Here is a 49,598-nt window from a genome sequence, read left to right on the forward strand (position 1 = left end):
TTGCTTGGTGGTAGAACCATTTAAAACACGAATTGATTCCAAAGAACCACCGTTATATGCAAAACTAATTTTATCACCTGCATTTAACCGAGACATGGCCAGCTCTTTATCTCCACTGCCGTTATAAACTTTTACAAGGTTTGGTACAGCATGGAAATCTAAGGTGGTTCCTGCATCTGTTTTTATGGTTACTTTATAGTAGCTTCCAGAATCCTCAAACTCAGTAATGGTTCCTGATGTTTCCACACCGTTTTTCAATAAACTATATGTTTTATCTAGCATTACTGCCATTTCTGCTCGGTTTATTTTGTTTGTAGGGTTAAAATTATTTCCGTTATCTCCACTTATAATACCAAGGCGTGCCAAAAGGTCAACCAAAATAGCGCTATCATCAGAAATACGATAATAATCCTTAAAAGCAACAGCTGCCTTCATATTTCTATCAACATCATAGCGCACTGCAAGGGCATTACCAAACATTTTTGCAACATCTTGTCTTGTGGCAAAATTACTGGTTTTTCCGCTCATAAACTTAACCATGTCGTTTGTGTTTATAATGTTGTTTTGCAATCCGTAGGCTACAGCAGCCTGCGCCCAAGTAGGGATATTATACCCTTGCATAAAGGAAATATATTTATAATGGTCTGCCGCATCCATCTGTTTTGCAGTACCGGATCTTTGCAACGTTGCATAAAGCATTTGGATTGCTTCGCAATATGTAACACTATTACGGGCACGGAATGTATTATCCTCATATCCGCTGAGCAGACCTAAATCCGCAACGGAATTGATAACTGTTTTTGCACCGTCCCAAGGCACATCATTAATATCTTTAAAATTTGCAGCATACCCTGTTACGCTCATACATGAAGATGCCATCACCACTGACAAAGCCAGTGCCATTTTCTTTTTCATGAATTTACCCCCTTATTTTTTATGGCGATTCCATAATTTACTCTTACTGACAAGTTTAGCATATTTTTTTTTGCATGCCTAGACTTTTCGACCTTAAGGATTTATTAAGTGCTTACAAAATAGAATAAAAAGGAAACTATTTTTCTATTTTATTTCTAGAATCCCTAAAAACACGGTATTTTTACAGGTGAATCAAACATCAAGAATATAGTATTTGGTATAAATTACCTCATGACTACTATTTTTAAGTGAAAAAAAGGGCTTGAAAACTGCACTTTCACCCCTTTTTCCAACATGCCATATTTCCCTATTTCATTTTCCTCGTTTGCGTTCCATCTCTTCAATCAAAGAAACAATATTTATATTGGTTGTGATGGATGTGTTATTGATATACTCATCTGCCTCCCTGGCCGCATTATCTGCCTCTTTTCGCAATCTTGTAGCGTCGCTTTCCATTCCTTCTTCTAAGCGCAAACCAATAATTGCCGTGTGGCCTTCCACAATTACTGCATTTCCGGTAATTCCGTTGATATTATGAAGCAAGGCTTTAATGCTCTGCGCTCGCTCCGCTTGACTTTTTTCCCCTAATTTTTCATTCGCTTTTACCAAATGGACGCCGGATAAATTGTTTTCTGTTACTGTTGCCCTACAGCCGCTTAAAACAAATATCGCTAATAACATAATACTGCACAGTTTTTTCCACATTTTTCGCCGCCTCCCTTTTACATTAGTATGTCATTAAAAAAACGATTTATGAAAGCAAGATATGGCTGTTTTTTTTGAATTTTGCTTCCAAATTGGTTATACTAAAATAAAAATATGGAAAAGGAGATGATATCAATGGAGCCCAGAAAAAGAAGGCATTATCGTATTGCAGTAAAGGATGTTCATCCAACGCCGGCAGATGGCATTTATATCACAAAAACCGAGGCAAGGCATTTTTGTATTTTTGGCGCTTTGGCATTCTTATTTTTAGCGATCTTAGCCGTTTTACCACGAAAAAATTAAGCCATCACCACTTCTTCCTTGCCAACCCTTTGCCTTTTCGTTATAATGTTTTCAGTATGAGTCAAACCCATGGAAAGGAAGAATAACATGAAACTCGGTATAGTAGGTCTGCCCAATGTGGGCAAGAGTACCTTATTTAATTCAATGACATTAGGAAAAGCAGAAGCAGCAAACTATCCTTTTTGCACCATCGATCCCAACGTAGGAATCGTAACTGTTCCCGATGCTCGTTTAACAAAATTAGCAGAAATCCATAATTCTGCAAAAATTATCCCAGCTGTCATCGAATTCGTTGATATTGCCGGTCTGGTTCGCGGTGCAAGCAAAGGCGAAGGCTTAGGAAATAAATTTCTTTCTCACATTCGTGAGGTGGATGCAATTGTTCATGTTGTACGCTGTTTTGAAGATACCAACGTAATCCACGTAGATGGATCTGTTGACCCTATCCGAGATATTGAAACCATCAATTTGGAATTAGTATTCTCCGATTTGGAGATTATAGACCGCCGCATTGCCAAAACGGGCAAAATGGCAAAATCTGATAAATCACTTCAGCATGAAATGGATCTTTTGCAAAAAATTAAAGATGGCCTGGAACAGGGAATCTCTGCAAGAGCAATCGAAATGGATACCCCAGAAGATAAGGCTTTTGTGGAAACCCTTACATTGCTTACAGCCAAACCTGTACTATATGCTGCAAATGTTCTGGAAGACCATTTGGCAGATGACGGTGCAACCAACCCTTACGTAGCAAAAGTAAAGGATTATGCTAAAAATGAAGGCAGTGAGGTATTTGTTCTTTGCGCCAAAATCGAAGAAGAAATTTCCGATTTGGAAGAGGCAGATAAAAAGGAATTTTTAGCAGAGCTAGGCGTGGAAACCAGCGGTCTTGATCGTTTGATTGCCGCAAGCTACAAGCTTTTAGGCTTAATCAGCTATTTAACCGCAGGCCCACAGGAAACCCGGGCTTGGACTATTGTGAACGGCACGAAAGCACCACAAGCTGCAGGCAAAATTCACAGCGACTTTGAGAGAGGCTTCATCCGTGCTGAGGTGGTGGCCTTTGATGACTTGGTGAAGGCAGGCTCCAACACCGCTGCTAAGGAGCAGGGCTTGGTTCGCTCCGAAGGCAAAGAATACGTATTTAAAGACGGAGACGTGGTTTTATTCCGTTTTAATGTTTAATTATTTATAAAAAGAGGGAAGCTGATACGCTTCCCTTTTTTTTGATTTTTAACGACATATCATGATATCTCATTCCTTGCAATACATATAATGCTATTCTCGGATATACTGAACATCCTTTTTTATTTACTCATCTTTTCTTGGCAATTCCCAATTGTTCGGGTTTCTGCAATATTCCTTTAAATAAGGTAATACCGCACCAAAGGTCTTAAAATTTTTTCTTCCCTGATTTAACGTTAAGCCATGATTTTGATCGCTTGGCTCATCTTCAGATTTTATAAATAAGTCGATTTCCCAAAAACAAACGGGACAAATAAACGCCATTGCATTTCCCTGGTGGGGAATGGTAATGCATCCACAGCACGGGCAGGGAGAATTTCCACTGTTATATTCCCATGTCTCAATGGCTATCTCATTTATATCCGCTTTCGTATTATGAGCTGCAATGGGAAGAAACAGATTCTCCTCCTCCGTCAAATGCCTCACTCCTCTTGATTAGATAGAGTTCATTCTAATTCTCATTTCTGATCCAACCTTCAGAAAAATAGACTGCACCCTACATTTTTCAAAAACAGCGATAATCTTATTTCTTAAAAGACTATCGCTGTACCACATTTCTTATTTATTGATAGGATTTTTTATAGATATTCAGGCAATCCTCAAAGGTCATTTCCCCGGGATCAGCTTTGAACAAACCACCCATGGTCTCAAAGGCCACTTCTGTGTACATCTTCAGATCTTCTTCCTTAATTCCATAGTCGGACATTTTCAGGTCCTCTACACCGCAGGCAACAATCAGGTCGTGCAAAGCCGCAACGAAGTCTTCAGCCTTTGTTGCATCCTGCTTTCCTAACGCCTTTGCCATATCAATCATTCGCTGATTTACTAGGCCTGTTTTTGCCCAATATGCATAATAAGCCTCACAAATCATAATCAAACCCGCTCCATGCTCCAGCTTGGGATTGTGACCACTCAATGGATGCTCTAAAGCATGCTCGGAAATACATCCGCCAATGCTTTCTGACATTCCTGAAAGGGTGTTTGCCAAGGCAACATTCTCACGAGCTTCAAGGTTCTTGCCATCCTTTACGGCGGTGGGCAGATATTTTCCAATCAGCTCAATGGCCTTTAAAGCATACATATCATTCAGTGGATTGGTGTATTTATTCAAATATCCCTCGGTACTGTGAAATAATGCGTCGAAGCCCTGATATGCTGTGAGCTTTTCAGGAACTGTCAGCATTAACTCAGGGTCAACAATGGAAAGTACTGGGAACGTCATATCATATCCAAACCCAATTTTCTCATTTCGATCCTGATGAGTAATCACTGCCCAAGGGTCTGCCTCTGTCCCTGTACCTGCTGTTGTTGTAATAGCAACAATGGGCAGGGGGGCTATTTGGGGCATTTTGCTTCCCCCTGTGCCACCAAAAATATAGTCCCAAATATTCCCTTCATTGGTAGCCATAACAGCAATTGCCTTAGCAGAATCGATGATAGAACCACCGCCTAAACCGATCACAAAATCGCAATCCTCTTTGCGAGCCAATTGTGCCCCTTGGGTTACATGGGTTTCAATAGGATTAGGAAGGATTTTATCAAAAATTACGTAGGTCACTCCTGCCTTATCCAGTTGTTCCTGCACCCTTGCTAAATAGCCATATTTCTTTACTGATGTGCCGCCTGAAATTACAAGAAGTGCCTTTTTCCCAGGTAGCTTCTGTTTATGGAGCTTCTCCAATTGACCACAACCAAAAAGAACCTTTGTGGGAATAAAATACTGAAATTTCATAAAAAACCCCCTTTTTTATACTGTCCATCAACCAATCATACAAAGTCCATTGGAAACGAGTTAACAAAGCCCTTTCATTATACCTTCCCAATAAGCAAAGTAGGTACAATCCCATTGGCTCTGCAGTTCTAAACTTGTCCTCGTTTCAAAAAAAGACTGAAACTAGAGGAACCCAACACTCAAAACCAAATTCCATACATTTCCTACTGTTTTAGTATAACACAAAAACTATTTTTCTTCCACGTCACTGGAAAAAACACACAAACTTATGCTTTATTTTTTACAAAATTGATCCTTTTTATCCTTTTTAGAATAATGATTGCTATTCTATATTCTTGGTGCTATAGTGGTGAGAGTTTGAAATGAAACAGGGGGATCAAGAAATGAATGAAAAAAAGAAAGTACTAATGGCGGACTTGGCTCTGCTATTGGCAGCAGTATGTTGGGGCGGCGGGTTTATTGCTGGAGACATTGCCGTGAAATATTTTAGCACCTATTGCATTTTGACCATACGTTTTCTATCTGCTGCTTTGGTCACATTTGTATTTTTCAGCAGAACCATCCGTCGTAGCACAAAAGCAGAAATCAAATATGGCCTTATCTTGGGTATCTTTTATTTTTTTGCCATGCCTTTACAGGTAAATGCCCTAAAATATACAACTCCGTCAAAGCAAGCTTTCATCGTTGCAAGCTATGCAGCCATAACACCATTTATCTCATGGCTTGTATTGAAAAAACGCCCTAAACTAAAATCCTTTTTTGCAGGTATCTTAGTTATGCTTGGGATTGGGATGATTTCTTTAAACAGTTCTCTCACCATGGAACTGGGCGATAGTTTATCTTTGGGTTTTGCCCTTTCTTACGCAATCTTTGTTGTTATGACAGGCATATTTGCTGTTAAGTGTAACCCAATTGGTATGTCCTTTTTCTCATATCTGGGTACAGGGGTATTCGCTATCATTGCCGCCCTGCTTTTTGAGGACATCCCTACGGCATTTCCAAAGTCAGGGTTGTTGTCTTTAGTATATTTGGCAACCATAAGCACAGCAGTGGCCTTTACCTTGCAAAACGTGGCTCAAAAATATACCTCAGACACCCATACAGCAATTCTACTTTCAACGGAAAGTTTATTCGCCTTTATTTTTGGTGTATTTCTCTATGGAGACCCTTTTACACCAAGAATACTCATTGGCGGTATCGTTGTATTCTCTGCTGTGCTTCTTTCCGAGGTGAAATTGAAAAGACCATCTGCCAAAAATGCAGAAAATCCCCAAGGGGTGACCCAACCACCTGATCAAGGGGAAGAAAATGTCCAAAAGCTTCCTTCAATAAAAGTGAGGGAGCCTAAACTATAAATTTTAATAAGGAAACTGAACGTTTGGGTTTAGAACATAGAAAAGCCCCATTGCAAGGCTACAGGAAAACTCCTGCTCCTTGCAATGGGGCTTTTTATAGGTGGCTGCTTATGCGATTTCTTCAAAATATTGTTTATGCCATACCAAAAACATATAGATTGTCCAAATTTTACGGCTATTGTCCGCTTTTCCTTCTCTATGTTCCTCCAAATATTTCACAATTTCCTCTGTTTTAAAGAAATCCTTCGCCGCTTTAGAGGTAAAAGCATCCTTTACAATCTGATAATACTTATCCTCTTTCAGCCAAATGCGAATGGGCACAGGGAAACCAAGCTTCTTCTTCTCAGCAACCATATCTGGTAAATAACGGTGGGCTGCTTGACGCATGGCATATTTTGTGTTTTCCTCATTCACCTTATATTTGGTGGGAATGGTACGGGCAACATCAAAAACGATACGATCCAAGAAGGGTACACGTACCTCTAAGGAATGAGCCATACTCATTTTATCTGCCTTTAGCAAAATATCTCCAATCAACCAAAAATGAATGTCAATATACTGCATTTGGGTCACTTCATCCTGATCCTTCACTTTATCATAAAAGGATCTTGTCAAAACAGCATGATGAAACTTCCCTGTTGGTTTTTTCAGAATACGTTCCCGTTCTTCCTCCGTTAGCATAAAAGCATTTCCAATAAAACGCTCCTGCAAATCCTTACTGCCACGAATCAGGTAGTTTTTTCCCTTCATCTTTGGCAGGCATTTGGCAATGGCGCCCAATCCCTTACGAATGGGTCTTGGTAAACGGGTCAATGGCCGTAAATCATGGGGCTCTCTGTAAATATTATATCCGCCGAAAAATTCGTCTGCCCCTTCTCCGCTGAGGGCAACCTTCACATACTTTGCCGCCGTCTGACTCACAAAATATAATGCGATGGCAGAAGGGTCTGCCAAAGGCTCGTCCATATGATATTGAACCTTGCCCAAGGTATCCCAATATTCCTCAGTGGTAATCAGCTTGCTGTGATTTTCAATGCCGATTTTTTCTGACAATGCTTTGGCATAGTCAATTTCGTTATATTTCTCATAATCAAAGCCTACGGTAAAGGTTTTATCTCCATGGAAAGAGGCGGCAACATAAGAACTGTCTACACCGCTAGAGAGAAAAGAACCAACCTCAACGTCGCTGATTTTATGTTTTTTCACAGAATCTTGCATAGCCGCATCAATCTCTTCAATAAATTCGTCCAGAGATTTGTTTTCATCATTCTGGAATTTAGGCTCCCAATAACGCTTAATTTTTAGTTCCCCATTTTTAAAAGTAAAGCAATGGGCAGGCATTAAACGAAACACACCTTTAAAAAAGGTTTCTGGCAAAACGCTGTATTGAAAAGTCAAATAGTTTTCCAATGCCTCTGTATTTACCTCTCTTTTGAAATTGGGATATTCTAAAATACTTTTGATTTCAGAACCGTAAATCATTTGACCATCTTGCATCGCATAATAAAATGGTTTAATTCCGAAGAAATCCCTTGCTCCAAAAAAGGTTTTATTTTTCGCATCCCAAATAACGAAAGTAAACATCCCTCGAAGTTTTGGAAGCAAATCTTCGCCGTACTCCTCATAGCCATGAAGGAGCACCTCTGTATCCGCATTGCTTCCCATCACATGGCCTTTGGCAATCAAATCCTCCCTTAGCTCCTGATAGTTATATATCTCCCCGTTAAAAGTAATGACCATATCCCTTGTTTCATTATAAATAGGCTGGTGACCGCCCTCTAAGTCTATAATACTCAGGCGGCGAAATCCCATGGAGACGCCGTCATCAATGTAAGAACCGCCGCTATCTGGCCCACGATGAATGATTTTATTTTTCATGTTTTCCAAAACTTCTTCTGATGTAGCCAAACGGCCGGTAAACCCACAAATACCACACATAATTTATTTCCTCCTAATAAAAGGGTTTTTATCTTGATTCAGACTTAACTTTAGCATAACTTGTCAAAGAAAGCAATTCTAACCATAGTTTCTGCCAAACAAACGAGAAAGGTATTTCAGCCCTTCTATGCAACCATCATTCCACATTTCCCAATCAAAGGCAAAGGACCAATTTCCCTCCGTTGTCCCTGGCTGATTCATTCGATATTCCTCCTTCAGCCCCAATACATCCTGCATCGGAATGATTGCCAATTGTGCGGGAGAAGAAAACGCAAGGCGAATCATGTCCCAATTTGGGGCTTCCCCAGTGACATTCATATATCGCCTGAAATGATCCTTTTCTTCTTCCCCTGCATTTTCATACCAACCCAAAGTGGTATTATTATCATGAGTGCCTGTATAGACCACTGTATTTTTGTCATAGGAATGGGGCAAATAAGGGTGATTTTTATCCGCTCCAAAGGCAAAATGTAAAACACGCATTCCAGGAAATCCTATTTTTTCTCTTAGCCTATGCACCTCTTCGGTAATGATCCCCAAATCCTCTGCGATCAGGGGCAATTCTCCCAACGCCTTTTCCAACCTTCGAAACAGCTTTTTCCCCGGGCCTTTTACCCACTGTCCTTCTCTGGCATCCTCTGCATCAAAAGGAATTTCCCAATAGGATTCAAAGCCCCTAAAATGGTCAATGCGCAGAATATCCACATCCTCTAAAGCCTTGTGGATACGGGAAATCCACCATTGATATCCTGTTTTTTCGTGATATTTCCATTGATACAACGGGTTTCCCCAAAGCTGACCCGTTTCGCTAAAATAATCCGGCGGAACCCCCGCCACTACGGTAGGAAAACCCAATGCATTTAATTGAAATGCCTTTTGGTTTGCCCAAACATCAGCACTGTCATAGGAAACAAAAATGGGGGCATCCCCGATAATTTGAATTTCCTTTTCATTAGCATAACTTTTTAAAGCATGCCATTGTATATGAAATAAGTATTGCAAAAAACATTCCCATTGTATGTTTTGCTGTAAACCTTCCCGCCACATTTCAACGGCATCTGGTTTACGCTCTCTAATATCCTTTGGAAATGAGCACCAACAAGCTGAATAGAAGTATCTTTGCACTGCCTCCTCTGATAAAAGCCCCTCTGTTTCTCGAAGAAATTCCATAAGTTCTCTATCATCTTCTTTTCTTTTTTCAATAAAAAAAGCCTTTAATGCCATAAAAAGTGTGTAATCCTCAAGCCATGCTTTATTCTCTTCCAAAAAATCTTTATATTCTTTGGAGTATTCTTTCTCACTGAATTTTTCAAAAGCTTTTCGCAATAACGGCATTTTCAATTTCCTAGCTTCCGAATAATCTGTGCCTTGAGGTTTTACAAACTTCTCTGCTTCCACCTCGTTTTGTGAAAGCAATCCCTCATCAACCAACAAATCCACGCTAATCAATAACGGCTCTCCTGCAAAGGCAGATGTACTTTGATAAGGCGATCCACTTCCATCCACTGGGCAAAGGGGCAGTATCTGCCATAGCGTTTGTTTTGCTTGTGCCAGCACATCTACAAATCGATATGCATCCCTACCAAAATCTCCAATACCAAAGGACGAAGGAATGGATGAAGGGTGTAAAAGAATTCCGCTTTTTCTGCTTTTAAACATGGTGACAGCTCCTTTGGGTTTCATCAGATTATATTTTATGCCTCAAAAAGGATTTCCCAGGGCAAAAATATTTTGTTTGAAATGCATTTTACTTTTTCATCTTCTAAAAAGTTCACCTGAAACTGTATAACGCTGATAGCACACAGGTATATAGCGGGATTAATAATTTTTTCAATCTTTATTATAATAAAAAATTGTTGATAACCTCAATTCCTACCATATGTTTTTTTTCATTTTTCATACTCCTTATTATGATTCCAAAAATCTTTTGCAATCAAGATAAATCAGCAATCTAAAATATTAACGTACATTTTAACAGTTTTTGTTTCCCCCATCTATCCACATTTATACCAAAAAATCCCCATAATACCAGTTAAAATGAAGGATTTTTTTCGGTTTCCGTCAGACAATATAAATGCAAAGAATTATTTTTGCTTAAGGAGGGTATTTATGATGAAAAAATTTAGTTTTATTACAATGTTAGCAACAATGATGCTGGCCTTTGGTGGCTGTGGCAGTTCTGCTAACAACTTAGGCGGAGCAACCGACGGTTACGGTTATGGTTATGGTAATAACAGCTATGGCTACAATAACTATGATACCGACGGTAGAGCCTATAACGGATATAATGCAGGGACTTATGCCTCAAGCGGCGGTGCTGCATATTGGGATGGCTATGGTATTAACAGCGGAAGACCTTTAACGGACAATAACGTTGGAACTACCTTAGGCAATGACGTACGTGATATGGGTACAGGACTGAAAAATGCAGGCCGTGATGTTAAAAACGGCGTAAAAAACACATTGGACAACAGTACAGCTACAGTTGCCAGCTAATTAAAACTTGCATTTGGTTTATCTAAATTATAGGGTGCCGTTTTTGTCGGCGCCCTATAAATCCATAAATTTAACAGTAGTATTACAAACCCATGAATTATAATACTTCCTAATGTATATTGAAAAAGAAAATTTTTACCATACCATACATATTTACAGGGCTTTTCCTCCATACTAGTGAAAGAAAGGCGGTGTCATTTTCATGCACAAAAAAGGGAAACAAATAGTCATAGGCTTAATCACAGGGTTTGCCAACGGATTATTTGGCTCTGGGGGCGGAACCATTGTTGTGCCGGCAATGGAACGCTTTTTGGACGTTGAGGAGCATAAGGCACATGCGACAGCAATCAGCATTATTCTGCCTTTATCCCTTCTGTCATTGATTATTTATTGTTGGAAAACAGATGTTGCTTGGAGTATTGCCCTATGGGCATCAACGGGAGGAATTGCAGGGGGATTTGTTGGAGCGCGATTATTATCTAAGCTCAGTGGTATCTGGCTACATCGAATCTTCGGACTATTTATGATTGTGGCAGCAGTGAGGATGATACTATGATTTGGGTAGTGGTAATTGGATTTGCCTCTGGTATTATCAGTGGCATGGGCATTGGCGGCGGAACCATTTTGATTCCGGCATTAATATTTCTTCTTCATCTGAATCAACATCAGGCACAAGGTGTGAATTTAATTTACTTTATCCCAACAGCCATTGTTGCTCTCATTACCCACACGAAAAATAAAAATGTTTTATGGAAAACAACAAAACCATTGGCAATACTTGGTCTAGCGGGCGCGGCAGCAGGTTCTTTTTTAGCCGTTTCCATGGATGCTGATTTGCTACGTAAAATCTTTGGTGGTTTTTTGTTTTTTATGGGTCTCAGTGAAGTATTTAAAAAGAAGACAAAGAAAGAAGGCTATGAAAGTATGAACAAAGAAGAATTTTCTAAATTGAAACTTAAATTTATTCAGGCAGATCTAAACGAAAAGATTGCAATTTACACCCAAACTCCTGGGTTAACAACACCTCAATATAAAGAGCTATTACAGCACTATCCATATGACCAAATTTCCAAACTGGAATCTGCCCTTCAATAGGACTGCTCTCCCCTTAGATCCTCCTATAAATTGGATTCGCCCAGTTTTACAAATCAGAAAAAGCCCGCTTGCCTTGCATAAGATTTGCTTTGCAAAACGGGCTTTTGCATTAAAATAAATCTATCATAGCATTTCTTACAAATGTGGAGTGTGGTTTATTGTGTATTTTCTTTTCCCGTTAATTCTGCTATAATATTTCTAAGAATTGGAAGGAAGGCGGCGATGGCAGATTGAGGTTAGCGGAAGAATTATTTGTATCAGAAAATATCAGCGACTTAGGAACAGTGATATATGCGCTCAAGAAAACCATTCCTATGCCCCGCCTGTATTGCATCCTTTTTATATTTGAAAAAAATCGGTATGAAATCATTTCCTCCTGGCAATTATGCAAAGGACGGTTCCCTCAAACTGAAAGTATCGTCGTGGGCGTTGCCAACGGTAGAAGAGAGACCTATGAGCTGATGGCTTATATTTTGGAGGAAGCGGTAAAAGAACAAAAGGACTTAGCAAATCCTGAAACGTGGATAGAGGGGATTAAATGACGGCGCTATATAAAGGGATGGGCTTCTTCACGGGCCTTGCACTTATGGTTATTTTACTAATCAGTTCTACAGAGTTTGTGGCATATTACATGAACGGCTATTTTGAAAAAGAATATACAAAATATGAGGTTACTGAAGCAGTGTCAATTGAGATGGATGATTTGCTGACCGTAACCCATGAAATGATGGACTATTTAAAAGGCAATCGTGAAGACTTAGTGATATATACAAAAATCGGAAACACAGAACGAGAGTTTTTTAATGCCAAGGAAAAAAAACATATGCAAGATGTGCAGAAGCTATTCCTTGACGCCCAGAAAATATGCTTTGGGGCAGTTCTATTTGTGATTCTTGTTTCAGGGTGTCTGCTGTTTTTAAAAAAGGGCCGTTGTCTTCTTAAGGGGATTCAATGGGGTATCTTTGGGTTCATGGCTTTCATCGGAATATTGGCAGGGCTCATGGCTTATAATTTTAATCGATATTTTACACTGTTTCACCTTTTACTTTTTAATAATGATGATTGGATTTTAAACCCAAATACGGATTTACTGATAAATATTGTACCAGAAGGCTTTTTTCGGGATACCGCTTTCTGGATTGCAGGGCTATTCATTGTAGGCGCCCTTCTTATCTGGCTATTGGCTTGGATTTTGTTAAAGGGTATAAAGACAGGGGAATAACATGTTAGGCATACTATTGGCTGTATTAAAGTTCATAGGGATTCTGCTTCTAAGCATCTTTCTGCTGCTTATTTTTCTCGTTGCAGTGATTTTGCTCTGCCCCATTAAATACCGCCTTGCAGGGGAAAAAAAAGAAACTCTCATGGGGGATTTTGCTGTTTCATGGCTTTTTGGGTTAATACGAATCATGGGAAATTATCTCTATGGAACGGAACCTGAAATCAAAGTGAAAATTCTTTGGTTTACCTTAGGTGAAAAAAGAAAGAAAAAAAAGATACGGAAAAGAAAAACAAAGCCCAGCACCCAGCCAATAAAAACTGGGGAAACCGTTGTGGCAAGAGAGTCCGTTTCTTCAAAAAAATCTTCTTCTCAAGGGGTTTATATGGCTGAACCCACCCCTACTCCAAAACGGGAAGAAGCACCCATTTCTGCGGTGGAGCCACCTACGAATACAACAACACCCGTTGAAGAAATCATAAAAGAAGACCCTCCAAACTCTAGACCAAAGGTAAGACGGGTAAAAATTTCTGAAATAAAGGAAAAGCCCATACTCTTTGAAACAGAGAACAAAGAATTCTTTCTGGATGAAGAAGATTTATCTGAAGAGGATGTCTCTAAAATGGACAAGCTTCGTTCTTACTGGGATAAATTCCAAGAGATCGAAGGAAAGGGAGAAATATTTCAGTCCGTAAAAAAACTGCTGAAACGACTGATAAAAGGCATTTTACCCAATCATCTGTTGGTGAAAGCCACCATAGGGTTAGGTGAGCCCAATTATACCGGGTATTTTATGGGCTTGGTGGGCATCTTAACAGCAAAGTTCGGCAAAAACATTCAGGTAAAGGCGGATTTTACTAGACTTGTAGCCGAGGATATTGAGGTTCGCATAAAGGGCAATATCTTATTTGGCTATTTTCTATATAGCCTAATGGCATTTATAATGACAAAACCCGTACGCAGAATTTTAATCAAACTTTGGAAAGGAAGAAAACAAAATGGGTAAGGATTTTAAAGAATCTGTAGACGTACTTTTTAATAAAGTGGAAGATTTGGTTTCTACAAAAACCGTAGTGGGCGAGGCAATCACCATTGGAGACATAACGCTTCTGCCTTTAATTGAAGTGGCTGTAGGTGCTGGTGCCGGCGCAAAGGAGAATGTCAACGCCGCCGGAGGCGTAGGCGCAAGAATTACTCCCTCTGCTGTTCTGGTCATTCAAAATGGAAGTGTACAAACCATTAATGTTAAAAATCAGGATGCTATCAGCAAACTCATTGACATGGCACCCGGCGTGGTAAACAAACTAAACTTTGGGGCAGTTTTCGGAAACAGAGATAAAAAAGAACCTCAAGAAGATGTGAAGTTTGAAGAAGAGGTTATCATCGAAGAGTTTGAAAAATAATTGGATTCGAAACAAATTGGAAGGGAGTTGGTTCCCACGGAGCTTCTCATCGAGTTTTATGATAAAGATGTATTGAAAAACATTGTAGCACCATTAACCCTGCGTCCTGAGAAAGTCCTTTACTTTTTTGATAATAATATGCAGGACATGATGGTATTTGCGGCATTGAAAAAATGTTTGACTAGAAATATCCCGGGAATTAAGGTGGAGCACCACCCTATTGATATTACCTCCGTTGACAAAATCTCCCGCCAAATTAGCAGAGTCCTTGACCGCTTTAAAGATGTAGAATGTGCCATTGATTTAACAGGAGGTAGCGAACTGATGCTTTTGGCCGGATATCAGGTGGGAACCAAGTTCAACCTTCCTCTCCTGCATACGGATCTGGCAAATAAAAGCATTACCAACTTGTTGGATGACAGCTTGGTAAATAAAATAGTACCATTAACCTTGGAGGACTTTATTGACGCAAAGGGAGCCTGCTTTATCGGTGAATCCCACCGTCCCCCTTCAGAGGAACGTTTTTCTATAATCGAGGAAATGGCTCGGTTTTTATTTGAACGCCTGACAGATTGGAAATATACCTGTAGCTTTATGCAGACCGTTGCCGCCAGAACCCTCCCCCACGAACTGTTTATGAAAAGCAAATGGAACATACATATGAAAAACGGTAAACCCGTTTATCCGGATCGGGGGATTTTGGAAAAATTTCAATGTATGGGCTTTATTCATGACCTTTTAATAGAGGGAGAGTATGTTCAATTCGCCTTCCGCTCCATTGAGGATAAGCAGTATTGCATCAGCTACGGTGTTTGGCTTGAGCTTTATGTTTATATTGCCGCAAAAAAAGCAGGTGTGTTTCATGATGTAAAGCTTGGAACTATGATAGATTGGAACGCTTTTGATAACATTACTGTGGCAGGAAACGAAATTGATGTAATTTTAATGGATGACTCCCTGCCTGTATTTATTTCTTGCAAACTGCGAGATGCAGACACAGCAGCGCTGAACGAGCTTTTGATTGCAAAAAAACGATTGGGCGGCTGGTTTTCAAAGGGTATTATCATCACCTTTGGCAAAGAAAGAAAAGGCAATACAGGCACCTATAAAAGAGCGCAAGAATTGGGTTTGGAGCTTTTAGATGCAACAGATATTATGGCAGAGGATTTCGGTCAACGCTTGGTGAAAACAATTAGAGAGCATGATTTGGTAAGTTTGAAATGGAAAAAGATTTAAGGAGAGGAACCACATGGGGAAAAAAAACAGCCGCAACACAAAAGGTAAGATTATTACAGCGGCTTGGAAGCTGTTTTATGAGCAGGGTTACGACGCAACAACCATTGAAGAGATTGTTGAACTCTCAGGCACTTCAAAAGGCTCTTTCTATCACTATTTTGGCGGAAAGGATGCTCTGCTGGGCACACTTTCAGAATTATTTGATAATAAATATCAAGAATTGATTCCCCAGTTAGATAGTGACCTAGACAGCTTTGATAAGCTCATGTTTTTGAATCAAGAGATGTTTCGCATGATTGACGACAGCATCTCTATGGATCTATTGGCCAGATTATACTCTTCCCAGCTTGTTACCAGCGGACAAAAACACCTGCTGGATCACAATCGGGTTTATTACAAGTTATTGCGCCAAATTACATCCGAAGGACAACAACGGGGGGAATTGCGCTCTAACGTTTCCGTAAATGAATTTGTAAAGGCCTACGCATTGTGTGAAAGAGCACTCATCTATGACTGGTGTATCTGCAATGGGGAATATTCCCTTTGTCAATATGCCAAGCAAATGATGCCTCTGTTTTTAGCAGGTTTTCGAGCAAATACGACAGTAAATTAAAGTGATTATTTTTATAATTAAAAAAATAACAAGAATATTCTAGTCGAAAATCCTTGAATTTTCAATGTATTTTTGACTTTTTTATTTTAAAAGTACAGTATTTATTCTATACTTTATTCTGTATTTTAGTCTGATTGGTATTATGTTATAATGCTTTATCAATTGGAGTAATTCTACAACCTTTTCAGATTTTCATTACTTTAGCGGAAAGTTATTAATGATAAACAAATAAACGAGATAAATACTCGCTTTCCAAATACATTAGCAATTATAAACTGTACGGCACATAAAATCTGAGGTTTCAAAAAAGGCTCCGCAACTCAAAAAAGAAAGGATATGAACTTATGACATCAACACAAATCTGCATCATGATTGCCATTACAGTCTATTTGATTGCTATGGTTGCCATCGGAATCTATTGGTCCAAAAAGAATGAAAACGTTGGAGATTTTTATTTGGGAGGTAGAAAACTGGGGCCTTTCGTTACAGCAATGAGCGCCGAAGCCTCTGATATGAGCAGCTGGCTTCTAATGGGTCTGCCGGGTGTTGCATACCTCTCCGGTATTGCAGACCCAGCATGGACAGCAATTGGCTTGGCCATTGGCACTTATATCAACTGGTTGGTGGTGGCCAAACGCATCCGTACTTATACTCATGAGGCAAACAATTCTATCACCCTGCCTGACTTCTTTTCCCGAAGATATCGGGATGACAAAAATATCCTAATGTGTATTGCTGCAGTTGTTATTATTATTTTCTTTATCCCCTACACCGCATCTGGTTTCGCTGCCTGCGGCAAGTTATTTAGCAGTTTATTTGGGGTAAATTATCAAACGGCGATGATAATCAGTGCCATTGTTATTGTTGGCTACACAGCAACTGGAGGCTTTTCTGCCGCAAGCACAACAGACTTGGTACAGAGTATCGTAATGACCATCGCACTTTTTGTTGTTGTTATCTTTGGTATTCAGGTTGCTGGCGGTTTAGATACCGTTATGGATAATGCAAGAGCACTCCCAGGTTACCTAAGCATGACTGCAATGTACAGCATTTCCGAGAACGCTGCAACGCCTTATGGATTTTTGACAATTTGTTCAACAATGGCTTGGGGCCTCGGTTATTTTGGTATGCCTCATATTTTGCTACGTTTTATGGCAATTGAGGATACACAAAAGTTAACTATTTCCCGCCGTATTGCAACAGTTTGGGTAGTTATTTCCATGATTGTCGCCATCTTTATCGGTGTTGTTGGCTACAGCATGACCAAAGTTGGTGCTGTACCCGTTTTAGAGGGTTCCGCATCAGAAACGATTATTGTTCAAGTTGCTGAATTACTGAGTCATAGCGGTATTGCGACAGCCATCCTTGCAGGTATCATCTTAGCGGGTATTCTGGCCGCTACCATGTCAACTGCCGATTCCCAGCTATTAGCAGCATCATCCAGCGCTTCTCACAATCTCCTGCAAGGGTTCTTTGGCATTAAAATGTCTGAGAAAACGGCAATGATTTTTGCCAGATGTTCTGTTGTTATTATTTCAATCATTGCCGCATTTATTGCAAGAGACCCTGCAAGCTCCGTTTTTGCCATTGTTTCTTTTGCATGGGCGGGATTCGGTGCTGCATTCGGCCCTGTTGTATTAAGTGCATTATTCTGGAGACGCTCCAATAAACAAGGTGCATTGGCAGGCATGATCGCCGGTGGCGCAATGGTTTTCATCTGGAAATACATGGTGAGACCTTTGGGCGGTGCTTGGAATATCTATGAATTGCTTCCCGCATTCGTGGTATCATTTGCGGCAATCATTATCGTAAGTCTTTTGACTAAGGCACCAAATAAAGAAATTACTGATGAGTTCGATCGGGTTAATCTGATTTGCAAAAAGAACGGTAAGTAATTGATTTTGAACTTAAAAAGCCTGTGCCAACAACGGCACAGGCTTTATTTTATGAAATGCACTGATCCCTTTTCACACAACGAGGTATTCACTTTTTCTCTTCTCCCCCGTTGTCGGCAATCCTCATGATATCTTCCTTCAGCTCTTGTTTCAACTCTTTTATTTCTTCCATAATAATACGTGTACAAATTATCAACGCAATAAGAATAATTATCATCATAAAATCAACCTTTCTTATTTGAAAAATCCCAGAGGGATGTGATTTTTTTACATTAATTAACTTTCACATAATTAAAAAGCATAAATATTTTTTCACATAACCTGAAAAGCCCAATACCCAAACCCACATACAAAAAGGGTGCTGATTTTTTTCAACACCCTTATAAAGCAAAAACGCTATATAAAAACCAAATGATTTATTTATAAGAACTACGGCCTTTCTTCCAAATTAGATAGAAGCAAGTTTCTCATCCAGGTCTTTTTCAATCTCAGCAAGCTTTTCTTTTGCCCCTTGGAGAGTTTCCCCCTTCACCCCGATATAAAATTTCAGCTTTGGCTCTGTTCCTGAAGGACGTACGCACAGCCAAGTACCATCCTCTAGGGTATAATATAATACATCGGAAATAGGTAACGGGCTTTTTTCTTTTGCACCTGTTTGCAAATTATGGAAAACTTGGGTTTTATAATCCCTTACCCAAACCACATCTTGGCCACCAAAAGCCTTTGGTGCAGTTTCACGCAAAGTGTTCATAATCTTCTGAATCCGTTCAACGCCATCCAAGCCTTTTAAGGTAATCGCCTTTACACCGTCCAAATAATAGCCATATTTTTCGTATAGCTTTTGAACACCATCATAAAGGGTCATTCCATTTTTCTTATAATATGCCGCCATCTCACAAAGAAGTAATGTGGCTACCACTGCATCCTTATCCCTAGCGTATGTTCCTGCTAAATAGCCATAGCTCTCTTCAAAACCAAACAGAAACTCATAGGCACCGGTTTCTTCAAATTCCTTTATTTTCTCCCCGATAAACTTAAAGCCTGTCAGCACTTCCATTTTCTTCACACCATAGAAATCACAAATAGGCTGAATCAACTCCGTGCTGACAATGGTCTTAATGATAACACCATGCCCCGGTAAGGTACCCTTTGCTGCCTTTTGAGACAGAATATATTCTGTCAGCAACGCCCCCACCATGTTTCCCGTCAGAACAACATATTCTCCCTTGTCATTCTTCACCATTGCGCCAACACGATCACAATCCGGATCGGTTCCCACAATGATATCACCATTTTTTTCTTCCGAAAGCTTCTTGGCTAAGGTAAATACATTGGGGTCCTCGGGGTTGGGATAGCCTACCGTTGTAAAATCGGGATCCGGTTGCTCCTGTTCAGGAACCACAAAAACCTTTTTATATCTGGCCTTTTTCAAAACACGGCGCACCGGCACGTTGCCTGAACCATGAATAGGGGTATAAATTATGGTAAGGCTTTCTCCCATATCCTCTGTAATTTCTGGACAAATACGTTGAGATAACACCTGTTCATCAAAACAACGGTCAATTTCTTTGGCAATGATATGATAAAGGCCTTTTTCCTCCGCCTCTTTCAGTTCCATCCGAAGAATCTGTCCATACTCCGTGACTGCATTTACCTCATCAATAATATCTGTATCTCTGGGTGCAACCACTTGAGCCCCATCTGCCCAATATACTTTATATCCATTATACTCAGGAGGATTATGGCTTGCAGTAACCACGATGCCTGCCGTACAGCCCAATCGCCTTACTGCAAAGGAAAGCATTGGTGTAGGGCGTAAGGAGGGGTATACAAAAGCCGGAATCCCATTTGCCGCCAATACCAACCCTGCGATTCTTGCAAATTCAGGAGACATATGTCTGGAGTCATAGGCAATAGCTACGCCCTTAGCCTGGGTGCCTTGTTTTTTAATATAGTTTGCCAAGCCTTGCGTCGCCTTACCTACGGTATAAAAATTCATTCGGTTACTCCCCGTACCGATAATTCCACGAAGGCCACCTGTGCCAAACTCCAATTCTTTATAAAACCGTTCCTTTATCTCTTTTTCATCTTCGGCAATCTGACGAAGCTCTGCCTTTGTGTCCTCGTCAATAGAAGGGTCAGCCAACCATTGGTGATATCTTTCCATATAATCCATACTCCCGCCTCCTCTTTATTCTCTTTCCAGTTCCACATTCATATGGCTTGAGCCACTGTTAACATTAATTACCGTGGAAAAGGATTGATACCCATTTTTCTCTACCCCAAGGCTATAGTTGCCATAGGGGAGATTTAATTCCATGGGCGCCGTACCCATGTCTTTCCCATCAATATAAACCTGGGCTCCGTCTACATTGACGGATATCCCAACAGAACCAAATTGAATATCTTTTTGCAAATTTGCATCAACAGATAATGTATCCTTGTCCAGAACAATATGCTGACTCCATTCAGTATATCCATTTTTTAATATCACCACATCATACTCTCCCAAGGGTAATACAGAGGGTACTGTGCTATCCACCAACGTACCATTGATATAAAGCTTGTACCCCGTTACATTGGCATTGATAATCAAAACGCCCACTTTTTCCTGGGCCTTTGAGAGATCATATACATAAACCTCCCCTGTCTCCACAAAAATGCTGTCTGTTCTTTCTTCAATATTATCTCCGGAGACTGTAACCTTGTGGGTTCCTTCCTTCAGTGGAATGCGCTCTACCTCCTCCAGGGGGACTGCCTCTTCTTCATCCAGCTGAAACTTCCCATTTATGATATTATCTTTATTTTCTACGGAAATATAGCCATGATACTCTGCTACCTCCACGGACCACACTACATCTTCATAGCTTTTTAAAATCAGCACATCACAAGCCTCCAAATCCTTTGGATTTAGTTCCTCATGATTATACATAAAAATCGCTTGCTCGCCATAGCTAAATTTCTTTCCATCTCCAAGAAGATTCTTTGAAGCGATATCCGCTTTAAGCCCTGTTTCTTCCACGGTTTCTATTTTCCCACCCTGATTCAAGGTTAAAACAGTCTTTCCGTCCTTATCCAAACTCACTAAAATGAGATCTCCAACCACAAGAGGAACGTCCTTTGCTCCTCGGCCTTGGGTATCAGTAAATTCTGTATCCTGAGTGACAATGATGCTTTTATTGACATTCCCTTTAATATCGTAGACAATTAATTCACCACTTTCCAGTGCCCCTTGTATCAAGACTGGGGATTGCTCCATGGCTAAATTTGGATTTTTGTTTCCCGAAAAAAACAGCCCCCGCACCAAAGCAAAGCTGGCAATTGCCACAATTACTGCAACCACAGCAAGAATTGCCGCAGTTTTCTTATTCAAAAAGGGCTCTTTCTCCATAGCCGTGGTTGTCCCACGGGATGTGTTAGAATGACTGTTAGGGTTGTTCCCCGTTGGCACACGGTCAAACTTTTCAGATTCAAAGGCATCCAAAAATGCGTCCTTATCCCCCAAATCATCCTCAGGCTGATCATTTTTTAACTTTTTCATTTCTTTGTTAATATCATCTAAACGAATTGTTTCATCAAATTCGTGCTCATCTTTTTCAAAGTGATAGTCTTTCACTAACTTCTCCTCCTTTGGGGAATTTTCAGACATACCTTAAAGTACATTTTATACGTTTCCCCTATAAGTTGCAAGAAGAATTCGCAAAGCTCTTCTCCCTATCCTTTTGAAATACAAGAAAAAAATAAAAAGCCCCTTTGGTAAATTTGGACAAAAGAAAGCTAAATGCTATCAATCCAAGTACCTGTGAGGCCTTACAGTCATTCCCTATACAAGTTACTTCCCTATATTTCCCAATAAAAACAAAATCCCATGGTTGTCCTTAGGGACAATTTTCGAAGCTTAATGGAATTCACTTGGGAAACACCTTGTTTCCCAAATGAATCCAACTCCACAAAATGGCTTCATTTATGGTCCGTGCACTCTGTTTACATGCTATCACCCATGCGCCCAACAGATAAAAACCCCTTAACAAAGCCACCTTTAAACTCCTCGAATATAGAGGAACAGCTCTTTTGCCCGTCCCTCTTCCTCCGCCGCCAATGCCAAACGTTCTTGCATCGCGGGAGAAACGCAAGCTCTTCTTTTATTATAATACTCATTAATTAAACGCAAAAATTTCTCCGGATAAATGACAAGTGCTTGGAGCAGTACTTTTTCCCCCTCCTCTAGAGGATTATTTTTTTGATATGCCTCAAGCATACCCACAACTCCCTCTTTATCTCCTTCCGTTTTTTTCATATAACGCTTAAGATATGCCGCTAAATCTAATAGCGGTATGTCACTGCTGCATCCCTCGAAGCCACCTACAAATAATTTTCCACCATCTGACACCCTAAGATTTTCTCCCTTAAAGCTATGATGACAAAAGGTTCCATCTCCCCTGGCCTTCTCAAACAAGGCTGAATAATTTGCTTCCTGCAATAGAGCTTCTGCCTGCAAGGTCTGCTCCATATATGTATCATAGTTATCAAGCACCAACAAATCTATAGCATCATAGCCCCCTTGTTTCTGAATGCGGCGCTTAATTTTGGCAAGCTCCGCCCTTCTTTTTGCGAATTGTGCCGGCAAACGTTCTTTGTCCCATTGAACAAATCTGCTCTCTAATCCCTTTGCGCAAAGGTGCATTTTACCCAGTGTTTCCGCGCCCCTGATGAAGGCCTCCTTTCCATCCTCCTCTAACGCTGCGGTGGGCAAAAGCTCCTCCAGAACATACACCGCGCCCTCCTTGACAAAGCAAGGCTGTCCGTCCATGGTATTATAAAACCTGCTGATCACAGTAAAGCCGTTTCCATAAAGACATTCCTTTACATCATGGGCATATCGGATGCTGTTCATTCGCTCCCTTGCCTTTTTCAATTCTCTAAGTCCTTTGTCCGTTTTGCAGACAAGACCTGTTCGGGTACGGGTTCCGCTGTAAAAACGAAGGCCATAACCCTCCCATAATATTTTTTCATAAAGTTCCTCCATATCCATTCCCCCTGCCGATTACGGACAAAACATTTCTGTACCATTCTATGGGGAAACAAACAAAAATATCCGTAAAAAAAAGAAAAACTCCCAAATTGGGAGTGTTTCAATGCAAAAAAGAAAAGCAGAACGACCTAGAATTACTCTAAGCCACTCTGCTTCGATATGCGCCCTCAGAGACTCGAACTCTGGACCCACTGATTAAGAGTCAGTTGCTCTACCAACTGAGCTAAGGGCGCGTATTGTTGACTGCAAAAAATATATTATCACTACTTGTACTTTTTGTCAACGATTTCTGTCAAAAAAATTTTAATTTTTTTCATTTATTATTTTAAGTGCTCATTTGCCCCTAATTTTCGGTGTTTTTCGCCAATCTTAAAAAAACTGCGAAGGCTTTCCTTTGTATTTTAGAATTTTATGGTATACTATGAAAGCATATTAAGTAGCACAAATGCTTCAATTTAATTTTTCAATGGGATTTCCAAGCAACTTTTCAGACTTTTTGAAAGGAGAATACCTATGTTTTCAAATGCATTGCCCGAAGATGTTTTATATATAATAAAAACTTTAAATCAAGCTGGTCACCAAGCTTATATTATTGGCGGCTGTGTCAGAGATGCCATTTTGCACACCCAGCCCAAGGATTGGGACATAACCACCTCAGCCAAGCCTGAGGAAACAAAAGAGCTGTTTTCCCATACCTTTGACACCGGCATTCAGCATGGTACTATAACCGTTGTTTTAAATCATACTAATTACGAGGTAACCACCTACCGCATAGAAGGAGAATATGAAGATTGCCGACATCCTAGCGGTGTAACCTTCACCAAAAATCTGCAAGAGGATTTATTGCGCAGAGACTTTACCATGAATGCCATCGCCTATCATCCAGAAGAGGGCTATCAGGACTTTTTTCACGGTATGGAGGATATACAGGCAAAAACCATTCGTGGCGTGGGAACGCCTGCTTTGCGGTTTCAAGAGGATGCTTTGCGCATGCTTCGTTGTGTAAGATTTGCGGCGCAATTGGGTTTTGATGTGGAAGAGGAAACCTATCAGGCCCTTTCCGAGAATAAAGAGTTAATCAAAAAAATCAGCGTAGAACGAATTCATGACGAAATGGAAAAATTGTGGTTATGCCACCATTATGAAAAGATGCCCTTACTTTGGCAAAGTGGCCTATTAGGGGAGATTGATGGTTCATTTGCAAACCGACTGATGCAACGAGCCCACAACCTTTTGGAGGAACTAAGAAAAGCACCAAAGAACTCTGTGTTGCGTTGGACCATTGTTTTACAGGATTATTCACCACAAGAAGCAAAGGCTTTTCTTAAGAAATTCAAGTTTGATAACGAAAGTTTAAAAGGAATTTGCCTACTTCTTGAAAATATCAATCAGGAGCTACCAACACAAGGGTATCCTCTAAGAGGACTTATTAGTAAGCTAGGGCTTGAAGCAGTGGAACAGCTAATCACACTGCAAGAAATTCTACGCCCCACAGCACCCTCATTGCAAACGGCACAATGCCTCCATAAAATTGTATCTGACGGAGATTGTCTTACGTTAAAAAGCTTGGCAGTTGATGGGCAAATGCTCATGGAAATGGGCGTACCAAAGGGGAAGAAAATAGGCGAAATTTTGGCAGTTCTTCTGGATTTTGTGCATCAAAATCCCCAGGGAAATCAAAAGGAACTTTTACTAAAAATGGCCAAGGAGCATATGTAACAGGAAGCTTAAAAGCAAGTTCTCGGACCCTGCTCCCAACCCGGCAAGCCTTTGAAAAGGCATGACCCAAACTTTATTAGAAATTAATCTTTGCGATTGCATCGTGAATGATCTCCCTTTATCAATGCTATACAGCACAAAAAGGGAACCGTTGAATAAACAAGATTATAAAAGGGTGTCGACTTTGTCGACACCCTTACTTGCGCAGATAGATTTATCAATTCTTTCTCTGATACAAAACAAACGTAAATTTCACGCCGTTTTCTTCTAGCGCTTCTTCCTCAACGATTTCCCATTCAGGCATCGCGTCTAAATTGGGAAAATGCGTATCCGCAGGAAAAGCAGCATGAATTTTTGTCACATATGCCTTCTGACAAAAGGGCAAAAGTTGTTCATAGATACTTTGCCCCCCTGCCACAAAGATTTCCTTCTCTTTAAATTTCTCCAAAACCTTCGGTATTTCCACTATGCTGTGGCAAAGGGTAACCCCCTCTGCCTGATAGTCTAAATTATTGGTCAAAACAATATGCTCCCGATTAGGCAAAGGTTTTTTATTAGGGAAAGACTCTAATGTCTTTCGTCCCAAAATCAAAACATTTCCAGAGGTTATGGCACGAAATCGTTTCATATCCCCCGAAATACGGCACAACAAATCCCCATCCTTGCCAATGCCCCATTGCTCATCCACCGCTACGATTAAATTCATACCCTCACTCCTATCATATTGCCACAGGCACTTTTCCTATAGGCTTTCCATGCTGATAATCTTCCACGATAAAATCTGCCACTGTAAAATCATAGAAGTTCTTTATCTCAGGATTCAGCCGCACCTTTGGTGCAGGAAATTGCTCTCTTGCTATTAAATCTTGAATCATCGGTACATGCTTGTCATAAATATGCATATCACTGATTACGTGAACCAGCTCTCCTGCCTTTAAGCCACTCACCTGAGCGAACATCATCAATAGAGCAGAATATTGCACCACATTCCAATTATTTGCCGCAAGGGTGTCCTGAGAACGCTGGTTGAGAATTGCGTTTAGCTTGTCTCCCACTACGTTAAAGGTCATGCTATAGGCACATGGCTCCAGACCCATCTCCATCAAATCCCCAAAGTTATAAATATTCGTCATGATTCGGCGGGAATACGGAGTATTTTTCAACTGCCATAGCACATTATCTACCTGATCCATGGTACCATGCTTGAAGGTATAGGGTACCCCCAACTGATATCCGTAGGCCTTGCCGATAGACCCATTCTCATCCGCCCACGAATCCCAAATTTTGCTGTTTAAGTCATTGATATTATTGGATTTTTTCTGCCAAATCCAAAGAATTTCATCAATTGCTGCTTTCCAATTTGTGGCCCTCAATGTCAAAAGAGGAAACTCCTCAGAAAGATCATAGCGGTTCACAACGCCAAAGGTTTTTATGGTATATGCAGGGGTACCGTCTTCCCAGTGGGGACGCACCTTTTCCTTTTCAGTAGAAAACCCATTTGCAAGGATTTCCGTGCAATTTTTAATAAAGATTTGGTCGGCTTTACTCATTTCTTCTCCTCCTATTCTGTAAATCCCTCAATTATTGAGGAGATTACCTTTTATTATAATAGAAATCCTTCTGTTTTTCTACCGCTGCCAATAAATTAATTATATATGTGTAAAACACAGCAAACCTATTAATTTTCTTGAAAAAAATCTTGTAAATATTGCCTAAGAACACAAATTGTGGTACACTCAGGACAGCGATGCAAAACGCATATGTCCATTTGATGCGGACACGCATCGACAAACACATACCTTTGCCCAGCATGGGCAAAAAACCTAGGGAGGTAGTCGTATTATGAAAAAGTTCCTTGCTTTGACTTTGTCAGCTGCACTTGTGCTGTCCTTGGCAGCTTGTGGTGGCGGCACAACGGGTGGCGATGCTGCGAAAGATAATGCCGCAGCAACAGGTGTCGCAATTGAAGGCGACACAATCAAAATCGGTGTTTTCGAGCCTACAACTGGCGAAAATGGCGGTGGCGGTATGCAGGAAATACTGGGTATGCGCTATGCAAACAAAGTAAATCCTACCGTTGACATTAATGGCACTACATACAAACTTCAATTAGTAGAGGTTGATAACCAGTCCGATAAAACAGCGGCGGTTACAGCAGCGCAGTCCTTAATCAGCTCCGGCGTTGTTGCAGTGTTGGGTTCTTACGGCTCCGGCGTTTCCATTGCCGCAGGCCAAACCTTTGCTGATGCCCAGATTCCTGCAATAGGCGCTTCCTGCACAAACCCTCAGGTAACCTTAGGTAACGACTTCTATTTCCGCACCTGCTTCTTGGATCCTTTCCAGGGAACGGTAATGGCTTCATATGCCATCGAAAAAGGATATAAAACAGCCGCTCTGATCAGCCAAAACGGTGACGACTATTCCACTGGCCTTGCAGCATTCTTTAAGCAGGCATTTGAAGGTATGGGCGGCACGATTGTTGCAGATGAAACCTATCAGACAAACGAGTCTGATTTTAACGCAATTCTGACCACAATTAAAGGTGCAAATCCTGACTGTATCTTTGCCCCCTCCTCTATCGCTACTGCTACCTTGCTTCTGCCTCAGGCACAGGCAAACGGCATTAAAGCACAGATTATCGCCAGCGATACATGGGAAAACGAAACAATCATCACTGCTGCTGGCTCTGCTGCAGAAGGGGTTGCTCTCTCCACATTCTTTGACGAGCATGACGATTCAAACCCAGTTGCAAAAGAATTTGTTGAAGGCTTCAAGGCCTACTTAAACGGTGATCCTCAGAACCTCACATTAAACGGTGGTTCCGACGGCGTCGCTGCTGTTTCCGCTTTGGGCTATGATGCATATATGTCTATCTACGAAGCACTGAAGGCTTTGGATGGCGCTGAAGCATTGAATTCCGTTGCTTTGCGCGACGCATTAAAAGCAGTATCCTTCAGCGGCGTAACCGGTGCAATCTCTTTTGATGATATCGGCGACGCTGTAAAGAACGTAGCTTACATCAAACAGATTAAAGATGGCAAGTTTAACTTCTTAAAAACACAGTCTGCTGAATAATAATTGTAGGAGAAGCACCTTTCTTCTCAATTTTATAACAGTCCGCCGGGAGGAAGTTCGCCTCCCGGCAATTTTTCTTTCCAAACGGCTTGCTAAGGTTTGCAAAGGAAACCAAGGGCTTCATTCCAAATTAAGAATGCCTTCCCTTTTTAAACCTTTTCAAGCCGCACAATCAATTATCTTTGTCTGGAGGTTATAACCATGACAGCAAATGCATTTTTACAATATTGTTTAACAGGTATTTCTATCGGCGGTATTTACGCCCTCATAGCCATTGGCTATACCATGGTATATGGGATTTTGCGTTTGATTAACTTCGCCCATGGGGATATTTTCATGATGGCGGCTTACTTTATGATTTTTTCCATGGTGAATTTCGCTTTGCCCTGGTATATGGCAATCATTGTGGTCGTTTCTGCAACGGTGGCTCTTGGCGTATGCATTGAAAAATTGGCTTACAAGCCTTTAAGAAGCGCCCCCCGTATGTCTATTATGATTTCGGCCATCGGTGTTTCCTATTTTTTGCAAAACGTAGCTACCTATTTGTTCTCGGCTTTGCCAAAGCCCTATCCATCCATTGGCTTTTTGACAAAAACCATTTCCATTGGTGGCATTTCCACCTCTGTAGTAACTTTTATCACCCCAATCTTAACTCTGGGATTTGTATTTATTCTAATGCAGTTAATCAATCACACAAAAATCGGTATGGCCATGAGAGCCGTTTCTAAAGATTTTGAAACCTCACAACTTATGGGCATTAAAATCAATCGTGTCATCAGCATCACCTTCGTCATTGGCTGCTTTTTGGCGGCAATCGGATCCATTCTGTATTTCACACCCAGACCCTCGGTTTATCCCCTTGCTGGCTCTTTGCCTGGCCTAAAATGCTTTATTGCAGCGGTATTCGGCGGAATCGGCTCCATCCCCGGTGCAGTTTTAGGCGGGTTTATCATCGGTCTATCAGAAACCTTTATTAAAGCGGCAGGCTATTCTGAATTCAGCGATGTATTCACGTTTATTTTGCTCATCGTCATTTTACTGATTAAGCCAACAGGTTTGTTTGGCGAAAAAATAACTGAGAAGGTGTAAAATATGACAGAAAAAAAGAAAACCCAATTGAAGATCCTTTTTTCCGTGATTGCCCTTTTGGTCTGTGCAGGTGTTTTGTATTATGTAAACCACTTTACGAAGCCTACCTACATGCTTCGCACTGTATTGCAATTAGGCGCAATCTACGCCCTTGTGGCAGTCTCTATGAACTTATTAAACGGTTTTACCGGTTTGTTCTCCTTAGGGCAGGCGGGTTTTATGGCAGTTGGAGCATATACCTTTGCTATCCTTACCATTCCTGCTAAAAGCCGCCCTGGTGTATACTATCTTTACGGCGTTGCCGATTGGCTTTCCAATCTTCAAGTACCCATTTGGGTAGGGCTTGTTTTGGCAGGCCTTGTAGCGTCAATTCTTGCGGCAATCATTGGTGCCCCTGTGTTGCGCCTTAAGAGCGACTATTTCGCCATTGCCACCTTAGGTTTTGCTGAAATTGTTCGTATCATTGTGGGTAGTTCCCCTATGAATCGTGTTACCAACGGCTCCCTGGGACTAAAGCTGATTCCCAAGTTTCCTAACTTTTATTTTCCATTTATCGTTGTCGGAATTTGCATTCTCGTTGTTTGCCTTCTCATTCGTTCCTCCTACGGTCGTTCCTTTAAGGCTATCCGAGAGGACGAAATTGCCGCAGAGGCAATGGGAATTAACCTGGCAAAGCATAAACAGCTTTCCTTTATCATCAGTTCTTTTTTCGCTGGGGTTGGCGGTGCGTTAATGGGTATGTATCTGGGGGCAATCACCTCTACCACCTTTAATGTTACGTTAACCTACAACATTCTTTTAATTGTTGTAATAGGCGGTATGGGGTCTGTTACAGGCAGCGTAATATCTTCCCTTTTAGTCATTGCCGCAAGGGAATGGTGGCTGCGTTTCTTGGATATGGAAACCTTCATCGGCAGTTTTAAGGTTCCTCTGCTAAAAAACGGCTTCCGTATGGTGGTGTTTTCTGTTATTTTAATGCTTGTTGTTCTGTTCTTCCGTCGTGGCATTATGGGTATGAAAGAATTCAACTGGGATTTTATACTAAACCGATTGGATAAAAAGAAAAAAGCGGGAGGTGAAGGCTGTGAGTGAAAAAGTTCTTTCCGTACAAGATATTACTATGCAATTTGGCGGTGTTGTAGCTGTAAATAACCTTTCCTTAGATGTACATAAGGGAGAAATCGTTTCTCTCATCGGCCCCAATGGTGCTGGAAAAACAACAGCCTTTAATGTTATCACCGGTGTTTATGCACCCACCAACGGCTGTGTAGATTTTGAAAATCAGCTTATCCTTTCAAATTGCCCCAAAGGTAAAATGGAAAAAATGTATGCAGGGGAAAATAAGGGTAAATACAAAAAAGTATTAGAACCAACTCCTGATAAAATTACAAAACTAGGCATTGCCCGTACCTTTCAAAACATTCGCTTGTTTAAAGAGCTGACGGTTTTGGAGAATGTATTAATCGCAAAACATATGCGTATGAAAGCCAATGTGTTTGCCGATATTTTCCTCCTGAATTGGAAGGAAGAAAAGAAGATGAAGGAAGATTCATTGGAGCTTTTGCGCATTTTGGATTTATATGAGCTAAAGGACGAAAAATCCAGCTCCCTTCCCTATGGCAAACAGCGTCATTTAGAAATTGCCCGGGCACTGGCAACCAATCCTTCTCTACTTTTATTAGATGAGCCCGCAGCAGGATTAAATCCTCAAGAGACTGACGAATTAACCGCTTTTATCAAAAAAATTCGAGATCAATTCCATCTTACAGTTTTTATGATTGAGCACCATATGAATCTGGTTATGGATATATCTGACCGTATCTATGTGATCGACTTTGGTAAAATGATTGCAAATGGCACACCAAATGAAATTCAAAACAATCAAAAGGTAATTGATGCTTATTTGGGGGTGGCTGAAGATGAGTAATATATTAGAAATCAAAAACTTAGTGGTATCCTACGGGGGCATTGAGGCGGTAAAAGGCATAGACATGACTGTGCCAGAAGGAGAAATCGTAACCTTAATCGGCGCAAATGGTGCTGGAAAATCCACCACACTAAAGTCCATTTCAGGCCTGGTGAAACCAAAGCAAGCTTCCATTCTTTATAAAGGAAAGGAAATTGTGGGGCAGTCCCCTGACTTCATTGTCTCTCAAGGCATTACCCTTGTTCCCGAGGGACGTAGAGTCTTCCCCAACCTAACTGTAATGGAAAACCTAAAAATAGGGGCTTATTTACGCAAAGATAACCTGAAAGACGACATAGAATATGTTTTCACCCTATTTCCACGCTTAAAAGAGAGGGAATGGCAGATGGCAGGCACCCTTTCTGGTGGTGAACAGCAAATGCTGGCAGTAGGACGGGCGTTAATGAGTAAACCAAAGGTGATTATGATGGATGAACCATCCTTAGGTCTGGCTCCTTTGGTGGTAAGAGATATTTTTAATATCATTCAGACAATTAATCAAGAAGGAATTACTGTTTTATTGATTGAGCAAAATGCAAACATGGCTCTAAAAATTGCCCACAAAGCTTATGTTATCGAAACAGGTACCATAACTATGGAAGGAACAGGAGCCGAGCTTTTGGCAAACGAAGAAATCAAGGAAGCATACCTTGGCAAAACAAAATAATCCTTTCCCCTTTGGTCTAGTTGATGATCAAAGGGATTTTTTTACAAAAAATAAAAATACCTATTGACTCTCACATTATGTGATACCCTATACTGAATCTGAGCTCAAAAATAACACGCGTGAGGTGATAAAAATGCTTAAAATTGGTGTGTTCTCAAAATTATCAAGAATCAGCATACGAATGCTGCGCCATTACGACGAAATTGGTTTATTGGAACCAAAAACCATAGACTCTGACAGTGGATACCGCTATTACAGCGAAGCGCAACTTCCCATTGCAGGAAGAATAACTTCCTTGAAACAAATGGGGTTTTCTTTGGCGGTTATTAAAGAAATCATGGAAAACTTTGATGATCCTTGGGCATTTGCCCAATTGCTGGCTGTGAAAAAAGCAGAGGTCATGGAAGAGGCTGAAAACATTCGGCGGCGATTGGTTCTTTTGGAAACAACCATATCTAAACTCAGAAAGGATGAATCAACTATGTCATATAGTGTATCATTAAAGGAAATGCCCGAAAGATATGTGGCAAGCGTTAGACAAATAATTCCCGCTTATGATCAAGAAGGAATGCTTTGGCATACCCTAATGGAGGAAACCGCACCCCTTCAAATACAAGATACGGAACCTTGTTACACCCTAGCCATTTTTCATGATGGGGAGCATAAGGAACGGGATGTAGATGTAGAGGTACAAAAATCAGTGAAAGGAACATATCCTAACACTGACCACGTTGTATTTAAAACCGTTCCCCCAGTTTTAATTGCTTCTGCCACCTACCAAGGCAGCTACGAAAAAATCAGCGAGGTTAATGAGGCCGTTGCGAATTGGGTTAGAGACAACAATTATGAATTTAATGGTCTCTCTTTCTCCATTTATCACATCAGCCCTCATGAAACCTCAGACAGTAGTCAATGGGTAACTGAGGTTTGCTATCCCGTGAAAAAGAAATAAGTTGGAAGAGCCACAAAAGCTTAGAAGAAGTTGTTCGCCCGAGGGCGAAGTGTTGGAAATAATAAAAAAGGATCTCTTTTTCCTTTTATAAATTTACCCCCTTCGTACTTTATTTGTAGCTTATTGAACTCAAGAAGGACTTCTGTGGGTTAAGCTAATGTGTTTTCCTTTATCCAATGAAAAAGCAGGGAATTTCATGGTTATCAACCATAAAACTCCCTGCTTTATTGTAATTAACCTAAATTTTTCATGCTAAATACAGTGCAGTTGCCATCTTGTACCACGATAGCGGATAATGAAAAACATGGCTCTTACACACCAGTCAATAATCATGGCAATCCAAACGCCATAAAGACCCATCTGGAAATATACCCCTAAGATATAGCTAAAGACAATACGGAAAAGCCACATGGAAAAAACCGACCAAACCATACAAAATTTAACGTCATTGGCAGCTCTAAGGGTATTGGCAAGGGAAAAAGCCTCAGGCCATATGATAATGGCACAAATGCCATGGAGCCACGCAATCTCCGTTGCCATTTTTGTTGCCTCCGGTGATAGATGATACAGTATCAAAATCCACGGTAACGCCAACAAAATGATTGCATTGAAAACGAAAATCAGTAAATGTACCAGCTTTAAAATCTTTCGAGTATAATATCTAGCCATATCGTAATCTCCTGCTCCAACGCAGCGGGAACATACCGTTACAAGAGCCATACTCGCCGCCATCCCCGGCATAACTTGAAACGTTGCAATAATATTGCCAACGGCATTTGCGGCAATGGCCGCTGTGCCAAAGGAGGTTATCATACTCAAGACCAAAATCTTACCCAATTGAAACATACTGTTTTCCAAGCCGTTGGGAATCCCGATAAAAGCAATCTTTTTCAACAACACCTTATTTGGCCGAAAGGAAAAGGGTCTGGAAAGATGGAGGGTACGCTCCGTCCCTCGCAATAGAAGCAAAATTCCCACAGCTGCAACCATTCGGGAAACCAAGGTAGGTATGGCTGCGCCCCTAACCCCCATGCCAAAGCCAAAAATTAAAACTGCGTTCCCTCCTACATTGATTGTATTCATTAATACAGAAAGGTACATGGGAACCCTTGAATTACCCATGGCACGGAAAACTCCCGCCCCTGCATTATACAGTGCAATAAAGGGAATGGATGCAGTAACAATCATCAAATATGTTTTTGCACTTTCCATTACATTTGGCTCAATATTACCAAAAATATTATGTAAAATCAAATTCCTTGCAAGATAAATTCCCCCCGTTATCAGAAGAGAGGAAACCGCCGTTAAAATCACAAGTTGATCTGTAGCCTGACAGGCCTTTTCTCGATTATTCTGCCCAAGAAATTGTCCTGCAACCACAGCACCACCCGTGGCAAGGGCTCCAAATAAAAAAATAACCAATATAAAAATATTATCCACCAAAGAAACACCGGAAACGGCGTGTTCACCAACGCTGGCCACCATGATTGAATCAGATAGTCCCACCAGAATCGCCAAAAACTGTTCTATGATGATAGGAGCAATCAGCCTTTTTAAATCTTTATTCGTAAATAAATAACTCTTTTTTTCTTCTGTAACCGAAATCATTCCCCTAACTCCTCACTGCAAACAGCTCTTATTTTATAATTACTCCCTCATAAAAAAACAATACTATATTGTTACAGGAATAAAGAAGCGGCACAATAAACCAAAAGCAACGCCATTATACCGTTCAACAGCCTCTTATTTTTATCGAAAAAATTGCGGAAAACGGACCCAAAAAGCACCCAACAACCACAGCTTAATAAAACTACAATCCAGTTAAATCCAAGCACAACTAAAAAAGCTTTTACTGACTGGTCATAGGGAAAAACAAAATTGGAGATTAGCGTTATTCCGAATAATAACCCCTTGGGATTAACAAACTGAAGCATGACTGCAGTAAAAAAACCCCGTGTGTCTAACTGGTGTCCGCCTTCTTTTGCCGCCTTAGGCTTATCTCTCCAAATCACCCACGCCAAATAAAGTATGTATACTGCACCAAAAATTGTCATTATTTGAACTATTTTTGGAATATAGCGAAACAAAAAAAGATTACATAGAATACTGCAAAACAAAATCAAAGAAAAACCCGTGGCCACTCCAGCACAAAAAGGCAGACTTTTTTTGACACCATACTTGGCACCATTGTTCATACACATTATATTATTAGGCCCCGGCGTAATGCATGATACAAACACGTATGATATAAAAGCAAAAATATGAACCATATCACTTCACCTTCTTTTAATATAAACAAAAACTGCCCGCTAGGGAGCAGTTTTTTATGTTTAGTCTTCTAAATCCATAATCGGCTTAATGGGCAATCCATTAGCAAGGTGGTGCAGTTCGCTTTCCTCGCTATACATTTCATTTATTTTATAAAGCAAGGTCATTAAACTATCTGTCAGATGCACATTTTCAACCAAAACGTCATCAGGTACCTGTAAATCTACATGACTGAAGTTCCACATTCCCTTTACGCCCCATTTAGCCAAGTCGTTGGCAACCTTTACCGCCTTGGAACGAGGCAAAGTAAGGATCGCAACATCTATATTATTGTTCTTGATGTATTCTTCCATTTTGTCTACATCATGAACTTCTACACCACGGATGGTCATTCCGATGATGCGTGGATTAATGTCAAACACAGCTTTGATCACAAAACCACGTTTTTCAAAATTGGTGTAATTTACCAAAGCCTGACCAATATTTCCGCCACCAACCACAATCATATTGTATAACCTGTCCAACCCGAGAATCTTCTTAATTTCATTGTGCAGATACTCTACGTTGTACCCGTAGCCCTGCTGCCCAAAACCACCGAAATTATTTAAATCCTGGCGAATTTGAGATGCAGTGATGTTCATTTTTGCACTTAGCTCCTTAGACGATATTCTGGTAATATCGCTCTCCAAAAGATCGCCCAGATAGCGGTAATATCTTGGGAGCCGATTAATCACCGCCGGCGAAATTCTCTTCTCACTGTCCATTTTATCCAAATCCTCTCTTGTCAACTTAGAATCAGTATAGCACTTATGTTATTTTATTGTCAACAATAACTCTTTTATTATCAGCCTTTTTCTGTTATGATTATACCTGTATCCCCAGAAAAAACGGAGGACAGAACTATGATACTTGCATGTAAAGATCTACACAAGGCCTATGGCATTGATGTAGTTTTAGACAAAATTACCTTCCATTTGGAAGAAAAGGAAAAAGCCGCAATTGTAGGGGTAAACGGCGCAGGCAAAACCACTTTATTCCGTGTACTGACAGGAGAAACGTCCGCTGACGGCGGAGAGTATTACATGAAAAAAGATGCTACTCTTGGGTACATGGCACAAAATCAACAAACCGAAAGCACACGGACAATCTATGAAGAAATGCTATCGGTTTTTGAAAAAATTTTGGAAACAGAAAAGCTTCTTCGTGAAATGGAAAACAAAATGGGGACTCTTGTGGGACAGGAATTGTCCGACAAGATGGAAGAATATTCTCGTTTACAACATTTTTTTGAGCAAAACGACGGATATAGCTATCAAAGTCGTCTGCGTGGTGTACTAAAAGGCCTAGGTTTTGGAGAAGCTGATTTTAACCGCCCTCTATCTCAGCTTTCCGGCGGTCAAAAAACCCGCATTTTCCTTGGAAAACTTTTGCTTTCTAAGCCAGATATTCTCCTTCTGGACGAGCCAACAAACCATCTTGACATTGCTTCCATTGAATGGTTGGAGGATTTCCTCAGAAGTTATGACGGAGCCGTATTGATTATTTCTCACGACCGCTATTTTTTAGATAAGATTGTGACAAAGGTTGTGGAAATTGAACATAAAAAATCCTATAGCTTCAATGGAAACTATAGCTTTTATTCCCAGCAAAAGGAAATCAACAGAGAAGTTCAACAAAAGGCTTTTGATAATCAGCAAAAGGAAATTAAACATCAAGAGGATGTTATTCGCACACTTCGCTCCTTTAATCGGGAAAAATCCATCAAACGAGCGGAAAGCCGTGAGAAAACCTTGGATAAAATTGAGCGTGTATCACGGCCTGAGGCTCTGCCCGACCAAATGCGCCTCACTCTATCCCCCCTTATTATCAGCGGAAACGATGTACTTCATACTGAAGACCTTTCCAAATCTTACGGTGGGAACAAAATATTCCAATCTGTGGGTTTTGATGTGAAGCGAGGGGAAAAAGCCGCAATCATCGGGCCCAACGGCGTAGGTAAATCTACCTTATTTAAAATGCTTCTGCGAGAGGTTTCCGCAGACTCCGGTATTATCCGCTTGGGCACCAACGTTCATGTGGGCTATTATGATCAGGAACAGCAAAAATTGGATGAAACCAAAACCATTTTCGCAGAAATTTCTGATACCTACCCAAATCTAACAGCAGGGCAGATACGAAACGTACTGGCAGCATTTGTTTTTACCAATGATGATGTATTTAAGCCTATTTCTGCTTTAAGCGGCGGAGAGAAAGGTCGTGTTTCCCTAGCAAAAATTATGCTCTCTAAAGCCAATTTGCTTATGCTGGATGAGCCCACCAACCATTTGGATATGTTTTCAAAGGAAGTTTTGGAAAATGCCTTGAACTGCTATGAAGGAACTGTTGTTTATATTTCTCACGATCGTTATTTTATTAACAGAACAGCCGAAAAAATTTTGGAATTATCACCAAACGGAGTTACCCAATATGCGGGCAACTATGATTATTATTTGGAAAAGAAGGCAGAGCAGGCACGGAATGAGGCTGAACGGGCGAAAGAAGCCGGTATTTCATCTCCTATATCCACCGTGGCAGTCAGCGAAACAAAGGTGGACTGGTTGAAGCAAAAGGAACAGCAAGCGGCAGAAAGAAAGCTTGCTGCTAAAATCTCCCGCTTGGAGCAAGAAATTGAGGAGACAGAAAGTGCCATTGCAAAAGCAGACGAAGATATGGCCAAAGCCAGCACAGATTATACAAAAGCACAGCAAATTTTTGAAGAAAAAGCAAAGCTTGAAGAACAGTTAGAATTGCTCTTTGCCCAATGGGAAGAGTTGCAATAAACAAAGACGCACCGATTCATAATCGTATACAGATAGTCAAAGGTTTTTCTTTCTGTTAAGATGGAAAAACCTTAGTAGCAACCCTGTCACAGGCTACTGCACGCCATTGAAAAGAATTTTTACTGATTGGTTGTGCATATTAAGAATCTGCGTTTACACAAAGGAGGAAAAGGAATGAGAATCTTTTATTTAGCCGCTTTAATATTATTGGTCGTTCTTTTGGGCGCGGGAAGTGCATTGGGAGCTAATGCACAAATTGTTTTTTACCTGTTTATATTTATAATGGGCGTTGGTATCGCCTTTTATGCCCATTGGTTTAAGAAGTTCGCTGAAAAAGTGAATGCTTTAATGCCTCTCATTGAATCCGACCCTGATGCTTATATTGCTGAAACTGAAAAACTTTTGCAAAGCAAAAACCCCAGTAACATTCGTGCAATGTTAATCATGAACATCTCCGTTGCTTATATCGAAAAGGGCGATTTCAAAACAGCATTGCAAAAAATGAAAAGCATTAATGGCGGCGCATTGAAAAAAGCAAATAATTCTATCTATTTCTTGAATTATGCTTATATTCTGATACACCTTGAGGAACATGCCCAAGCAATGGATATTATTAAAAAATACAAGAAAAAATTCCTTAGCCTCCCTATGGGAGGAAATTTACCCCGTTTAATCGCTTTTGTACAGATTTTTGAATTGATGCAAGAAGACAAATGGGATATTGCAACAGAACAGTTGAAACTCGCTAGAGAAAATTGGCCCGATAGAGTGACTGGTGTTGATTTTTCCTTTTTAGAAGAGAAATTGGAACAGCATAACGCTCAGGCTATTATCGAAGAATAAAATTAGGCTGTAATGGAAATTTCCATTACAGCCCTTTTGTTTACTTTTATTACTCGCCCTTTGATGCAAAATAGCCATTGATATCAGCCATAAGCTTTTCAATATCCATACCATGTACCAAGCTTGCCTCTTCCAAAGTTTCTGCAGCAGCAGAAGGGCAACCAACACAGTGCATGCCGTTTTCCATCAAAACCGCGCCTACACTTCTATCCATCATTAAAAGTTCACCAATAGTCATATCTTTTGTCGCTTTCATATTTATTTCCTCCTTCATTTTGTAAGCTTTGTTTATGTATTCTTCCTCAATAAATCCGAAATTACTTACATTTCGGATTTATATTTGGCTTTCTGGTATATCTAAAATCAATTTACGGCAATTCGGGCAAACCTCTCCTGCAAGCTTGGCTCCGCCCATATAGCTTTTAACCAACAGATATTCCCGCTTCTTTCCTCGTTCATCCTTCGCCTTCCAAGTAAAATATCTGCCTGATTCCAAATGCCCCTGGGACATCTCTTCTTGACAAAAAGGACACTTCATAAAGACCACTCCTATTCTGTTTCTTGGGCAGATACAGGGACTCTTGTCACCCCGATAGCTTTTCCATCCTGGAAGGTAAAAACAAGCTGCTCCTCTGGGCCTTCTTTGTCACTAAAGAACCCTCTGGGCGTACCCAAGTAGTAAATCAGGTCAGCATCTTTACGATCATCAGGCTCCCCCAAATAACCCTTTAGTTCTTCTTCTGAGATGCCATCAATAACGGTTCGGTCAAAAAAATCTTTCACAATGGCTTGACGGCTGTTTCCTTCATAGTTGACCCATTTTTCTTTGCTGAAATCCTTGTAACTGTTCCACATCTGACCGCCGATAAAAGCTACAATAACCAAAAAGCCAAGAAAGGATAAAAGCAGCTTGTCCTTTTTATTCATACCATTGCCCTCCCCTTATGAAATCCATTTAAATCCCTTAAAGTAACGGAATACCACCTTGCCTAAAATTTTATTCTTTTCCACAAACTGATGCTCCCAAAAACGGGAATCTAAGGACTTGTTTCGATTATCACCCATCATAAAATAGTTTCCCTCAGGCACTTCATAAGGCCCAAAGTCGCCTTGGGTAACCACTTCCAAATAAGGCTCGTTTAAGGCTTCCCCATTGACATACACGCTGCCGTTTTCAACCTGAACCACGTCACCGCCCATGCCAATAATACGCTTCACAAATAAGGTTTTCTGTTCCGGGTCATCAGGGTAACGGAATACAACCACATCCCCTCTTTCCGGTTCGTCAAACCAATAAGACGTACGAAGGGCCAAAATACGATCCCCCGTCATGATCGTTGTTTCCATAGAACCGGTTGGAACTTGCGCATTTACAATTAGCAGTGTATTAACCGCCCCGGCCAATACTACCGCCAAAAGGATTGTTTTAATCCAACTGATAATTTCCCTTTTTGCTGTATTGCTCACATACCCATCTCCTTTGAGAGGTTTTATTTTAAGAACCCGTTAATAATTTGAGCTTCCGCTTCTTTCTCCGTCAATCCCAAGGTCATCAGCTTGATCAACTGTTCTCCTGCAATTTTACCAATAGCAGCTTCATGAATTAAGGATGCATCCACATTGTTTGCAATAATTTCAGGCTCTGCCGCAACAATGCCGTTGTCCATAATAATGGCATCACATTCAGAGTGTCCATAGCAAGCATTGTTTCCGCTCAATTTAGAGCGAAACAATTGCTTTGAATTATCTCTGGCAACAGAACGAGAAATCAATTTCGCACTGCTCCCCGCCCCATCCAAGTCAACATCAAATGAAGTTTCCGCATATTGAGAACCATGGGTCATAATCTTTTCTTTGATGACAACCGTTGCTCCATCCGCTAACTTGGCACTGGAAATACGTTTTGTAGAATCTACACCTTTTAGTTGTACTGTGTCCATTTCAATGTAACTATTCTCTTCTGCAATAATATGCGTTTGAGGGTTGATAATATTCTGTCCTTCACCATCCCCTTCACCAATATGCTTTTCAATATATTTTATTTTTGCATTTTTTCCTACAAAAAAACGATGAATTCCATCGTGCTGAGAAATACCACTTCCGCAATTATGGATACCGCACCCCGCTACAATGGTAACATCTGCACCTTCTCCAATATGAAAATCATTGTAAACCACATCATGCAAATCCGTGTCGGTAACCAACGCTGGAATATGCACACTTTCATTCTTGGTTCCGGGTTTCACAATAATATCAATCCCTGAGCCATCCTCTTTCGGAATAATCTGAATGGTTTCCGTAGAATTGCGTCCTGCACTTTTACCATTGCTACGGATACTAAACGCCCCTGTGGTGGGAATATTTTGAATACCAGCCACCTCAGCGAGTAAATTTTTGATAATGTCACTCAACATGGTATGAAACCCCCTTAAAATACTTGCAACCCAAATCCACACCAAATAATCCGGGTAAAACCTCTTCTTTTGTCCCCACTTTGGAAACTTCTCCGCCGCTAATTACAACAATCTGGTCGGCAATATCCAAAATACGCTCCTGATGAGAGATAATTAAAATGGACCCCTTAATTTCTCCATGCATTTTTTCAAAAACATCAATTAAATTTTTAAAGCTCCATAAATCAATGCCTGCCTCTGGTTCATCAAACAAGGTGAGCTTTGTTTTTCTTGCCATAACCGTGGCAATTTCGATGCGCTTTAACTCTCCACCAGAAAGGCTTCCGTTAATTTCGCGGTCAATATAGTCTTTAGCACAAAGGCCTACCTCAGATAAATACTCGCAAGCTGCAGCTGTGCTTAAATCTTTCCCACTTGCAAGGGTAATCAAATCCTTGACCGTAACCCCTTTAAAGCGAACGGGCTGTTGAAAAGCAAAGCTAATGCCTGAATTTGCCCGCTTTGTAATGCTCCAATCAGTAATATCTTGTCCATCTAATAAAATTTGACCGCTGTCAGGCTTTTGAATCCCCGCGATAACCTTAGCTAATGTGGATTTTCCCCCACCATTTGGCCCTGTCATAACAACAAATTTTTCATCCTCAATCACTAAATTGATATTTTTTAATATCTCTTTCCCATCTGCCGAAAAAGATACGTTCTTTAACTCCAACATATGCTTTCCTCCATTTTAAAGGCTTTCGTCTTTTCTTTCGCATACTATATAAAAATGCTATCCTAAATTATAACAATTTTCCAAATAGACTGTCAATATTTTTCGGTTTTTTTAGCGTTTTTCCTGTATAAAAACTTTCTTTTCATTTTTGCTCCTCTATATTACAATAGTAATCATACAAAACAATAAAAGGAGGGCATCCTATGCTCGGTTTTCATACAGACGGCATTCGCCTCATTGGCGCATCCGATTCTTTAATCTCTATACTCAAACAGAAAAAATTACCCCTTGTCTCGGAAATCACTGGGAACACTTTAGTGTTTGCGGTTAACGAAACGAATATACTGACAAAAAAATTATATGCCACTTCCTTCCTTGCAGGAGAAACCCCTTGGTTTGTGTGCACCGTGGGTGACTTTCCCCGCCCTCAGAAATATACTCTTCCTTTTCAGGCTGAAGCGGATCTGGCCGATTTTATCACAGCCATTTACTACGCTTCACAGGGTTTTCTTCATTTGGACTTTGAACTTACTGAACTGAAAGAAAAACTTTCAGAAGAAAACGGAAGAAAAATTGTTGCCATCCCCGAGGAGGATTTTGGAAGCATTCCCAAAGAGGCCTTTGCCATGTGCTTTTGTTTCTCCAACGGAGGTTTTATGGAAAGTGACCGACTTTTTATGAAATTAACAAAAGAATTTGGTATGGATATGGGTAGAGTATTGCTGGCAGGTACTTTTGACTCAAAATATTCCTTTACCCGTGCCTTTGTTCTGTAAATTAGCCTATTTACCCAATAAATAAAGAATGTTACAATGAATCTGCATGGGCGACCATGTGCAAATACAGAGTAGGGCTTTGTGCGTTAAGTGTCTTGTGGACGGGGAGTTGCCACGAGAACGAAAAGGTTATTCCTTGCGGTACAAACCCCGCATCCCGCTGTCAAATAATGAAGAAGCGATTCCTCTTTATTATCACAGCAACCCCAATGAATTTGGGGCTATTTGCGTAATGTTTTACGATAATGAAGGGGTTTTTTTAAAAGACCCCGCAGAACAAAAAGGAGGTCTTTTTTCATGCAACAAAAGATATCTAATACCCATCGTCTTGTCATTATGGCACTTCTGATGGCGCTCTCAATTATCTTATCACGCTTTTTATCCATCTCCGCTTGGGATCTAAAAATCGGGTTCGCCTTTGCACCCATTGCCTTGGCAGGCATGCTTTTAGGACCCATCCCAGCAGGGATTACAGCGGCTGGGGCGGATTTTCTTGGGGCGACCTTGTTCCCCATTGGTCAATTTTTCCCAGGCTTTACCCTCACAGCATTCCTTACAGGTTTATTGTTTGGTGCTTTTTTGCATAGAAAGGCGAATACAAAAAATATTGTATTAGCGTCCATATCTACTCAGATCATTGGTTCTTTGCTTTTAAATACCCTATGGATATCTATGCTATATGGTACACCCTTTTGGGCATTAATGCCTACAAGAATCTTACAAACCTGTGTAATGACTGTGATCCAAATTATTGTTATCCGTATTTTGGCAGGATATGCACCACAAATTTTAAAAAATGCAAAAAGTGTAAGCTAGCTTGTAGCAACCAGAGCGCCGTGTAACAACCCACTATCAAAATAAAAGCTGTTGGCAATGACTCTCCCCCGCCAACAGCTTTTTTATATCTATTTTCTATGTTTTGCCTCATGGCTTAATAAGAAAACTTTATTTTCCAAGCCACCGCCATAGCCCATTAATTTACCATCACTGCCAATGACTCTATGACAGGGAATGATAATTGCTAGGGGATTTTTATTATTGGCCATGCCAACTGCCCGATAAGCTTTTCCCGTACCAACCTGCCGTGCAATGTCACCATAGGAGGCCGTAGCACCATAGGGAATGCTTTGCAATGCCTTCCAAACTTTTTTTTGAAATTCGGTGCCCATGGGGCGCAAGGGTACGTCAAACGAGACCCTTTCTCCACTGAAATATTCCTTTAGCTGCTTCTCCACTTTTTCCAACAAAGGTGTATTTTCTATGATATATGGCGTATTGATTCCCTTATGAAAAGACACACGGGTAAGGAAACCATCCTCTTCACCCAAAACCAATATCCCGATAGGGCTATGATAAAAATGTATTTTCTCCAATACAAATCCTCCGTTCTCTAAAGTCATAAAGTTTAGATCTCAGGGTCCTCCCCCGAACCCCGCAAGCCTTAGTAAAAGCTTGATCCAAACTTTTAAACAATTCATTTTCAATCTTCTATTTCAAATCAACCAATCTAGGTGATACTTTTGTTCCAATTGAAGTTTTTGCTCTTGCTTTTTTCAAATGCCAGTGGGTTTAGGCAAAACCCAAGGTCCCATCCCATGGTCTTGAGGTTTATGCTTCCATTCTGTTTGCTTTTAACAAAGCAATTTCCCCTCTATATCCTTCTATCTCATTGGGAGTTTCCAAATAAAAAGGTAGGTGCATCAACTTGGGATGATTAATAATTCTTGTTATCCCTTCTAGACCCAAAGACCCCTCACCGATTTTTTCATGGCGATCCTTATGACTGCCCATAGGGTTTTTGCTATCATTCAAATGAATGGCCTTCAACCGTTCCAAGCCGATGGTACGGTCAAATTCTGCTAGAACACCGTCTAAATCCCCTATAATGTCATAGCCTCCGTCATAAACATGGCAAGTATCCATACAAACACCTATCCGCTCATGCCCGTCAACTTGCTGCATAATTTCATTGATTTCCTCAAAACTGCGGCCTACCTCACTGCCCTTGCCCGCCATTGTTTCTAACAGAATAGGGGTTTTGCCTCCATTTTGTAAAACCTCTTTCAGCATCTTGGATATTACTTGAATTCCCACTTCTGACCCCTGTTTCACATGACTACCTGGATGAAAGTTATACATCACGTTAGGCAAAAGCTCCAACCGTTCCAAATCCTCCTCCATCATGCGTCTGGCAAAAGCTCTCAGCCCTTCATCGGCAGAACAGGCATTCATGGTATAGGGAGCATGAGCTAACAGCGTACCAATCCCCTTTTCCTGAGCAAAAGCAATATACGCCTCTAAATCTTCTTTATCCAAAGCCTTCACATTGCCGCCTCTTGGATTTCTAGTGAAAAATTGAAATACATTGGCACCAATTTTTTCCGCATCCTTACCCATTGCAAGATAACCCTTTGCCGCAAATAAATGACAACCTATCCAAAACATGGACATACCTCCTCTTACGAAGAAAAGATGACCCTTTTCCTCCACTTTTTCCAAATCACTTTACTTTGGTGCTTTTAAAAACTCCCCTATTTTATTTCTCTTGGAAATATTCCCCCTATATTCATAGGAGTTTTTCCATCTTTGCCCTTATCATACTGGAAAGATTGTTTTTTCGCAAGCCCAATTACAGTTACCAATACGAATGTTTTAAATTCACATTTAGATTTTCGTAAAAAATAATGATTCTTCTTTAATATGTTGTTGCATTTACAATTAATTGTGTTAAAATATAACAAAAGATATTTTCGATGTTTAAAAAAATACGCTGAAAATATAAGGAGGTATTTTATGGCTTTTACATGGACAAAAGATTTGGAAACAGGAAACACGCAAATTGATACCGAACACAAACAACTGATTCAGGCGATTAATAATCTTTTAGATGCTTGCTCCTCTGGTAAAGGTCGAGCTGAGGTTACAAATACTGTGGATTTCTTGGCTCAGTACACCAGAACTCATTTTTCCCATGAACAGGTATTGCAGCAAAAATATAAATATCCCGATTATGAAAACCATAAAAAACTCCACGAGAATTTCATCAAAGTGGTAGATGGTATTGCTGTTCGCTTGAAAAAGGAAGGTGCCACCATCCAATTGGTAGGCGAAGTAAATATGCAGGTAGGAAGCTGGCTCATTAACCATATTAAACGTGAAGATGTTAAAGTTGCAAAGCACATCCTCTCCCAGCAGTAATTTACATATTTAAAAATTAAAAACCCGATTGCATGAAATACTGACTGCAAACGGGTTTTTCTGTTCTGGTAACCTTTTTAAGGAAACCCCTTTCAATTTTAAACAAAAAAAGCCGATAGATTATCCATCGGCTTTTTTGAATTCAGCTGCTTCGACAACTCATGAATGATGTCAATTACGCTCTTTTTTCTTTTGCTTCATAAATCCTTTTAATGATAAAGATAGTAAAAATCATACTCACAATGGCAATAGGTAAATTAATCATCCAATTCTGAATCAAAGCAGCTAAAATATAATTTACTGCGGAGACAATCGCTACCGTGAAGGCATAGGGTAACTGGGTTGAAACATGATTGATGTGGTCACACTGGGCACCTGTGGAAGCCATAATGGTGGTATCAGAAATCGGTGAGCAATGATCGCCACATACAGCACCAGCCAAGGTAGCCGCTACGGTGATTACCAATAATTCGCTTGTAGGGTCTAAAATAGGTACTACAATAGGCAAAAGAATACCAAATGTTCCCCATGAGGTACCTGTTGCAAATGCCAAAAAAATAGCAATCATGAATACAATCACAGGCAATAAAACTTGTAACATGCCTACATTGTTTGCTAAAACTCCTGCAACAAATTCCTTAGCCCCCAACAAACCTGTAATACCGCTTAATGTCCATGCGAATGTTAAAATTAAAATCGCAGGAACCATAGCCTTAAATCCATCAGGAAGACAAGACATAAATTCGTTAAAAGTAAGTACACGACGAGGAATATAAATTAAAAATGTAATAAGTAACGCTCCAGCGGAGCCCAAAAGCAAGCCAACGGATGCATCACATCCGGCAAATGCATTCACAAAAGTTTCTCCCTCGAAAAATCCGCCGGTATAAATCATGCCTACAACACAAGACATAATTAAAACAACAACAGGCAATACCAAATCAATCACTTTGCCTCTGCCTGTTACTTGTCCCTCAGAACAATCTGCATAGGGTCTTTCTGGTGTGGTATAGATATCGTCATTTAATTGTGCATTTCTCTCATGCACACGCATAGGCCCAAAGTCAAAGTTTAAAACAGTCAATGTTATCATTGTAACAATGGTAAGCAATGCATAGAAATTGTATGGAATGGCACGCATAAATAAATCAAGGCCATTTACACCAACCACAACACCTGCAACTGCCGCCGCCCAAGAAGAAATGGGTGCGATGATACAAACAGGTGCTGCCGTTGCATCAATAATATAGGCCAGCTTCGCACGGGAAATCTTGTGTGTATCTGTTACAGGACGCATAACACTGCCCACGGTTAAGCAGTTAAAATAATCATCAACGAAGATTAAAACACCCAGCATAAAGGTGGATAATAAAGCACCCTTTCTGGTTTTAATTTTTTTACGTGCCCATTCACCATAGGCTGCAGAGCCTCCTGCCTTGTTCATCAGGGACACCATAATACCAAGGATAACTAAGAAAATGATAATACCTACATTCCAGCTATCTGAAAGCTTTGAAAGCAATCCCCCATCTGTATCATTTGTAAGAATTGTCAAATACGCCTGTTTCAAATTGAAGTTACTGTAGAACAGCCCCCCCACAACAATACCTACAAACAAAGAGGAATAAACCTCCTTTGTAATCAATGCCAAAATAATAGCAACCAATGGTGGCACCAAAGACCAAAATGTCGCATACATATGGCTCACTTCTCCTGCCTCCGCCTCCCCGGCAAAAACAGTGAACGTCATCGCCATGATCAAAAGCATGAATACAATGAGCTTGTTGAGCCTAGGCTTTTTCTTTGTGTTGTACATAACCCTTCCCCTTTCCGGAATCATAAAAATGTATTATACCCTTCGCTATGGAAACTTACTTAAGACTTGAACTTTTCGGGCAATCCCCTCTTACCATCTCCGTCCGCTTTGTCTGCCCTTCAGCACCCCCTAGTTGCATGTCCATCTCATAATAAATGCTACTTACAAGGAAAACCTGCATTCCAGAACAAATAAACAAAGCCATGCGGCGCATGGCTTCAGAAGGATCCTATATTGGGATATTCCGAGTTTCCGATAGCGCTCCACATAAGTGACAGTACATTACATGTTTTGCAATGCACCAGCCAAGCCCCCTAAGGCAGGAAACCTCGACTTCGGCAATGATCCCTTTCTCCCTTCCGTTGCCTTAACGTTTTTGAAGGGATACTCATGAGCACTGCGCCTCTATCTTATATAATTGTTTCGTCGGCAAAAACCGACTTTCTTTCATAAATACCATACCCCCCAGCTAAAGTCAAGCCTTTTCCATGAAAAACACCTCATCTGGAAGTTTTTTCGTATATAAAATGTCTTTTTCTCATGGACTATTCCCTTAAAACCGAAATAATGGTATAGTATGGTATAGAAATAGGATAAAAAGCAAAACTGTATTCTATAGAGAACAAAGGAGGTAATTTCTTATGGCAACACCACATATTTCAGCAGAAAAAGGGGAGTTTGCAAAAACTGTTTTGATGCCCGGTGATCCCTTACGTGCAAAATTTATCGCCGAAACATTTTTGCAGGACGCCGTTTTAGTTAATAACGTTAGAGGTATTCAAGGCTACACAGGCACATATAAGGGAACGAAAGTCTCCGTTATGGCCAGCGGCATGGGCATGCCTTCCATGGGGATTTACAGCTATGAGCTGTTTTCCTTCTATGATGTGGAAAATATCATCCGAATCGGCTCCGCAGGGGCTTTCAATGATAAGCTTCAATTGAGAGATATTGTAGCCGGCATGGGCGCAAGCACCACCTCTAATTTTGGTGCACAGTATGAAATTACAGGAACCCTCTGTAATCTGGCAGATTATGAACTGTTAACAGCAGCTGTGGATTCCGCCAAAGAATTGGGCCAAGACCTAAAAGTTGGCAATATTTTATCCTCCGATACCTTCTATGATGACCGTCCAAACAACATGGATAATTGGACAAAAATGGGGATTCTTTGTGTAGAAATGGAGGCTGCAGCATTATATATGAACGCGGCTAGATTGGGCAAAAGAGCTTTAGCCCTTTTAACGATTTCAGATAAGCCCCTTACTGGAGAGGAAACCACCGCAGAGGAAAGACAGAACACCTTCACTCAGATGATGGAAATCGCACTAGAAACAGCTATTAAAATGGATAAAAAATAGTCGTAATATACTTGGGGGTATCGAAGCTTTCGGTACCCCCGCTTATGTCAGTATACGCTTCTACCCCACACAATACAGGAGGATTTTATATGGAATTACCCATTGTCACCCTTAAAAAGGGTGAAGGCCGCATGCTAAAGGCAGGCGGGCTTTGGATTTATGATAACGAAATTGCCCAAACCGATGAGGGTATTATCAACGGTCAATTGGTGTCCGTCTTGGATTTTGACGGTTACCCTTTGGGCACAGGTTTTTACAACAATCACTCTAAGATAATAATTCGCATGATGACACGAGATAAAAACACCGTAATAGATAAGGACTTTCTTCGTCAACGTGTGGAAGCCGCTTGGGCTTATCGCAAAAAAACCGTAGACACCTCCTCCTGCCGCCTTATTTTCGGCGAGGCGGATTTTTTGCCCGGTCTTATTGTTGATAAATTCTCTGATGTGCTGGTGGTACAATCTTTAGCCTTAGGCATTGACAAAATGAAGGCTGAAATTCTTGCCTTTTTAGTGGAAACCCTAGAAAAGGATGGGATTTCCATTCGTGGTATTTATGAAAGAAGCGATGCAAAGGTTCGTCAGCAAGAAGGCATGGAACGGGTAAAAGGGTTCCTAGGCCACCCCTTTGATACAAAAGTTGAAATCATTGAAAACGGTGTAAAATACATGGTTGATGTAGAAGATGGCCAAAAAACAGGCTTTTTTCTCGACCAAAAATATAACCGCGCAGCCA

51 protein-coding genes, 1 tRNA gene and 2 riboswitches are annotated in these 49,598 nt (G+C 40.6%); of the genes, 27 read left to right on the forward strand and 25 right to left on the reverse strand.

What is annotated here, in order from left to right; all coding sequences use genetic code 11:
• Both RTK36_RS04090 and RTK36_RS04095 read right to left on the reverse strand, forming a co-directional pair.
• The coding region (locus RTK36_RS04090) for an S-layer homology domain-containing protein (RefSeq protein WP_312044618.1) at positions 1-915 on the reverse strand (915 nt) is incomplete at its 3' end.
• 312 nt (positions 916-1,227) lie between these two features.
• Positions 1,228-1,620, reverse strand: coding sequence for a YhcN/YlaJ family sporulation lipoprotein (locus RTK36_RS04095; protein ID WP_312044620.1), 393 nt, complete (start codon positions 1,618-1,620; stop codon positions 1,228-1,230).
• 135 nt (positions 1,621-1,755) lie between these two features.
• On the opposite strand from RTK36_RS04095, the gene RTK36_RS04100 reads away from it, so the two are divergent.
• Together RTK36_RS04100 and ychF are read left to right on the forward strand one after the other, a co-directional pair.
• A complete protein-coding gene (locus RTK36_RS04100) occupies positions 1,756-1,923 on the forward strand; it encodes a hypothetical protein (RefSeq protein ID WP_312044622.1) in 168 nt (55 codons plus the stop codon).
• Positions 1,924-2,010: 87 nt separating this feature from the next.
• Positions 2,011-3,108: a redox-regulated ATPase YchF gene (gene ychF, locus RTK36_RS04105; protein ID WP_312044623.1), complete on the forward strand. Its 1,098-nt coding sequence runs from the start codon at positions 2,011-2,013 to the stop codon at positions 3,106-3,108.
• 126 nt (positions 3,109-3,234) lie between these two features.
• Here ychF and RTK36_RS04110 read toward each other — a convergent pair whose 3' ends face one another.
• Entirely contained in the window at positions 3,235-3,585 is a 351-nt protein-coding gene (locus RTK36_RS04110; protein ID WP_312044625.1) for a CPCC family cysteine-rich protein, read from the reverse strand.
• A 145-nt stretch (positions 3,586-3,730) separates the two neighbouring features.
• Positions 3,731-4,900: an iron-containing alcohol dehydrogenase gene (locus tag RTK36_RS04115; RefSeq protein ID WP_312044627.1), complete on the reverse strand. Its 1,170-nt coding sequence runs from the start codon at positions 4,898-4,900 to the stop codon at positions 3,731-3,733.
• 383 nt (positions 4,901-5,283) lie between these two features.
• Between RTK36_RS04115 and RTK36_RS04120 the strand changes: the two genes are divergently transcribed.
• Positions 5,284-6,255 (forward strand): DMT family transporter, encoded by a 972-nt coding sequence (locus tag RTK36_RS04120; RefSeq protein WP_312044629.1) that lies wholly within the window; start codon positions 5,284-5,286, stop codon positions 6,253-6,255.
• A gap of 108 nt (positions 6,256-6,363) precedes the next feature.
• Here RTK36_RS04120 and asnB read toward each other — a convergent pair whose 3' ends face one another.
• Together asnB and malQ are read right to left on the reverse strand one after the other, a co-directional pair.
• Complete coding sequence (gene asnB / locus RTK36_RS04125; RefSeq protein WP_312044631.1) at positions 6,364-8,193, reverse strand: asparagine synthase (glutamine-hydrolyzing); 1,830 nt, start codon at positions 8,191-8,193, stop codon at positions 6,364-6,366.
• Between the two features lie 78 nt (positions 8,194-8,271).
• A complete protein-coding gene (gene malQ, locus RTK36_RS04130) occupies positions 8,272-9,852 on the reverse strand; it encodes a 4-alpha-glucanotransferase (RefSeq protein WP_312044633.1) in 1,581 nt (526 codons plus the stop codon).
• Between the two features lie 450 nt (positions 9,853-10,302).
• Here malQ and RTK36_RS04135 point away from each other — a divergent pair, with 450 nt between their 5' ends.
• The 10 genes from RTK36_RS04135 to putP all read left to right on the forward strand — a co-directional run bounded on the left by RTK36_RS04135 (position 10,303) and on the right by putP (position 18,150).
• Positions 10,303-10,689 (forward strand): hypothetical protein, encoded by a 387-nt coding sequence (locus tag RTK36_RS04135; protein WP_312044635.1) that lies wholly within the window; start codon positions 10,303-10,305, stop codon positions 10,687-10,689.
• A gap of 202 nt (positions 10,690-10,891) precedes the next feature.
• The gene (locus tag RTK36_RS04140) at positions 10,892-11,245 is read left to right on the forward strand and encodes a sulfite exporter TauE/SafE family protein (RefSeq protein WP_312044637.1); all 354 of its coding nucleotides are present in this window, start codon (positions 10,892-10,894) and stop codon (positions 11,243-11,245) included.
• Positions 11,242-11,784 (forward strand): sulfite exporter TauE/SafE family protein, encoded by a 543-nt coding sequence (locus RTK36_RS04145; RefSeq protein ID WP_312044639.1) that lies wholly within the window; start codon positions 11,242-11,244, stop codon positions 11,782-11,784. The genes RTK36_RS04140 and RTK36_RS04145 overlap by 4 nt, the downstream gene beginning before the upstream one ends.
• Before the next feature lie 230 nt (positions 11,785-12,014).
• A complete protein-coding gene (locus RTK36_RS04150) occupies positions 12,015-12,326 on the forward strand; it encodes a hypothetical protein (RefSeq protein WP_312044641.1) in 312 nt (103 codons plus the stop codon).
• On the forward strand, positions 12,323-13,006 hold the full coding sequence (locus RTK36_RS04155) for a TIGR01906 family membrane protein (RefSeq protein ID WP_312044643.1): 684 nt from the start codon (positions 12,323-12,325) through the stop codon (positions 13,004-13,006). Before RTK36_RS04150 ends, RTK36_RS04155 begins: the two co-directional genes overlap by 4 nt.
• A gap of 1 nt (position 13,007) precedes the next feature.
• Entirely contained in the window at positions 13,008-14,009 is a 1,002-nt protein-coding gene (locus RTK36_RS04160) for a hypothetical protein (protein WP_312044645.1), read from the forward strand.
• Complete coding sequence (locus RTK36_RS04165) at positions 14,002-14,406, forward strand: GerW family sporulation protein (protein WP_312044647.1); 405 nt, start codon at positions 14,002-14,004, stop codon at positions 14,404-14,406. The genes RTK36_RS04160 and RTK36_RS04165 overlap by 8 nt, the downstream gene beginning before the upstream one ends.
• Positions 14,407-15,642, forward strand: a complete 1,236-nt coding sequence (locus tag RTK36_RS04170; protein WP_312044649.1) for a Card1-like endonuclease domain-containing protein — start codon at positions 14,407-14,409, stop codon at positions 15,640-15,642.
• Positions 15,643-15,655: 13 nt separating this feature from the next.
• The gene (locus RTK36_RS04175; protein ID WP_312044651.1) at positions 15,656-16,255 is read left to right on the forward strand and encodes a TetR/AcrR family transcriptional regulator; all 600 of its coding nucleotides are present in this window, start codon (positions 15,656-15,658) and stop codon (positions 16,253-16,255) included.
• 344 nt (positions 16,256-16,599) lie between these two features.
• Positions 16,600-18,150 carry a sodium/proline symporter PutP gene (putP, locus tag RTK36_RS04180; protein WP_312044654.1) on the forward strand — a complete coding sequence of 517 codons (1,551 nt, stop codon included), beginning with the start codon at positions 16,600-16,602 and terminating at the stop codon, positions 18,148-18,150.
• 88 nt (positions 18,151-18,238) lie between these two features.
• Here putP and RTK36_RS04185 read toward each other — a convergent pair whose 3' ends face one another.
• From RTK36_RS04185 to RTK36_RS04205, 5 genes are all read right to left on the reverse strand, one after another.
• Positions 18,239-18,370 (reverse strand): hypothetical protein, encoded by a 132-nt coding sequence (locus RTK36_RS04185; RefSeq protein WP_312044656.1) that lies wholly within the window; start codon positions 18,368-18,370, stop codon positions 18,239-18,241.
• A 228-nt stretch (positions 18,371-18,598) separates the two neighbouring features.
• Positions 18,599-20,326: a phospho-sugar mutase gene (locus RTK36_RS04190; protein ID WP_312044658.1), complete on the reverse strand. Its 1,728-nt coding sequence runs from the start codon at positions 20,324-20,326 to the stop codon at positions 18,599-18,601.
• Between the two features lie 15 nt (positions 20,327-20,341).
• Entirely contained in the window at positions 20,342-21,766 is a 1,425-nt protein-coding gene (locus tag RTK36_RS04195; RefSeq protein WP_312044660.1) for a PEGA domain-containing protein, read from the reverse strand.
• Positions 21,767-22,189: 423 nt separating this feature from the next.
• Positions 22,190-23,176, reverse strand: coding sequence for a hypothetical protein (locus RTK36_RS04200; protein ID WP_312044662.1), 987 nt, complete (start codon positions 23,174-23,176; stop codon positions 22,190-22,192).
• Between the two features lie 166 nt (positions 23,177-23,342).
• A tRNA-Lys gene (locus tag RTK36_RS04205) sits at positions 23,343-23,415 on the reverse strand.
• A gap of 280 nt (positions 23,416-23,695) precedes the next feature.
• Between RTK36_RS04205 and RTK36_RS04210 the strand changes: the two genes are divergently transcribed.
• Entirely contained in the window at positions 23,696-24,901 is a 1,206-nt protein-coding gene (locus RTK36_RS04210) for a CCA tRNA nucleotidyltransferase (RefSeq protein ID WP_312044664.1), read from the forward strand.
• Positions 24,902-25,118: 217 nt separating this feature from the next.
• Here RTK36_RS04210 and RTK36_RS04215 read toward each other — a convergent pair whose 3' ends face one another.
• Both RTK36_RS04215 and thyA read right to left on the reverse strand, forming a co-directional pair.
• Complete coding sequence (locus tag RTK36_RS04215; RefSeq protein ID WP_312044666.1) at positions 25,119-25,607, reverse strand: dihydrofolate reductase; 489 nt, start codon at positions 25,605-25,607, stop codon at positions 25,119-25,121.
• A gap of 13 nt (positions 25,608-25,620) precedes the next feature.
• Positions 25,621-26,451, reverse strand: coding sequence for a thymidylate synthase (gene thyA, locus RTK36_RS04220; RefSeq protein WP_312044668.1), 831 nt, complete (start codon positions 26,449-26,451; stop codon positions 25,621-25,623).
• 292 nt (positions 26,452-26,743) lie between these two features.
• On the opposite strand from thyA, the gene RTK36_RS04225 reads away from it, so the two are divergent.
• From RTK36_RS04225 to RTK36_RS04250, 6 genes are all read left to right on the forward strand, one after another.
• Complete coding sequence (locus tag RTK36_RS04225) at positions 26,744-27,976, forward strand: ABC transporter substrate-binding protein (protein WP_312044670.1); 1,233 nt, start codon at positions 26,744-26,746, stop codon at positions 27,974-27,976.
• 201 nt (positions 27,977-28,177) lie between these two features.
• Positions 28,178-29,065, forward strand: coding sequence for a branched-chain amino acid ABC transporter permease (locus RTK36_RS04230; protein WP_312044672.1), 888 nt, complete (start codon positions 28,178-28,180; stop codon positions 29,063-29,065).
• A gap of 3 nt (positions 29,066-29,068) precedes the next feature.
• Positions 29,069-30,157, forward strand: coding sequence for a branched-chain amino acid ABC transporter permease (locus RTK36_RS04235; RefSeq protein WP_312044674.1), 1,089 nt, complete (start codon positions 29,069-29,071; stop codon positions 30,155-30,157).
• 28 nt (positions 30,158-30,185) lie between these two features.
• Positions 30,186-30,992 (forward strand): ABC transporter ATP-binding protein, encoded by an 807-nt coding sequence (locus RTK36_RS04240; protein WP_312044758.1) that lies wholly within the window; start codon positions 30,186-30,188, stop codon positions 30,990-30,992.
• A gap of 1 nt (position 30,993) precedes the next feature.
• The gene (locus tag RTK36_RS04245) at positions 30,994-31,698 is read left to right on the forward strand and encodes an ABC transporter ATP-binding protein (RefSeq protein WP_312044761.1); all 705 of its coding nucleotides are present in this window, start codon (positions 30,994-30,996) and stop codon (positions 31,696-31,698) included.
• 133 nt (positions 31,699-31,831) lie between these two features.
• Positions 31,832-32,650 carry a MerR family transcriptional regulator gene (locus tag RTK36_RS04250; protein ID WP_312044676.1) on the forward strand — a complete coding sequence of 273 codons (819 nt, stop codon included), beginning with the start codon at positions 31,832-31,834 and terminating at the stop codon, positions 32,648-32,650.
• A 252-nt stretch (positions 32,651-32,902) separates the two neighbouring features.
• On the opposite strand, the gene RTK36_RS04255 is transcribed toward RTK36_RS04250, so the two are convergent.
• The 3 genes from RTK36_RS04255 to RTK36_RS04265 form a co-directional block, all read right to left on the reverse strand.
• The gene (locus tag RTK36_RS04255; protein ID WP_312044678.1) at positions 32,903-34,258 is read right to left on the reverse strand and encodes an MATE family efflux transporter; all 1,356 of its coding nucleotides are present in this window, start codon (positions 34,256-34,258) and stop codon (positions 32,903-32,905) included.
• A gap of 71 nt (positions 34,259-34,329) precedes the next feature.
• Positions 34,330-34,920 (reverse strand): LysE family translocator, encoded by a 591-nt coding sequence (locus tag RTK36_RS04260; protein ID WP_312044680.1) that lies wholly within the window; start codon positions 34,918-34,920, stop codon positions 34,330-34,332.
• A gap of 60 nt (positions 34,921-34,980) precedes the next feature.
• On the reverse strand, positions 34,981-35,682 hold the full coding sequence (locus RTK36_RS04265; protein WP_312044682.1) for a redox-sensing transcriptional repressor Rex: 702 nt from the start codon (positions 35,680-35,682) through the stop codon (positions 34,981-34,983).
• A 138-nt stretch (positions 35,683-35,820) separates the two neighbouring features.
• Here RTK36_RS04265 and RTK36_RS04270 point away from each other — a divergent pair, with 138 nt between their 5' ends.
• Positions 35,821-37,737: an ABC-F family ATP-binding cassette domain-containing protein gene (locus RTK36_RS04270; protein ID WP_312044685.1), complete on the forward strand. Its 1,917-nt coding sequence runs from the start codon at positions 35,821-35,823 to the stop codon at positions 37,735-37,737.
• A gap of 174 nt (positions 37,738-37,911) precedes the next feature.
• On the forward strand, positions 37,912-38,580 hold the full coding sequence (locus RTK36_RS04275; RefSeq protein WP_312044687.1) for a hypothetical protein: 669 nt from the start codon (positions 37,912-37,914) through the stop codon (positions 38,578-38,580).
• Positions 38,581-38,629: 49 nt separating this feature from the next.
• On the opposite strand, the gene RTK36_RS04280 is transcribed toward RTK36_RS04275, so the two are convergent.
• The 6 genes from RTK36_RS04280 to RTK36_RS04305 all read right to left on the reverse strand — a co-directional run bounded on the left by RTK36_RS04280 (position 38,630) and on the right by RTK36_RS04305 (position 41,709).
• Entirely contained in the window at positions 38,630-38,836 is a 207-nt protein-coding gene (locus RTK36_RS04280; RefSeq protein ID WP_312044689.1) for a DUF1858 domain-containing protein, read from the reverse strand.
• Positions 38,837-38,914: 78 nt separating this feature from the next.
• Positions 38,915-39,118, reverse strand: coding sequence for a PF20097 family protein (locus RTK36_RS04285; protein ID WP_312044691.1), 204 nt, complete (start codon positions 39,116-39,118; stop codon positions 38,915-38,917).
• 11 nt (positions 39,119-39,129) lie between these two features.
• Positions 39,130-39,507, reverse strand: coding sequence for a hypothetical protein (locus tag RTK36_RS04290; protein WP_312044693.1), 378 nt, complete (start codon positions 39,505-39,507; stop codon positions 39,130-39,132).
• Positions 39,508-39,522: 15 nt separating this feature from the next.
• On the reverse strand, positions 39,523-40,047 hold the full coding sequence (lepB, locus tag RTK36_RS04295; RefSeq protein WP_312044695.1) for a signal peptidase I: 525 nt from the start codon (positions 40,045-40,047) through the stop codon (positions 39,523-39,525).
• Positions 40,048-40,070: 23 nt separating this feature from the next.
• Positions 40,071-40,994: a SufB/SufD family protein gene (locus RTK36_RS04300; RefSeq protein ID WP_312044697.1), complete on the reverse strand. Its 924-nt coding sequence runs from the start codon at positions 40,992-40,994 to the stop codon at positions 40,071-40,073.
• Complete coding sequence (locus RTK36_RS04305; RefSeq protein WP_312044699.1) at positions 40,984-41,709, reverse strand: ABC transporter ATP-binding protein; 726 nt, start codon at positions 41,707-41,709, stop codon at positions 40,984-40,986. Before RTK36_RS04305 ends, RTK36_RS04300 begins: the two co-directional genes overlap by 11 nt.
• 203 nt (positions 41,710-41,912) lie before the next feature.
• On the opposite strand from RTK36_RS04305, the gene RTK36_RS04310 reads away from it, so the two are divergent.
• Together RTK36_RS04310 and RTK36_RS04315 are read left to right on the forward strand one after the other, a co-directional pair.
• The gene (locus tag RTK36_RS04310) at positions 41,913-42,485 is read left to right on the forward strand and encodes a hypothetical protein (protein ID WP_312044702.1); all 573 of its coding nucleotides are present in this window, start codon (positions 41,913-41,915) and stop codon (positions 42,483-42,485) included.
• A 65-nt stretch (positions 42,486-42,550) separates the two neighbouring features.
• Positions 42,551-42,650: riboswitch (THF riboswitch) on the forward strand.
• Positions 42,651-42,782: 132 nt separating this feature from the next.
• Positions 42,783-43,301 carry a folate family ECF transporter S component gene (locus RTK36_RS04315; protein ID WP_312044704.1) on the forward strand — a complete coding sequence of 173 codons (519 nt, stop codon included), beginning with the start codon at positions 42,783-42,785 and terminating at the stop codon, positions 43,299-43,301.
• A gap of 89 nt (positions 43,302-43,390) precedes the next feature.
• Here RTK36_RS04315 and RTK36_RS04320 read toward each other — a convergent pair whose 3' ends face one another.
• Positions 43,391-43,858 (reverse strand): methylated-DNA--[protein]-cysteine S-methyltransferase, encoded by a 468-nt coding sequence (locus RTK36_RS04320; protein ID WP_312044706.1) that lies wholly within the window; start codon positions 43,856-43,858, stop codon positions 43,391-43,393.
• A 235-nt stretch (positions 43,859-44,093) separates the two neighbouring features.
• Positions 44,094-44,930 carry a deoxyribonuclease IV gene (locus RTK36_RS04325; protein WP_312044708.1) on the reverse strand — a complete coding sequence of 279 codons (837 nt, stop codon included), beginning with the start codon at positions 44,928-44,930 and terminating at the stop codon, positions 44,094-44,096.
• A gap of 348 nt (positions 44,931-45,278) precedes the next feature.
• Here RTK36_RS04325 and RTK36_RS04330 point away from each other — a divergent pair, with 348 nt between their 5' ends.
• A complete protein-coding gene (locus RTK36_RS04330) occupies positions 45,279-45,683 on the forward strand; it encodes a bacteriohemerythrin (protein ID WP_312044710.1) in 405 nt (134 codons plus the stop codon).
• A gap of 175 nt (positions 45,684-45,858) precedes the next feature.
• On the opposite strand, the gene RTK36_RS04335 is transcribed toward RTK36_RS04330, so the two are convergent.
• Complete coding sequence (locus RTK36_RS04335; protein WP_312044712.1) at positions 45,859-47,499, reverse strand: Na+/H+ antiporter NhaC family protein; 1,641 nt, start codon at positions 47,497-47,499, stop codon at positions 45,859-45,861.
• Positions 47,500-47,747: 248 nt separating this feature from the next.
• Positions 47,748-47,915: riboswitch (Lysine riboswitch) on the reverse strand.
• A gap of 225 nt (positions 47,916-48,140) precedes the next feature.
• On the opposite strand from RTK36_RS04335, the gene deoD reads away from it, so the two are divergent.
• Together deoD and RTK36_RS04345 are read left to right on the forward strand one after the other, a co-directional pair.
• Positions 48,141-48,860 carry a purine-nucleoside phosphorylase gene (gene deoD / locus RTK36_RS04340; RefSeq protein ID WP_312044714.1) on the forward strand — a complete coding sequence of 240 codons (720 nt, stop codon included), beginning with the start codon at positions 48,141-48,143 and terminating at the stop codon, positions 48,858-48,860.
• Between the two features lie 89 nt (positions 48,861-48,949).
• Positions 48,950-49,598: class I SAM-dependent rRNA methyltransferase (locus RTK36_RS04345; protein WP_442871333.1), on the forward strand; the 649-nt coding region annotated here is incomplete at its 3' end.

Source organism: Anaerotignum sp. (assembly GCF_031981185.1).
Taxonomy (GTDB): Bacteria; Bacillota; Clostridia; order Lachnospirales; family Anaerotignaceae; genus Chakrabartyella.

What these genes read in the sequence shown, in the direction of transcription:
- RTK36_RS04095 (WP_312044620.1), bottom strand. Translation starts at nt 1,620, where the DNA reads ATGTGGAAAAAACTGTGCAGTATTATGTTATTAGCGATATTTGTTTTA.
- RTK36_RS04100 (WP_312044622.1), top strand. Translation starts at nt 1,756, where the DNA reads ATGGAGCCCAGAAAAAGAAGGCATTATCGTATTGCAGTAAAGGATGTT.
- ychF (WP_312044623.1), top strand. Translation starts at nt 2,011, where the DNA reads ATGAAACTCGGTATAGTAGGTCTGCCCAATGTGGGCAAGAGTACCTTA.
- RTK36_RS04115 (WP_312044627.1), bottom strand. Translation starts at nt 4,900, where the DNA reads ATGAAATTTCAGTATTTTATTCCCACAAAGGTTCTTTTTGGTTGTGGT.
- RTK36_RS04120 (WP_312044629.1), top strand. Translation starts at nt 5,284, where the DNA reads ATGAATGAAAAAAAGAAAGTACTAATGGCGGACTTGGCTCTGCTATTG.
- asnB (WP_312044631.1), bottom strand. Translation starts at nt 8,193, where the DNA reads ATGTGTGGTATTTGTGGGTTTACCGGCCGTTTGGCTACATCAGAAGAA.
- malQ (WP_312044633.1), bottom strand. Translation starts at nt 9,852, where the DNA reads ATGTTTAAAAGCAGAAAAAGCGGAATTCTTTTACACCCTTCATCCATT.
- RTK36_RS04135 (WP_312044635.1), top strand. Translation starts at nt 10,303, where the DNA reads ATGATGAAAAAATTTAGTTTTATTACAATGTTAGCAACAATGATGCTG.
- RTK36_RS04140 (WP_312044637.1), top strand. Translation starts at nt 10,892, where the DNA reads ATGCACAAAAAAGGGAAACAAATAGTCATAGGCTTAATCACAGGGTTT.
- RTK36_RS04145 (WP_312044639.1), top strand. Translation starts at nt 11,242, where the DNA reads ATGATTTGGGTAGTGGTAATTGGATTTGCCTCTGGTATTATCAGTGGC.
- RTK36_RS04155 (WP_312044643.1), top strand. Translation starts at nt 12,323, where the DNA reads ATGACGGCGCTATATAAAGGGATGGGCTTCTTCACGGGCCTTGCACTT.
- RTK36_RS04160 (WP_312044645.1), top strand. Translation starts at nt 13,008, where the DNA reads ATGTTAGGCATACTATTGGCTGTATTAAAGTTCATAGGGATTCTGCTT.
- RTK36_RS04165 (WP_312044647.1), top strand. Translation starts at nt 14,002, where the DNA reads ATGGGTAAGGATTTTAAAGAATCTGTAGACGTACTTTTTAATAAAGTG.
- RTK36_RS04175 (WP_312044651.1), top strand. Translation starts at nt 15,656, where the DNA reads ATGGGGAAAAAAAACAGCCGCAACACAAAAGGTAAGATTATTACAGCG.
- putP (WP_312044654.1), top strand. Translation starts at nt 16,600, where the DNA reads ATGACATCAACACAAATCTGCATCATGATTGCCATTACAGTCTATTTG.
- RTK36_RS04185 (WP_312044656.1), bottom strand. Translation starts at nt 18,370, where the DNA reads ATGATGATAATTATTCTTATTGCGTTGATAATTTGTACACGTATTATT.
- RTK36_RS04190 (WP_312044658.1), bottom strand. Translation starts at nt 20,326, where the DNA reads ATGGATTATATGGAAAGATATCACCAATGGTTGGCTGACCCTTCTATT.
- RTK36_RS04200 (WP_312044662.1), bottom strand. Translation starts at nt 23,176, where the DNA reads ATGGAGGAACTTTATGAAAAAATATTATGGGAGGGTTATGGCCTTCGT.
- RTK36_RS04210 (WP_312044664.1), top strand. Translation starts at nt 23,696, where the DNA reads ATGTTTTCAAATGCATTGCCCGAAGATGTTTTATATATAATAAAAACT.
- RTK36_RS04215 (WP_312044666.1), bottom strand. Translation starts at nt 25,607, where the DNA reads ATGAATTTAATCGTAGCGGTGGATGAGCAATGGGGCATTGGCAAGGAT.
- thyA (WP_312044668.1), bottom strand. Translation starts at nt 26,451, where the DNA reads ATGAGTAAAGCCGACCAAATCTTTATTAAAAATTGCACGGAAATCCTT.
- RTK36_RS04225 (WP_312044670.1), top strand. Translation starts at nt 26,744, where the DNA reads ATGAAAAAGTTCCTTGCTTTGACTTTGTCAGCTGCACTTGTGCTGTCC.
- RTK36_RS04230 (WP_312044672.1), top strand. Translation starts at nt 28,178, where the DNA reads ATGACAGCAAATGCATTTTTACAATATTGTTTAACAGGTATTTCTATC.
- RTK36_RS04235 (WP_312044674.1), top strand. Translation starts at nt 29,069, where the DNA reads ATGACAGAAAAAAAGAAAACCCAATTGAAGATCCTTTTTTCCGTGATT.
- RTK36_RS04240 (WP_312044758.1), top strand. Translation starts at nt 30,186, where the DNA reads ATGCAATTTGGCGGTGTTGTAGCTGTAAATAACCTTTCCTTAGATGTA.
- RTK36_RS04250 (WP_312044676.1), top strand. Translation starts at nt 31,832, where the DNA reads ATGCTTAAAATTGGTGTGTTCTCAAAATTATCAAGAATCAGCATACGA.
- RTK36_RS04255 (WP_312044678.1), bottom strand. Translation starts at nt 34,258, where the DNA reads ATGATTTCGGTTACAGAAGAAAAAAAGAGTTATTTATTTACGAATAAA.
- RTK36_RS04260 (WP_312044680.1), bottom strand. Translation starts at nt 34,920, where the DNA reads ATGGTTCATATTTTTGCTTTTATATCATACGTGTTTGTATCATGCATT.
- RTK36_RS04265 (WP_312044682.1), bottom strand. Translation starts at nt 35,682, where the DNA reads ATGGACAGTGAGAAGAGAATTTCGCCGGCGGTGATTAATCGGCTCCCA.
- RTK36_RS04270 (WP_312044685.1), top strand. Translation starts at nt 35,821, where the DNA reads ATGATACTTGCATGTAAAGATCTACACAAGGCCTATGGCATTGATGTA.
- RTK36_RS04275 (WP_312044687.1), top strand. Translation starts at nt 37,912, where the DNA reads ATGAGAATCTTTTATTTAGCCGCTTTAATATTATTGGTCGTTCTTTTG.
- RTK36_RS04280 (WP_312044689.1), bottom strand. Translation starts at nt 38,836, where the DNA reads ATGAAAGCGACAAAAGATATGACTATTGGTGAACTTTTAATGATGGAT.
- RTK36_RS04285 (WP_312044691.1), bottom strand. Translation starts at nt 39,118, where the DNA reads ATGAAGTGTCCTTTTTGTCAAGAAGAGATGTCCCAGGGGCATTTGGAA.
- RTK36_RS04290 (WP_312044693.1), bottom strand. Translation starts at nt 39,507, where the DNA reads ATGAATAAAAAGGACAAGCTGCTTTTATCCTTTCTTGGCTTTTTGGTT.
- RTK36_RS04300 (WP_312044697.1), bottom strand. Translation starts at nt 40,994, where the DNA reads ATGTTGAGTGACATTATCAAAAATTTACTCGCTGAGGTGGCTGGTATT.
- RTK36_RS04305 (WP_312044699.1), bottom strand. Translation starts at nt 41,709, where the DNA reads ATGTTGGAGTTAAAGAACGTATCTTTTTCGGCAGATGGGAAAGAGATA.
- RTK36_RS04310 (WP_312044702.1), top strand. Translation starts at nt 41,913, where the DNA reads ATGCTCGGTTTTCATACAGACGGCATTCGCCTCATTGGCGCATCCGAT.
- RTK36_RS04315 (WP_312044704.1), top strand. Translation starts at nt 42,783, where the DNA reads ATGCAACAAAAGATATCTAATACCCATCGTCTTGTCATTATGGCACTT.
- RTK36_RS04325 (WP_312044708.1), bottom strand. Translation starts at nt 44,930, where the DNA reads ATGTTTTGGATAGGTTGTCATTTATTTGCGGCAAAGGGTTATCTTGCA.
- RTK36_RS04330 (WP_312044710.1), top strand. Translation starts at nt 45,279, where the DNA reads ATGGCTTTTACATGGACAAAAGATTTGGAAACAGGAAACACGCAAATT.
- RTK36_RS04335 (WP_312044712.1), bottom strand. Translation starts at nt 47,499, where the DNA reads ATGTACAACACAAAGAAAAAGCCTAGGCTCAACAAGCTCATTGTATTC.
- deoD (WP_312044714.1), top strand. Translation starts at nt 48,141, where the DNA reads ATGGCAACACCACATATTTCAGCAGAAAAAGGGGAGTTTGCAAAAACT.